This window comes from Halorubrum coriense DSM 10284 (genome assembly GCF_000337035.1).
In the GTDB taxonomy this organism is placed as follows: Archaea; Halobacteriota; Halobacteria; order Halobacteriales; family Haloferacaceae; genus Halorubrum; species Halorubrum coriense.
This window is the reverse complement of the sequence record NZ_AOJL01000026.1, coordinates 169260-223899: the sequence shown is the minus strand read 5'-3', so window position 1 is coordinate 223899 and position 54640 is coordinate 169260. Positions and strand designations below refer to the sequence as shown.

Here is a 54640-nt window from a genome sequence, read left to right as displayed (position 1 = left end):
CTACCGGCGTCGGCAGACCCTCAAGAACAGCGAGCGCTACGTCACGCCGGAGCTGAAGGAACGCGAAGAGGAGATCGTCGGGGCCGCCGAGCGGGCGGACGCGCTGGAGTACGAGCTGTTCGTCGACGTCCGCGAGCGCGTCGCGGCCGAGACCGAGCGGATCCAGGCCCTCGCCGACGCGCTCGCCGAACTCGACGCGCTGGCGTCGCTCGCCGCGGTCGCGGTGGAACGCGACTACGTGCGCCCCGACCTGCGCGCCGATCCCGCCGCGGGCGTCGAGATCGAGGGCGGCAGACACCCCGTCGTCGAGCGGGCCGAGGACGCGTTCGTGCCGAACGACGCCGACCTCCCGCGGGGCTCGGTCGCCGTGATCACCGGACCGAACATGAGCGGGAAGTCGACGTACATGCGGTCGGTCGCGCTCGCCGTCGTGCTCGCGCAGACGGGCTCGTTCGTCCCCGCGCAGGCCGCCGCGCTCCCCGTCTTCGACCGGGTGTTCACCCGCGTCGGGGCCTCAGACGACATCGCCGGCGGGCAGTCGACGTTCATGCGCGAGATGAGCGAGCTGACGGAGATCCTCCACGACGCCGACGCCGACTCGCTCGTCCTCCTCGACGAGGTCGGCCGCGGCACGGCCACCACGGACGGTCGCGCCATCGCCCGCGCCGCGGCCGAGTTCCTCCACGACGAGCTCGGGGCGACCGCCCTCTTCGCGACGCACTACCACGGGCTCACGGACCTCGCCGAGGAGCGCGAGCGCGTCTTCAACCTCCACTTCACCGCCACCCGCGAGGACGGCGACGTGACGTTCCTCCACCGGGTCGTCCCCGGCGCGTCCTTGTCGTCGTACGGCGTCGAGGTCGCGGAGCTCGCCGGCGTTCCCGGCCTGTCTCTTATACACATCTCNGGGCGGACCGAGCGGGCGGCGCGAAGGGAGCCGGACCCGGGGGCGCGGCCGACGCCGAGGCGTCGGCGAGCGACGACGGCCCGGCCGACGGCGACCGCGACGGCGACGCGTCGCTGCGCGAGTTCCTCGCCGAGGAGGCGTCGGAGGACCTCACGGAGTTCGATCCCGACCGGGACTCGTCCGCGGCCGAGCCCTCGGCCGAGAGCGACCGCGCGCGGCCGGCGACGGACGCGGACGAGGGACCCTCGGCCGGCGCGTCTCCCGACCTCGCCGCCGCGCTCCGCGACCTCGACCTCGCACGGACGACGCCGATAGAGGCGCTGAACGCGCTCCACGACCTCCAGTCACGGCTCGACGATGACGGGTGAGCGAGACAGCGGTCGCGGCGCGCCCGGCGCGGGGGGCCCGGCCGACGAGGCGGAGCGCGTCCGGCGGCTCGACCGCGCGACGATCGACCGGATCGCGGCCGGCGAGGTGGTGACGCGGCCCGTCCGCGTCGTCGGCGAACTCGTCGACAACGCCCTCGACGCCGGCGCTTCGCGCGTCGAGGTCGCCGTCGACGGCGACGGGACCGACCGGATCCGCGTCGGGGACGACGGGCGCGGGATGGGGCGCGCGGACGCGACCCGCGCCGTCGAGCGCCACGCGACGAGCAAGCTCTCGCCGGACGGCGACCCGGTCGGGGTCGAGTCGCTGGGGTTCCGCGGCGAGGCGCTCGCGGCGATCGCCGAGGCCGCTCGGCTCGAGCTCGTGACGAGCCCGGGCGACGGCGTCGGCACCCGGGTCGTCGTCGACGGCACCGCCGGCACTGCCGACAGCGCGGGAACCCCCGGAACGCCGGACGCGGAATCGGCGGTCGACGTCGAGCCCGCAGGGCGGGCCCGCGGGACGACGGTCGTCGTCGAGGACCTGTTCGCGACCCGGCCGGCGCGCCGGGAGTCGCTCGCGGGCGCGCACGCCGAGTTCGCGCGGATCTCCTCGCTCGTCGCCGACTACGCGCTGGCGAACCCGTCGGTCGCGTTCTCGCTCGAACACGACGGATCGACGACGCTGTCGACGCCCGGGACCGACCGCACGGACGCGCTGCTCGGCGTGTACGACTGCGACACCGCGAGCCGGTCGACGACCGTCGCCGCGAGCGTCGACGCGACCCCCGAGGCCGCCCCCGACGCGGACGCCGTCGACGTCGCGGTCGCTGGCGCGCTGGCGTACCCCTCGATCACCCGGTCGACCCGCGACCACGTCCGCATCTCGGTGAACGGCCGCCCGGTCCGGAACGACCGGCTCGCCGCGGCGGTCCGCGACGGTTACGGGCGGCTGCTCCCCGACGGGCGCGAGCCGGTGGCCGCGGTCGACGTGTCGCTGCCGCCCGCCCGGGTCGACCCGAACGTCCACCCGGCGAAGCGGGAGGTGGGCCTCCGCGACGCGGACGCGGTCGCGGACGCGGTCGCGTCGGTCGTCGAGGACGCGCTCACCGGCGCGGACCTGCGACGGTCCGCGGCCGTCGCCACCGACCTCGACGCCGCGCTCGACCCGGGCGGCGCGGACGACGGTTCGCGGGCCGGCGCGTTCGACGACGCCGAGCCGATCGGCGTGTTCCACGACCTGTACGTCCTCGTCGAGGTCGGCGACGAGCTCCTCGTGATCGACGGCCACGCGGCCCACGAGCGGGTCAACTACGAGCGGCTGGCGCGCGCGTTCGACGGCGAGCCGGTGCCGACCGCGGCGCTCGACCCGCCCGCGACCGTCTCGCTGTCGACCGACGAGGCGGCGGCCGCGAGGGCGCACGCGGACGCCCTCGCCGCGCTCGGCTTCGAGACCGAGGCGTTCGGCGGCGGGACGCGTCGCCTGCGGACGGTCCCCGCGCCGTTCGGCCGGACCGCGGACGCGGACGCCTTCCGCGACGCCCTCGCGGCCCTCTCGGGTTCGGACGCGGGCGCGGCGCGAGACGCGCGCGACGCCCTGCTCGCGGACCTCGCGTGTCACCCGTCGCTGAAGCGCGGCGAGTTCGACGACCTCGCGGACGGCGACCTGCGCGACCTGCTCGACCGTCTGGGCGAGTGCGACCGCCCGTACGCCTGTCCGCACGGCCGGCCGACCGTCCTCTCGGTCGACGAGGGGACGTTCGCGGCCGGGTTCGGTCGAGACCGGTGAGCCGCGGTCTGGCGGGGCGTCCGGGACGGTCGAGGTGGCTCCGACCGGTATCTATTAGCATGATGGGCCCGCGGATACTCCCATGGGAGAGCGGACCGAAGTGACGCGGGGGTCGCTGCCGCGGGAGCGGTCGGCCGGCCGGTTCTCGGGGCCGGACGGCTTCCGCGACCTCGTCGAGCGACTGCTCTCGTGGCTCCGGAGCCGACGCGGGTCGAGCTTGAAGCGCGTCTCGACCGCCACGACGATGCGAAACGTCGTCGACGCGGACGCGATCGCCGACGAGACGCCGCCGAAGTGGAGCGTCCTCCACGACGTGGTCACCTACGGCGCGGACTCGCTCACGGACGTGCTCGTCTTCCGGCACGGCCCCACCAGACAGGACCTAGTGGTGATGCCGGAGCGGAACACCGAGCCGGAGGGGGAGATCAGCTTCTACCACGCCGACCGCACGAAGGGGGCGCGCCACCTGCTGTCCATCGGCGCTGATTCGCTCACCGCGGCGCTCAGCTACGTGTTAGAGAAGATCGAGCGGTTCGAGCGGCTGTTCACCGGTCGCGGGACGGAGCTTCCGAGCGGCTACACCGGGCCGTCGGACCGGTAACGATCCCCGCGGGCGGCCGCCGGACGCTTCTTTTCGACCGGAACGGCCTCAGACGGGTCCGTCCCGCGGGCGTCCGTCGCCGTTTCCGTCGGCCCGTTCGACGCGCTCGACCGTCGCGTCCGTCGCCGTCTTCTCCGGCGGGTACGAGACGGTCCGCTGCGGGTAGGGGATCGAGATGCCGGCGTCGGCGAAGCGCTCTTGGATCCGTTCGACGACGAGCGCCTTCGAGCGCCACCGCGCCTGCGGGGTCGGCGGGTCGATCCAGAAGCGCAGGTCGAGCAGGATCGCCGAGTCGCCGAACCCGGACGGGATCGCGTACGGCCGCGGGTTGTTCGCGATGACGCCGACGTCTGTGAGGACCTCTTCGGCGATCTCGCTGGCCTCGTCGGGGTCGTCGTCGTACCCGATCCCGACCTCCATGTGGATCCGGAGGCGGCCCTCGCGGCTCCGGTTCGTGATCGCCTGGTTGGCGACGAGGTCGTTGGGCACCACGACGTACTCCCCGTCGAAGTTGCGCATGTGGGTGTTCATGATCGTGATGTCGGTGACGAACCCCTCCTCGCTGCCGATCTCCACCCAGTCGCCGATCTCGAACGGGCGGGCGAACATCAGCACGAAGCCGGCAATGAGCGACCCCAGCGTCTGTCGGGCCGCCATCCCGAGGACGATGCCGAGGAAGCCGGCCCCGACGAGGAGGCCGCCGAGGTTCACGCCCCAGATCCCGAGGACGGTTATCGCCGCGAGCACGAGCAGCCCGACCTGAACGAGCCGGGTGAGCAGCTGTTCTTGATGGGCGGTGATCCGGTCGCTGTCCGCCGACAGCTCGCCGACGTACGTCTCGACCACGTCGCTGACGACGTACGCGCCGCCGAGCAGGACCGCGGAGGCGATCACCTGTCCGCCGACCCTGACGGCGTTCTCCGCGACCGGCAGCACCGCGACCACGAGTTCGAACCGTCCCCACAGCGTCAGGACGGCGACGCCCGCGAGCGCGAACAGCGCGAGCTGGAGGAGCCCGACCGCGAGCCGCAAGAGGAACGACGCCGGGATCCCCTCGCGCAGCGTCTCCACCGCGCCCTCGGTCGACTCCGACAGCCGCTCGTCGAGGAGCCGCCCGACCCAGCCCGAGACGGTCTCCTCGCCGGCGCGGACGGCCCTCGGCAACAGCAGCCACCCGACTGCGAGCGTCCCGAGCACGATGGCGGCGGTGACCGCCAGCCGCCCCTCCGTGCTCGAGATGTCGCTCAACACCGCGCCGACTCGCGTTCCCAGTCCGCCTATCACGGTCGGAGGTTCGCCGCCCGTCGGTTAACGGATCCGACGCGAGTCTCAGCCGAGAGAATCGGACCGCCGGCCGCGGGGGACCGAGCCGCGATCACCGCGGTCCCGGTCACCGGCCGCGGCGAAGCTCTTCGATCAGCTGCTCGATGAGCGCCGACTGCCGGTCTAAGCGCTCCGACTGCGCCTCGACGGTCCGCCGCAGCGCGGCGACCTCGCTCGCGAGGTCGGCGTCCTCCACCCCGGCGCTCTCGAACGGCGATCCGTCGAACGCGTCGTCCCCCGGAACCGCGGCGTCGGCGTCGGACGCGACGACGTCGGCGTCGTCGACCGGACCGTCGGCCGCCGACTCCGTCCCGATCGCTTCCGGGTCGACCGCGGTCTCACCTTCTGCCTCCCGGTCGACCGCTTCCGCGGTCGACGCGGTCCTAGCGGCCTCCGCGTCGAGCGGATCCGCCGCGGTCGCGTTCGCTCCCGGGGACCCCGTCGCGGACGCGTCGTCCCCGGGAGCGGTCGCGTCGTCGACGGCCGCGTCCGGCGCGAGGGGGTCCCCGCCCAGCGGGTCGTCGTCGGCCTCGGCCGGCCGCGTCGCCTCCGCGCCCGATCCCCCGGCTGCGCCGGTCTCGGGAGCCGACCGGCTCTCGGACGACGGATCGGTTTCGGACGACGGGCCGGCCCCGGCCGTCGGGTCGGTCGCGCCGCCCGACTCGACGGCCGGTCCGTCGGCGTCCGCCTCCGCGTCGGCGGCCGGCGAGGCCGAGAGCGGGTCGGGCCCCTCGCCGAAGTCGGTCGTGCCGCTCCGCCCGGCGTCGGTCGCCGACTCCTCGGCCTCGGCGGCCGCGACGCGGAACTCCTCCAAGCTGGCGACGTCGTGGAACGAGCAGACCGCGTCCGCGAGCGTCTCCCGGAGCGCGCGGGCTGACTCGTTCGGTGCCTTGAACCGCTCGGAGCGGCCGTCGTGGACGAGGACGACCGCGGTGGCGACGGTCCCCTCCTCGAAGTCGAGGCCGGTGAGGTCCGAGTAGTGGAACTCCTCGAACTCGGGGTCCCAGACGGCCGATCCGACGTGTTTGACCAGCCGCTCGCTGGTGACGATCAGGGTGAGCTCCGAGAAGCGGAAGGTGCGGACGACCGTCTCGCCGGGGCCGGTGACGCCGCTCGCCGAGAGGACGCCGGCGAGGACCGGGTGGAGCACGTCGTCGACGCGCTTGCTCGGGACCGAGAGCGTCTCGTCGCCGTCGAGGCCGTATCCGAGGGTGATCTTCGCCTTGCGGCGGCCCGTCGAGACGCCGATCCGCTCGACGTCGTGGCCGTACTCGTCGACGGACTCGTCGGACAGGAGCCCGTCGCCGCGGTAGACGAGGGTCCGGGTGGGCGTGACCGCGAGTCGATCGTCGCCGCCCAGCGGCACCTCGGCGACGACGTCCTCGTCGCCGACGGTCCCCGCGAGCAGTTCGGGAAGGCTCATACGCCCGGGATACGCCGCGCCGGGCATAAATCCGCTGGGTCGGCCGCGAGCGCGGCCCGATCGCGCGGGTCTCGGCCCGAGTCGGCGCACGCGGATCCGCGAGTCGAGGGGCCTCCGGTGGCGAGTCGAGGGGCCTCCGGCGGCGAGTCACCGCCGGAAGCGGCCGCCCGCGGCGATCTGCGATCGGTTCACAACCCTCCGACGGATGGGAAGGTTAAAGAGTCTCATCGCGGTACGAAAAGGTGAGGCCGGGTGGCTTAGCTGGACATAGCGCCGCACTCATAGGGTTCAGAGATTCGGTGCGGTGACGCCTTGGAAGCGTCCGCGTCCTTCCCGTGGCTCCGCCGAGCCTCGGACCTGGGACATGCGGAGATCGTGGGTTCGGAGCCCACCCCGGCCATATACCATATTGTTGACATGGCTAGTGATAAACCCCTGTAGTGGGGTCACTGGTCAGTCTCGACAGCGTTCTGCTCCTGTCGAGAACACGGAACTTACACCAGATACCGCGATAGCGACTGCTCCGCCGGTTTCTGGAACGGAGGTGGCCGCGTAGATGGCGGTCGAATCAGGGCCATTCTGCGGAGCCCTCGGCTGTCGCGAAGAGGCAGAAGTCATCATCCGCAACCGCTACGGGAAGCGGTACGCGTGCGACGGCCACGCCGACGACGGTGAGGTGGTCGACGATGTCTGAGGGCGACGACGTCTCTGCCCGGGATGCCCTCGCGATCGCACAGCGCGCACTCGCCCGTGTCGGCGAGTTCGAGGACCGTGTCGACAAGCTCGAGCAGCAGCGTGGTGAGCTCCAGGAAGACCTCACAGCGGTGAAGCTCCGCCTCTCCGAGATCGACGAGGAGCGGCCCTACGACTCGCTGTCGCTCAACGAGAAGGTCGGCATGGTTCGCGAGCACGCGTTCCGGAAGGCGACCGACCGCAACGGCCGGGCGAAGTTGGACTACGACGACGTGATGTACGAGGTCTTCGGCGGCGAGCCCGGCGCGAAGCACTGCTACAAGCTCATCCGTCTCGCTGCCGGTCTCGAATCTGACGAGAAGACCGGCGGGACGATCCCCGGATTCACGGCCCGTGACCCGTCGAGCGGGAACTACCACCTCGCCGTCGACGCTGCCGAGGCGAAGCGCAGCGAGGTATTTTTCCCGAGAACAAAGACCGACGGAGAGGGGGTGGCCTGAGCATGGTCTCGTTCGCCCGTGGAATCCCACCTCCCTTGGTCTGAGTGAAGATCACATTGTAGAGCAGCTTGTAAGCAACTGTCCGCTAGCCGAGAGGCCGTCGTTCTGGCCGACGTCTGGCCGACGTCGACGGTCGCGGACAACGCCTCGATGGCGTTTGTTCTCGGGAAAAAGACCGTCACGATGTCCACCACCCACGACCGACGCAAGGAGAACGAGACTCTAACCGAGACGCTGACGCGGTTCCTCCGAGAGCGGTATCGCGATGAGGTCGGCACGCTCGCCCAGCGCTACCCGAACGAGCAGAAATCACTCGCCATCGACTACGACGAGCTCTACGAGTTCGACCGCAACATCGCCGAGGACTTCCTCAGCAACCCCTCCGAGATGCGGGAGTACGCTGAGGAGGCGCTCCGGCAGTACGACCTCCCGGCCGATGTCTCCCTCGCGAACGCGCACGTCCGCGTGTCGAACCTGCCGCCCGAACACACGCACTACCCTGGTCACTTCAGCCCGACCAAGGTCCACGACGATGAGCCCTACATCAGCGTTGAGGGCGAGATCGTCGCGGCGAGTGACGTTCATCCGAAGGTAACCGAGGCTGCCTTCGAGTGCCAGCGCTGCGGGACGATGTCCTACATCCCGGAGACGGACCGAGGCTTCCAGGAACCGCACGAGTGCCAAGGATGTGAGCGACAGGGGCCATTCCGGATCAACTTCGACCAGTCGCAGTTCATCGACGCGCAGAAGATTCGCCTCTCCGAGCCGCCAGAGGTCGCCGGCGGCGAGGGGCAGACAATCGACGTCTACGTTGAGGACGACCTTGCCGGCCAAGTGACCACGGGCGACCGCGTCACGATCACTGGCAGACTCCAGCTGGAGCAGCGGACGAGCGGCAACGAGAAGAAGTCGACGTTTGAGCCGTACCTCACCGGCTACGCGATCGAGGTTCAGGAGTCGGACCAGACGTCGATCGAGGTCTCGCCTGAAGAGCGCGAGGAAATCAACGCGATCGTCGACGGTGAGCTGGGCGACCCGCTTGAGGTCGCCGCCGAGTCCATCGCGCCGGGTGTGTTCGGCGAGCAGTACGACCACATGAAGCGGGCGATTGTCCTCGCGGTCGTCCAGGGCGACTGGGTCGAGGGGAAGGACGGCAGCGTCGAGCGCGGGTCCATCAGCGTCCTTCTCGTGGGCGACCCGTCGACGGGGAAGTCGGCGCTCATCAACCAGGCTGAGTCGAACGCGCCCCGGTCGGTCGGCGTCTCGGGGAAGGGCGCTCGCGAAGCCGGTATCACCGCCTCGGCCGTTCGCGACGACTTCTCCGACGGCGAGTGGACGCTCAAAGCGGGCGCGTTCGTGAAGGCGAACGGCGGGATCGTCCGCATCGATGAGCTGGACGACATGCCACCGGACGTCCGGTCGGCGATGTTGGAGCCGATGGCCAACGGGAAGATCAACGTCTCGAAGGCAGGCATCAACGCGACGCTCCAGACGCGCGTCGGCGTTGTCGCGGCGGCCAACCCGAAGTATGGCCGCTTCGACGAGTACGAGCCGGTCGTCGAGCAGGTCGAGCTCGGGTCGACGCTCATCTCGCGGTTCGACCTCGGCTACACGGTGACCGAGACGGACGATACGGACACGGTCAAACAGGTCGCCCGGGACATTGTCGGCCGGCGCGAGCACAAGAAGCGGCTCGATGTCGCTCCGGACACCATCGAGCCGGGCGAGACGGACAAGTACGACCCGCCAGTCCGAAGCGAACTCCTCCGGAAGTGGCTGGCGCTCGCTGGTGAGCAGCCCTCGCCAGTCATTGCGAGCGAGGAGCTTGAACAGCGGATCGCCGACGAGTTCTCCAACTTCAAGACGAAGCACATGGGTGAAGATGCGCCCGTGCCGGCGACGTGGCGCGACCTGGAAGCGCAGCTCCGGCTTGCCGAGGCAGCCGCCAAGCTGGAGTTCTCCGAGACGATCGAGGAGCGCCACTTCAAGACCGCCCTCTCGCTGACGATGCGGTCGATGCGCGACTTCGGGATGAACGAGGATGGCGAGTTCGACGCCGACATGCGTGAATCGGGAACCTCGAAGACCCAGCGCGACCGTATCACGCTGATCGAGGACATCGTCGAAGAGCAGTGCCATGACGGTGAGTCCAACGGCACGCCCGTCGAGGACGTCCTCGACGCGGCTGAGGACGAAGGAATCGATCGGAAGCGTGCGGAGAAGACCCTGCGGAAGATCAAAGAGGAGATCGGGTCGCTGTACGAGCCGATGGATGGGACGCTCAAGTGGCTCGGGAGGGCGTGACCATGCCGGCCACGAACCAACACAACGAGCAGGCGTCGGCGACGCCGAACCCGTTCCCTGAGCCCGCCCTCGAGTACGGCGAGAACCCAGCGCGGTTCCTCGTCGAGGAGCTCTCCGTCGACGACGGCGAGGGTACCAGCGGCGAACTGATGCTCGCGCGGATTCGCGGCCTGGAGACGATCGAGTTGTGTGGCTTCTGGCTCGCCGTCGAACGAGCCCTTGCGAACAAGGAGAGTCGCGAACCCAGGGAGCGCGTCGAACGCGCGATCCGTGAGCGGAAGGCCGAACTGGAGGAACACGGCGAGGGGCTGGCGCAGACCGAGATGACGCCGGCCGACCGCCGGGCGGTGGCTGCCGAGCGCGACGCCGAGAGCGTGGCGGTGCTCGTCGACGAGGGCGGAGAGGAGGTCTCGTGGAGCCGACAGTCCGGGGCAGCTGTGGGGGCGAGCCGATGAGCGATCAATCTACAAACGGCATCGAACAACCAGTCCACAAAGGGGAGTTTCCACAGGAGAGGTTATTCTCCACGCGCTTCATGTCAGAGGCACACGCCTCCCCGTTGGCCCTCCAAACTCTGGTGGAAAGTAACAGCGCTTTCACCAAGATTCTCAATAAATCGACAATTGGCACGTATAGTGGCACCGCCTGCTGGGGATTGGGTGCTCGGTGCTCAGTAAACACTGATACTGACCAATCTGAAGAGGTGAACCCCTGTGACTGACGCTGCTCTCGGTGACCTCGACCGACACACCCGCGAGCAACTCGCCGACCTCCCGCCGACGGCGTCACTCGTCTACCTCGAGCTGTACAACGCCGGCGGTCCGCGGACCCTCCGACAGCTCACCCACCGGACAGCGCGCCCCGAGCGGTCCGTCCTGCGGGCGCTGCGCCAGCTTTATGACGAAGATCTCGTCTCCTGCTCCCCGCGACACACCGAGCCGCCGCAGTCCGAGTGGCGGGTCAACGGGTGACCGACAAAATGGCGGTCGATGGACCACTTAAGCCCTCGGCCAAGCAACACACGGGTGACGACAGCCGGGCGACCGGTGGCCCGCGGCCAAGAAGGCACGGGCTGAGACGACAGGGCCGGAAAGACGGCATGCGGGGGAGACTGTACCTATGACAGAGAGTCCAGCATACTTCGAGCACCTGCTTCAGGCGCCGGACGTCTGTATCAACTGCCTCCGTGTCATCCGGGTCGAGCGTGTCGACCCGGCTCGCAGCGGGCTCACCCGCGAGTTCGAGAGCCACTACGAGCGCAACCAGGAGACGACCGAGATTGGCTACGGTCCTGCCGATTCGGCGAGCGAGGCCAAAGGTGTGTTCTGTGACCACTGCGGGACGGAGGGGCCGGACCACCGGTACTGGGACGACGCCGGCGACGACCGCCTTGATGACGAGCGCGTTCGCGAGCTCATCCAGAACACGATCCGGACGCTCGAGGCGAAGGACGTCACTATCGACCGACAGACACTCGCTGCCCGTGCGCTCCAGGCCCGGGAGAACGACGAGCACGTCGACGACTGCCTCGGCGACGCGATCGAGGCGGCCATCCGGAGAGCCGTTACCCGCGACGACACCGCCGATCCGGACGAGGACGCCCGCCGAGAGGTGCCGGCATGAGCGCACAGGAACTGCCGCGCGAGCCGAGCGCGTGGAGCCCGACGCCACACCTCGGCGACCGCGTCCGGAAACCCGGCCGCCACCTCAACGGCGAGGCCATCCGGGCGTGTATCGAGGAGGGTGTTCGCCACCAACTCGGCAACGGCTACGTCGCGACCGAGCAGTGGGTCGACGGCATCCACTACCGCCTCGTGCTCGACCCGCAGAGCCGAGAGGTCGTGACGGGCTACCCGCAGGGCATCGACCGAGAGACCGCGCTCGCGAACGGCTGGACCGAAGGCCAACTGCGGAACGTTCGCGAGGCGATTCGCCGCGAGAAGCGACGGGATCGATAGCTCAGTGGGAGAGCACGACGCTGAAGACGTCGCGTGCCTCGGTTCGATTCCGAGTCGATCCATCTCCCGACGGCGTGGCGTTCACAGTTTTCACTGTGAAGGCCAGGTCAGCGCCCGAGGGAGTGCTGAGCCACACGAGCGACCGGCAGTACTACCACGACATGCTGTGCGTGAGCGTGAGGAGCTTCGCGTCGATCGTATCTTGCTCGGTCTAAACTGCCAAGTCCGGTCGCCTTGCGACGCCACTGGTGTGGTCACGGACGGTCCTATGGGCTCAGGCGAAACCAAAGCCTGAGACGGACCCATCCCGTGCTGGGTTCGATCCCCGGCGTCGCCCTACGAGATACACTGACATACCCCTCCGTTTCCACTCCAGATAGGCGATAATGCCGCTTATTTTACTGACCAACAGCAGGCGTTCCTTCCCAATGCTTCCTATTCCTGTGGTCCCTGCCTGACAGTAATTTAAGTAAAAATAAACGACACAATTATTGTGTCTGTCAAATGCTGATTGAGTATGCTGGTGGTTCAAGAGTGAACATCCACCGTCGTGTTGTAAATCACTTCAGGCGTCAATGGTTTGCAGCTATTGATGACATATATCAATCACCGTCCGTGTTCTATGTTCCTGGACTTGTCATGTACAAGTCAGGCAGCAATCAAAGAGAGGTCAACGTTTCCAAGCTCAGTTCCGCACTAGGAAGTCCACACTCTTTGTTTTTTATAACGGGCATGTTCTGTTTAATGCTTAATTCGAGTGATGTCGAACTTGTTGGTTTAGTTGGTATTGTTACATTCTTGATTGGTACAGTCGCTTCGATTTGGGGACTTATACTGGGAATTCTCGACTATAGATGTCTCAGGCAGATACGGTCATTGAAAACATCTCCAACTCCAGAGGGGGCCGCTGATACGCTTCAGTACGTCGACTCATATCAACCAGAGATTAGATGTGGCGCTCTTGAACTGATCAATCACGTCTCAGAAGGAACGCCTGGAAAAGTCCTCAAACAAAGCAATAGAGACGCATCGTCAATTGCTGAGACGCTGATCCAATCACTACACAATGAGAATAAGCTGGAGCGTCAGCTTGCCGCAAGTACAATCAAGTGGTATTCTCGTGACTATTCGCCGGCGTTCCAGCCATTCTCAAAACAGCTAGCCTCGTTTGTTGATTATTCAGACTCAATAGTCCAGACAGGCGTAGTGATTGCCCTCGGAAACATCGGTCGTACAGCTGGTGACTCACAGACCGCGTATGTGAAGGCCATCTCCCCTGCAGCCAAAGATGAAGACCCTGATGTTAGACAGGCATCTGCTCTCGCGTTGGGGAATCTCGACTGTGAGGCATCTAGTCAAGTACTTCAGCATTTAGCTGAGGATACGGCGCCAGATGTTCGGCAGCAGGCGGTTCAGTCTCTACAGAGTCTGGATCAAGTAGCTACCTCTGAATAATATTACAAACACCCAACTCAGAATAAGTTGTGAGAACTGGTTCTCAAACGCTATCGGTTTGCGCTCATCCACCGCTCGTATTCATCTACAGAGAGCAACCGCTCGCAGTTGGCACAGTGGTGTAGCTCTCGGTTACCAATCTTAGTCTCAACAGAGAGGCGAGTAGAAGAGTCAATTGTCTCGCAATTTTCGCATTGTTTTTCTCTGCGCTCCCGTTCGCGGCGCTTTCGTGCCCCGTCTAAGTAGACCATCATATCGTCGATCTCAGAATCGCTGGGCTCAGACCGTCGAAGAAACTCTACATTTAGTGGCTCTACAGTAATCCATACAGGCTGCTGGTTGATATCAACATCTACGATTTTGGCTGTCAGGATACACCTGTCACCCGCACCTAGTGACTGGCTGGTGGTGTTCTCGTAATTAATCATAACCCCCTCAACAAAATCCAAGAATTCAGCAGTTTGATCGGGGAGGACACGAACTGGAAGTTCGCCTACTGAACCCTCGTCAGTTATCCAGTTCCAGTCTGACATGTACTATATGTCATATTTACTGCCGATTTAAATTTATCTCAAGAAGAATTAAACAACGTCCGTATCTCTGCTTGAGGCCGGCACCCTCCTCGACCACTCGTATGCTACGACTACAGCCAGATCCCACCGCGGCACACGATGGACGACCCGCTTAATCTTCGCAAGTACCGCTGATCATGAACGGCTCATATCTACTTCGACCGTCAACGTACCGACCGAACCGGTGCTCTGAGTACAGGTGTTCGTACAACTCTGCGAAGCCCTGTGACTGCCAGTCTCTCATGGATGTCTCATGACGCCACCGCTCGCCGATCCCCAACACGAGGCACAGTGCCTCGCGAAGTCCATCATGCCTAACGGACATCGCCCACTCGCCAGCATCATCGCTGGTGCCCTCGTCCTCGTGTGGCTCGCGATCACGCTTTCGCTCACGCTCGAGGGCATCGAAGCGGTGGCGCCGCCGTACTATGGCATCTTCACAGCACTCGTGTTCCTGCTAGTCGGGCGGCTCTGGGGAATCGAACGCGAACTGATGGAGGCCGCTGCCGACTCCCTCCCGATCAGCATCGACCTCTCCCCAGAAGACGGCCGCGACGACCAACGTGATGACTGACCTCGAACTCCTGCTCTTGGGAGTCGCCCTCGGCGCGATCCCGACGAGCGACCTCGCTCGGCTGGCCGTCGCTGCGATCGGGAAGCAGGTCGGCGTCGAACCCGCAGAGATACGGAAGTACAACGCTGCGACGGGCGATGACGCTGGCGACGGCGACGAGTGAGGTGCCTGCCGAGTGCGAATGATGTGGCAACCCAGTCGAGAATAAGGACAACCGCTGCTGGTATCGCGACAAGTGCTGGTCGTGTATCGAAGCGGTCGCCGAAGAGGAGACCTCTCACCGCGAGACGTGCGACGACCCTAACTGCCTGATCTGTCTGGCGCCGTGACACACAATCGTCGTCGATGTCGTCGTCGACGTCGCCAGCACTCGCCCCTACTTAAAGTATAAATCCGCTCCGAACGCTGTAGAACGCTTTCCCACCCATGTCCACCCGCGACCGACGTGTCACACTCGCCCTGAAGTGGCACTATCTCGATAACCTCGACGTCGAGCAGATCCGGGACCGCTTCGAAGAGGAGGGGATCGGGTCGTACGCACGATCGACGATCCGGGGCTACCTCAACGAGGAGCCGAAGGAGGCGGTCATCGAGCAGATCGAGGCGGAACACGCCGACGTCCGTCTCCAGATCGCCGAGCGGGAAGAGCGGATGTACAAGCGAGCTCGCGAGAGTGAGGCGAAGGCGACCGATGACGAGCCCATCCGACGCACGGTTCCGAAGACCGATACTGTTCCCGCAGACCGGGAGAACCCGATGTCGTGGCCGGCGTGGGAGCTCGTCGAACCGGGCGACCCCGGCCGCCCTGACTGGGCCGAAGAGCGCGACGTCGTGATCCGGTTCGACGACGACCAGCGGACACAGGTGAGGCCCGGGGAACGCTACCCGGTCCGCGCGATCGACGGATCGCCAACGTACACGACGGAGATGGTTGGCCTCGAACGCGACGTCGACGATCTGAAACAGCAGGCGATGGCCCGCCAGGAGCAGTCGAAGCACCTCCAAGCGAAGGGCGACGCGCTTGGCGTGTACTCCGAGAAGATCGAACTCGAAGGCGACCTCGAACACAGCGGCGGGTTCGACGTGTCGATCACTCACCACCGCGTCACCGAGGAGGACACCGATGTCGATAACGAGTGAGGGCATCGCGGTCGACACGACGGGCGGCACCCTCGACCTCGACTGGGGGTTCTGGGATGCCCAACTCGACGCCATCGCTGCGCTGGAGTCGGGCGAGTACGACGTCGTCAACTTCCGGGGCGGATACGGCTCGGGGAAGACGATCCTCGGCTCGCGATGGATCATGGAGAAGGCGACGGAGGTCGCCGGCTCCGACAACCTGATCATCGCACCGGACTCGAAGAAGGGCGGCCCGACGACGTACAAGGTCTTCTTCGAGGAACTCCCTGGAGAGAACACTGTTCCCGACGAGGGCGGTGATCCCGAGAACTCGCCGTTCGTCGCCGAGTACAATCGGAACGAGCGCCGGATCACGTGGTTCAACGGCTCCGTGGTCCGCCTTGGAAGCGCCGACGTCTGGAATCGGTACGCCGGTGGGGAATTCAACGCCATCTGGTGTGACGAGGTCGCTCACTACGAACACACCGACATCTTCGACCTCAACCGGATGCTGCTCTCCCGGCAGCGCACCCGCGATGGACCGAACGTCACGCTCTGGACGTCGACGGGAAACGGGTACAACCAGTACTACGACTTCGTCGAGCGTCAGGTGACGCCGGATGACGACGACCTCCCGACGCGGCTCATCAACGTCGTTGCCGACTCGCGGAACAACCCGTTCCTCCCCGAGAAGGAGAAACTCGTCAGGCAGTTCGAAGGAACGGAGAAGGAAGATCAAGGCCTCGCCGGCGGCTTTGCCGCTGCGGAGGGCCTCGTCTACTCGACGTTCTCCCGGCCGACGCACGTTCGCAACCGTGACGACGTCGAGATTCGGAGCGGCTGGCGGCTCTACGGCTACGACTACGGGTTCAAAGACCCGCGCGTTCTCCTTGAGATCGGCAAGACGCCGGCGGACCAGTACGTCGTTCTCGATCTGTACTACGAGAGTCAGCAGCCAGTCGAGCACCTCATCGATCCGAGTGATGGTTCGGGGTGGATGCTGCGAGAAGAGAAACCCGCGGGCGAGCTCTACTCTGACCACGAACCTGAGCACATCCAGAAATTCCGGGCCGCTGGCTACGAGGCCCACGCCGCGACGAAGGACCTCGATGAGGGTATCGACGAGATGCGGAGCGTTCTTGACACTGACGTCGATGGCCGTCCAGGGCTCATCGTCCTCGAGGACTGTACGGAGCTGATCAAGGAGTTCCAGAGCTACAAAGAGGAGGACGTCGGGACGAGCCGGGCGACAGATCACGCACTTGACGCACTTCGGTACGCCATCATGGGCGACCGGTATATCGAGGAGGACGACGGCGCCGGCGGTTCGGGAACCTGGTGATCATCATGACTGACACAGACAACACTGAGAGTATCAACGCCGGCGACGTCGATAGGGGTACTGAGGCGACGAGCGACACTCAGGCTGAGGCGCAGGCCCGAGAGGACGAGCTGCTCGCCGCAGCGCAGGTCGACATGGCGATGCGGGAGGCGCTCCAAAACCAGTTCGGCGAGAACATCGACGCCGAGGGGGTCAACGACTACTACGACGTCTTCGACTGGGATCCGAATCCGACGGCGACGGACTACTACGCGATGGCGCTGCGGAACCCGTATGCCTACGCAGTGACCTTCCTTCCGTCGATGACGTCGTGGCGTGACCCGCCACGGATCGTCGACGACGCCGAGGCTGGCGAGAACGAGACTGCGTTCGAGAGCGACGTCGACGACCTCCTCCGGGACCACGACCTGTGGAGCTACGCGAGTCGGGCGGACATGCTCGCCGGCATCGGGACGTTCGGAGTCCTCGTCTTGGAGTTCGACGACGTCGAGCAGGACGATGTCGGCGATGGCGATCCGAAAGAAGGCTTCGGCGCCGAGGTCAATGGCGCGACTGGTCTTCAGGGCCTCCGCCCGTACTCCCGAGAATCCATTGAGGAGGTCAAGCTTGGCGGCCCCGGTTCGGGGCGGTGGGGCGAACCCATCCGCTACGAGCTCGACCTCAGCGACGAGAACGACGAGGAGTTCGCCATCGACGAGGGCGGCCCCGATTCGATGTGGGTCCATCACTCGCGCGTCATCCACATCCACTCGGATCAGCTTCTCGACGACGAGGTCCGTGGCATCCCGCGCCAGCAACCCGTCTACAACAACCTCGTCGACATCGAAAAGACGCTCGGGAGCGCCGGCGAACTTGCCTACCGGGCGTCGGCGTGGGGGATCAACATCAACATCGCGCCGGAGTTCGACGTCGAGGATAATGGCGAAAAGATGCGGGAGCACCTCGCCCGCTGGCAGTCCGGGCTCGAAAACGTCCTCCGGACGCACGGTGCCGATGACGTCAAGTCGCTCGGCGGCGAGGACATCGACCCGCAGCCGGTGATCGACCCGAACGTCGAGGCCATCAGCGCCCAGACGGGGATCCCGCAGTCGGTTCTGAAAGGGAACGAGACCGGCGAACGGGCGACCACGCAGGACCTCAAGGAGTGGTACGGGAAGATCCAAGAGCGTCGCGAGCAGTTCGTGACGCCGACGATCGTGCGTGAGCTGATCGACCGGCTCATCGAGTACAGCGTCGTCTCGCCGCCGTCGAACGGCGCCGGATCGTACTCCGTGGAGTGGACGCCGCTACACGAGCTGAGTCAGAAGGACCAGGCGGAGATCCAGCACACGCGGGCGCAGGCCCTCAAAAAGTGGACCGGCGGGATGCCGGAGGCGATGCTCACCCGCCAGCAACAGGCCGAGTACATCGAGGACGGCATCCTCCCGAGCGAGTTCGACGAGGCGCCTGATGACGCGGCCGCCCTTGAGGAGGCATCTGCGGCGGCCGACGGCGCTCGCGACGTCGAGGAGATGACCGCGAAGTACGGCACCGGCGAGGAGGCCGTCGCCGACGGCGGCGAGGTGGACGATGAGTAGTGCCCGGGCACATACCCACGGCCACCAAGTGACAGCCGCGGACTACGCCCTCGAAGAGCCCAATCGTGTCGACCCCACGAGTACCATCTCTATCCAGCGGTCCCTCGCCCGATTCCTCCGTGGCCGGATCGGCCATCTGAACGCTGACGTCCGGAAGCTACTCGTCGAAGAGGATGCCCTCGGACTGGGCGACGGCGTCGGCGGGCGCTGGGCAGACCTCTCGTCGGCGGAGACGGCCCGGCGCTTCGACAGCTGGATCCAGCAGGCGATCCAGACGGAGGTCCTCGACCCAATCGAGGCGCGGAAGGTCCGCGACTGGTTCGAGCATGCCAGTCGAACGGCGGTCCGAAAGGCGAACGGCGAGCTCCGGGGGTTCGACGTCGACCCCAACCCCGTCGACGACGTCGTCGAGCAGGATACCATCCAGACGCAGATCGACCTCTCGCAGGAGGACACACGCCAGCGGGTCGCGTCGTGGATGGACGACTACGCCAGTGATGCGCGCTCGCTCGTGACGGCTGGCGTCGCCGGCGAGGTCTCGAAGACGCAGCTGATAACCGACGTCACCGAGCGCGCTCAGGTCTACAAGTCACAGGTCACCTCGACCGCCAGCGGCCGGGTCGTCAACCAGTACTCGACGACGAAGCTGACGGCCTACGACCGCGTCCGGGCCGACGTCCAACTCGACGTCGACGTCTCCTACGAGGACGCCGGCGACGACCGGGTGTGCGAGCGCTGCCTTGCGCTCTCGGCGCAGTCGTGGACGCTTGAGGAGGCGCAAAACCAGAACCCGATCCCGGTCCACGGGCACTGCCGGTGTGACTGGCGGGTGACCGACGTGCAGCAACTGTAGCGGCGCCCGGCCGATGACCCCCGTTCGAATCCACGCACCAGCGTGAGGGGCGAGGACCTGGGCGACTGACCTCTTCAACATGACATGAACAACCACAACCAAGACCTGCGGGTGTCGGCGCGTTCCTACCGACTCACCGCAGCAGCAGACGGCGACGAGGATGGTCCGCCGTGGCGCTTCGGCGGGATCGCCGTCGCCGCCGGCGACATCCTCCACACGCGAGACGGCCAGCGGGTTCTCTTTACTGACGAGGAGCTCCAAGCCGCCGCGGAGTCGCAGGCGGGCGAACCGCTCACAAAAGACCACCCCGAGGACGACCAAGGTCGGCCGAAGTACCCGCCGGATGTCGACGAGACGTTCGGCAAGGTCGACAAGGCCGGGTGGGTAGACGACCACGAGGGCGTCGGCTACGAGGCGGTCACGCACGACGAGACGATCGCCAGCGGCGTCCAGGGCGGCAGCTACGAGGTCTCCGTCCACCCGTTCTTCGACACCGAGTCCTACGACGGCGCGGAGGCGGACCTGAAGGCTGTCAACATCACCTTCGGCGACCTCTCGGTGGTCTCGAAGGGAGACTCACCCAGCAACACCGCCACGTGGGGGCCAAACCAGGCCCTCGCCTCGTGGACCGAGACGGCAGACATCGGCTCAGAACTCACTGCCGCCGACGTCGAGGAAGACGAGGACACGCGTGGGCTCATCAAGCGGCTAGCCGAACACTTCGGCATTATCGACTCCCGCGACCGACGCGGGGGTGTCTTCTTCGCTGACCAGACCACCGACGGCGAGTCGGTCGACGTCGAGGACGCGAGCTTCGATGACGCCCCGTGGATGATCTCCATCCACCCGCCAGGCGAGGAGTACCCCGACGTCGGCGACGGGCTTGGTCCCGAGATCGGGATGAGCGAACCGTACGAGCCGGGGGAGTACCCGACGGGCTCGCGAATCAGCCTCGACGAGTCGATCGAAGAGGACCAGACGCTGTTCGCGCTCTTGCGGTATCACGCGGACGGCGACGTCTCCGAGCCTATTCCGCGGAGCGACGGCGGGTACTACCTCGACTCCGCGTTCGTGGCGGTCGCGCCGGACGGCGTGATCGATGAGACGAGCGAGGTGACGGCAGGCGAAGCGGATGACGACGAGCCGGCGGAATCCGGCGATGGTGCGGACACGACCTCAGACATGGGAGACACCAACGGCGGTACGAACGACGGATCGGACGGCCCCGACGGCGACGCCGGCGGGGATGGACAGACGCTCGGCGACATGACTGTCGACGAGCTCGGTGACGCGCTGCGAGAGCAGGGTTTCGTCACCGAGGACGACGCCGATGAGCTGGTCGACCAGGCCACGGCGAAGAACGAGAAGGCGGAGAAGGTCGACGAGATCGTCGCGAAGAGCGACGACTACGAGGAGGAGGACCGCGAGGACCTCATGGCCTCGGCGGACACGCTGGTCGAGAAGGAGTTCAAGCGCGTCCGCGGCGAGGCCGCGGCGAACCTGCCGGGGAACACCGGCGCCGCGGCGTCGCTGACCGCGGGGTCTGACTCGGCCGTCGACGAGTACGGGACTGGCGTCAAGGAGGACAACTGATGATCCCAGAACACCAGAGCGTCCCGGCGCAGGTACACAACGACAACAGCTACCTCGAAGGCGAGGCCGACTCGGCCCTCGACCCCGGCACCGGAGCCGTCGTCTACAAGGACGCCGACGGCGACTGGCACGTCCGACAGGCCGGCGCCGACGAGGACACCAAGCGGATCGTCCGCGAGCAGCGGAACCCGCCGCGGGGCGGGATGACTGTCAGCGACACCGGCACCAGCGCGCTCGACCAGAGCTACAACGCCGGCGACAACGTCGAGACGGTGGGCTTCCACCGCTACGACCGCGCCCGGCTTCGCGTCTCTCCGAACGCGACCGCCGACCCGACCGACACGGAAGTCGGCTTCGACGCGGACGGCCTGATCACCGACGACATCGACGGCGCCGGGACGGACCCGACCACGCCCGTCGGCCGTGGCATCGAGCTGATCGAACGCACTGACGAGGACGACCTCCTCGTCGTCGAATTCTACTGAACATGAGCACTAACGTTTCTGAGCCCTCGGTTTCAGGGCCCAAGGAGTTCGAGTCGTCCATCCCGCTGACCGCACAGGCCGCGCTGTTCAACCCGCGACCCGACGTCCGGAAGCAGGCGCTCGCGCAGCTGCGCGCGAACTCCGTCTTCGATCCGGACACCTGGAAGAAGCTCGACGAGGCGACCGGCGTCACGTCGACCAGCGACAAGAGTGACCTCCAAGAGCTGACCGCGGACTCGACGCTCGTCGTCGACTCGTGGGACCAGATCACTGATATGGTCCTCGACGGCCAGTTCGTGGAGTCGACCCTCGTCGATCAGCTCATCGGCGCCGGCTTCGGCGTGTCCTCGTCGCTGTCGCGGTACGCCTACTTCAACCCGATGAGCAACACCCGGCTCGAAGCCGAGACGGGGATGAACATGCGGACCCAGTCCGAGCAGGAGATGACCGGATTCGGACTGGACGGTGTGCCGCTGCCGCTTCATCAGGTCCAGTACCAGATCGACGCCCGGGAGTACCAGAACGCCCAGGCGTTCGGTGAGGACTTCGACGACAGCGTCGGGACCGAAGCCCGCCGCGCCCTCAACCGCTCGGAGTCGAACATGCTCTGGGACGGCTGGGGTGGCAACGTCGAGACTGAGCGCGGGCTCATCTCTGTCAAGGGCCTCGACAGCGACATCGACCAGATCGTCCAGGCATCCGGCTCCAGCGGCTGGGTCGCCGACCCGAACAACATCCTGGAGGACTTCAAGACCCTCCACGACGCCGTCGAGAACCAGACCGACGTCGAGGACGAGGACGACGTCCCGCTCGTCTCCGAGGTGGGTGGCTGGGTGCTTGTCCCGCGCGCGATGTGGGGCGAGTACGACCGCGAGGACTACGAGACCAGCGCGACCGACGAGCCGGTCTCCGAGCGCATCGAGCGGAAGTACGACTACCTCAACGTCGTGCCGGCGCCGCGGCTGGACAGCGACTCGCTGATCCTGATGCTGAACGACCCGCGCTACTTCCAGATCGTCAATGCGCAGGGCGTGACCAACACGACCTGGGAGTCTGACGGTGGCGCGGCGCTGAACGCTCGGCTGATCTCCAGCCGGACGCCGTTCGTCCGCCGCCAGCCGGACAACATCCGCGGCATCGCGCGGATGACTGGGATCGACGCCTGAACCTCATGAGTGACGACACCATCCGTGTTCGCGTCGATCGTGGCGACTACTTCCACGAGCGCGAGCACTACACGCGCGGCGACGAGCTGGAGGTCGCGCTGTCGGCGCTGGAGAAGCACCCCAACTCCCTGACTCGCGTCGACGATCCTGACGCGTCTACAGCCAAAGAGGGGGCCGACACCACCGACAGTGACGACGAGATCGTGGTCGATCCGGACCCGTCGGACCTCACCGTCGACGAGCTCCGCGACCGGATCGATGACGTCGACGACGTCGATCTCCTCGAAGCGATCAAAGATGCCGAGGAGGAGGGCAAGAACCGGGAGACGGCCACCGACGCCCTCAAACAGCGCATCAGGTCGCTGAGGGGGTAGGTCATGCCGGACTACCGGAGCAGCGTCGGTGACGTCCGCGCCGAACTGGAGCGGACAGACTTCCCGACCGCCCAGCTGGCGAACTCCCAGATCGAGACAGTCGGGCTCGACCCGGCGCACCTCGTCGTCACCGAGGATCTCGCCGACACAGGGCAGTCCGAGGATCGACTCGGGCTGATAGAGCGGTACCTCGCCGGCCACAACATCCTCTCGTCGGGCATCGACGACCTCCGACAGACGACCCGCGAGAGTACCGACCGTGAGGCGAAGACCTACGCCGGTGACTTCGGCGAGGCACTACGGTCCACGACGCTCGGGCAGAAGGCGATCTCGATGGACAAGTCCGGAACGCTCGCGAACGCCGCGAAGCCGACGGCGTCCATCCACGTCCCCGACACTTCCGGAGGCCACTGATCATGACCGAGCGACCCAGCATCTACCGCGTGACGCGGACCTGCCGCTACGGTGGCGGCGAACTCCGCGACGCGGGTGAGCTGTGGATCGATCCGCCGGCCGGCGCCGTCGACGGCCTCGGCCGACACCTGGAGCGCCTCGACGAGGACGGCCGCCTCCCGCGTGACGAGCTCGGGACGATGCGGTACTCGACGCTCCAGCAGCTTGCCGCCGCCGGCGACGTCAACGGCGTCGATGGGAACAGTGAGATGGAGGCGATCATCGACGCGTACGCTATCGACGGGGCCGACGACACCACGGAGAGCTGATCCATGCGCGGCACGCTCACCCATCTCGTCACGGTCGAGCACTACCAGGAGACTGGCGAGACTGTCGACGACGGCGCCGGCGGCACCATTCCTGTCGAGGAGTGGGCCACCGTCGTCGACGGCGAGCCCGGGCGGTTCGAGCCCGCCGGCCAAGGGTACGTCCGGGAGGATCAGGGAGGCCGAGTCTACTCGACGCCGCGCGTCTTCCTCCCGCCGCGTGCCGCCGGGGAGATGGTCGACACCGCGCCTGACGGCGAGCCCGCCGACTACGAGTACCAGGTCGCCGTCGACGAAGGCGACGACTGGCGGCTGACGATCGCTGGCCTCGCGGGACAGTTCGCCGTGACCGACGTCGACGTCCACTACGAAGGGCCAGAGCGCCCGAGTCACGTCGTCATCGAGGTCGAAAAGGTCGACTCGGAGGATAACTGATGGACACCGACTTCCGCTGGGTCCGCGGTTCGGACCCGCCGGTGATGCAAGAGACGCTCGACGAGTTCATCGCAGCGCTCGGTGAGGAGCTCGAAGACGCCATCGACCGGCTGATGGGCGATGTCCTCCAGACCGTCCAGCGGCTCGTCAACGTCGACACGGGTCAGTTGCGCGCGTCCTACGAGACTGAGGTCCGTGAGGCGATGGAGGCGGCCTTCGGGCTGGTGATCGAGGGTATCGTCGAGTCCGACGTCGAGTACGCGCCGTTTCAAGAATTCCTCGACACGGGGAAGCCGCACGTCGCGCCGGCGATCGAAGAACACCGCGGCGCCCTCGAAGATGAGGGCACGAAGGCGTGGAACAACGCCGTCCGGAGGGTCTCATGACACGAAATCTCGGGAGCGGCCAGCTCCGAAACGCGATCCTCAGGGATTTGCGGAGCTACCAGCCTCTGCTCGATGCGCTGGACACGACCGACCTCGACGACGTCAACGGTCCCGATAACCCAGTCTCGCAGGTGTACTCCCAGCAGACGATCCAAGACACTGACTACCCGGTCGGCATCGGCATCGGGCTGATGCGGGGCGGGGACGGGACGTCGAACTCCTCGTCGACGAGCGCGACGTTCATCGTCCAGGCGACGGTCAACGCCCGCCTCGGTTGGCGGCAGGCCGTCGACCAGGACGAGGCGCTCGGGCTGTCGGAGTCGTACATGGATCACCTGCTAAGCCACGTAGGGGCCCGTGCGAACATCGCGTTCAGCGTGCCGTACGTACAGCCGAACGGCTCTATCGGCGGGTCAGACATGATCGAGGCCGATGAGGGCGCCCAGTGGTCGCTCCCCGGGCGCTGGAGCGTCACGCGGACGGTCGTCGGTGACGACGGTCCGCAAGCATAGCTCGCCAACCAACCCGATTCAACAGAACACTACGCACTCATGTCCGCACCAAGCAACTACGACGCAACTGAAACGCTCTCCGGGGCTTGGACCGACGTCTCGCTCGTCGAGAGCCCTGGAGCGACTGAAGAGACGGAAACGTTCCTCACCCGAACGGCGGGCGAGATCTCGATCACCCCGAACACGAACCAGTGGGAGTCCGAGCCGAACGCCTCTCGCCACCGCGAATCTGGAACCGAACACGTCGACTACACGGTCGAGGTCCCGCTTGACCACGACGCCGAAACCGACCTCGAAGAGCTCGGTGTGGTCGACGACACCTCGAAGAAGCGGATCTTCAACGATGTCCACGATGCCGTCCGCCTCTACGTCTTCAAAGACCGCGAGGACGCCGACGGCGAGGAGGTCATCCAGCGAGAGATGGCACGGGTCCGCGTCGAGGAGACGGAGGAGAGCTTCGCGAGCGGCGACCCCGCGAACGCCACTATCACGCTGCGTGTGATGGGTGAGATCAAACACGAGTTCTCGACTCAGTGACCATGTCTGGCGCAGCATCGGGTGACACGACGGATCACTTCGACCGCTTCGAGAACGCTGACGCGGCCCGGGAGTACGTCGACGAGCGCGAGAAGGCGCAGCAGGAGCGCCTTCAGGAGACCGTCGAGGTGTACGGCGCGGCTGCGGAGCTGTTCGAGCAGCGCGTCCTCGACACGGTCGCCATCGAGCGCCACGCGACGGAGATCGAGTTCTATCGACCTGTCGACGCGACCGGGGCCGACCTCTCGGCGATCGCCGAGAACCGCCCCGAACTCGCTGACCGGCTCGAACGCGGCAGCGAACACATCGCGGCGTTCGAGGAGGCACAGCGACAGGCGCTCCAGGTTATCGGCAGCGCTGGCAACAACGGAGTCACCGGCGAGGAGCTCGAACAGCTCCACGGCGACGCGATGGAGGGGACGGAGACGATTCGGAAGGCCCTCTCGTGTTTCGCTGTCGACGACTCGTTCCGGGACCCGGGCATCTGGACGACAATCTTCCAAGGCGATGACACGGTCCGGGAGCTGTTCGAGGATTTTTTGACCGAAGGGGATCGGGAAAAGCTGGAAGAGAGGCGCGCCGTGTTGCAGAACATGGTTGGGGACGGCGCCTCGACGAACTGAAAGTTCTCTGGGACATCGGGCCGCGAGAGTTCTACGAGATGCCGGGCTGGGAGCAGGAGTTCTGGCTCGCCCGGCTCAAGGACCGTCGTGAGAACCCCGGCCAGACACTCGATGAGCGAGGGCAGCAGTTGCTGAACGGCTGAGCCTTGGCCCAACCACCTTATCACACTCATGCGAACTATCAACTATGGACCACGAACCCTGCGGCGAGTGCGGCGAATCGATACCAACAGACACCCGCACGTGTCCCGAGTGCGGGTTCGCACCGTGGAAACCGCTTGTCGGGCTCGGGCTGCTCGGTGCGCCGTGTTCGATCTGGATCGGGGCGCTACTGCTGCTCCTGAGCGGCATTCCCCTACTCGCGTACGCAGTGTGGGGGATCGGGGTGCTGACTCTACTTGCAATCCCGGCGGCGTTTATCGCCCGGCCAACAGACTAATGAGACGTCCTCGCCGGCGGAGGTGTCAGCGTGGCCGTCGCTGATACCCTCCGCGGCATTATCACCGCCGACGCCTCGGGCGTTGAGAAAGCCGTCAGCGACGCCGACCAGCAGCTCGGCTCGCTCTCGGATCGGGCTCAGGCCACTGGCGAGAAGATGCAGTCCGCTGGGCGGACGATGACGATGGGTATCTCTGCCCCGCTCGCGGCGATGGGCGGGGTGGCTGTCCGTCAGGCCGCCTCGTTCGACAAGGCGATGGCGGAGAGCATGTCGGTGATGGGTGACGTCTCCGACACGATGGAGGAGGACCTCCGGCAGACAGCCCGTGAGGTCGCGACCGCCACCGAGCACTCTCACGAACAGAGCGCGAGGGCGCTGTACTTCCTCTCCTCTGCCGGACTTGACGCCGCCGAATCGATGGAGGCGCTCCCTGAGGCAGCGGACTTCGCGACTGCGGGACAGATGAGCCTCGAACAGGCAACGTCGGTGCTGACGACGACGATGAAGGCGTACGGGCGCGAAGCCTCCGAGACGGGGGAGATCACAGACACGCTCGCGAAGACCGTCGCTAGCTCGAACACGACGATGCAGCAGATGTCGACGGCGATGAGCCAGGTCGGCCCGGTCGCTGCCTCTCTCGGGATGGACCTCGACGAGACTGCCGCCGCGATCGGCGCGATCTCCAACGCTGGCGTCCAAGGCGAGCGTGCTGGGACAGCGCTCCGGAACGTGATGTCCCAGCTCTCCGACGAGACGAGTACCGCCTCCAAACAACTCGAACAGATGGGGGTCACGACACGGAACGCACAGGGCGAAATCGTGTCGATGTCCCAGCTGCTCCAGAACATGGAAGAGGCGGGCGTCGAAGCGGGTGAAGCGGCGAAGATCTTCGGGATGGAAGCGGCCCCGGCGATGGCGGCCCTGATGGAACAGGGAGGTGGCTCGCTTGAAGAGTTCACCAAGCAGATCGAGAACGCCGAGGGCGCCACGAAATCGATGGCTGGCACCCAGCGGGACACGCTCAACGTCGAACTCCAGAAGACGAAGTCGCAACTGAACGACGCCGCGGTCACGATCGGCGCCGATCTGATGCCGATGGTCTCGACGCTTGCTGGTTACATCGGGACGCTCGCGAACCGGTTCAGTGGGCTGTCCCAGCGACAGCAGAAGGCGGTCATCGCGGCCGGCGCCCTTGGGGTCGCGCTTGGACCGGTCATCTGGGCGCTCGGAACGCTTGTGACGTCGGCGTCTGCGCTGTCCAGCGCGTACGCCACCCTCGCCGGCGTCAGCCTCACGTCGCTCGTCCCATCACTCGGCGCGGTCTCGACCGCCGGCATCGCGACACAGGTCGCACTCGGGCCGGTTACCGTCCCGATCTGGGCGATCATCGCAGCCATCGGCGCACTTGTCGGCGCCGCCGCCGGGCTGTGGTACGCGTGGAACAACAACGTTCTCGGCATCAAGGACACCACTCAGGCGGCGTTCCAGCAGGTAAAACGCTGGTTTACGAGCGCCCCGAGCTGGATGCTCGCGTTGCTCGGGCCGGTCGGCCAGCTGTATCTCGCTTGGAGAGAAGACCTGTTCGGTGTACAGAGCGTCGTGGACTCTGTCTTCGGGTTCATCGGCGACAAAATATCGTGGCTCCGCGATCAGATCGCCAACATTCCGGGCATCGGGGAGAACGACATCGCCCCAGAAGCCGAAGATGTCATCCCGGAACCAGAGAAGGTTGGCAAATCAGGCGCAGAAGCCGGCTCGAACTGGAAAGAAGAGTTCGAAGCGAACGCGACTCCGTCCGTCACACCCGGTTCGAGTGGACCGATCAAAGGCGAGATGACGCCCGAAATTCGGTCGGCACTCAAAGAGGGAGTCGACGGGTACGTCTCTGACCCGGATAAGATCGAAGACGTACCAACAGAAATAAACAAAGAACTGTTTGACGCCGTTGCTTCTAACGGGGGTGCGACCGCGGATTCACTCGGCGTCTCCGAGCGTGAGTTCAAGATACTTATGCAGCGCTTTGCCGGAGGCGGTGGCTGGTCGACGCCGTCGGCTGACCTCGTCGATGGCGCGAGTGGCTCACCGAGCCCCAGCGTCGGCAGCGCCGGGATGACGCCCGAAGAGTTCAAAACGGCACTTCGAGAGGTGCTCGACGGGTTACGACTCGACGCGCGACTTGACACTGACCAGCGCGGCTTCGAACAGTTCATCGAGGATATCGTGGACACCAAGATTGCCGACGCTGGCAAGCAAAGCCGCTAATGAACCTCTACACAATCGACCTTCCGGATAGAAGGACCGAGATCGCTCCCCGGTCTGGTGGGCACGAGACAGCGACCACATCCGTTCTGAACGCAGGCACGTTCGTCAAATCCAACGGAGTCAGCTCCCGTTCGTTTGATATTGACGTCCGGTTTGACAGCGATCGGCGTGCCACCTGGTACGCGAACGCGCTTGAACAGCTCGGGAACAACCCAGCTATCGACGCTCTCCCGTTCGGAGAGTGTACCCACGCCGGGTTCGACGGCTATTACATTGCGAGCTCGACGAGTCGCAACCCGATCATGGCCGACCCGGCTGGATCTGATCTAGCTGTAATTGACGCCACTGAGTCCCTGACGCTCACGTTGGAGCGGGCTGGAACGCGGAAGAAACACGAGATTTCTGTTGAGACAGCTCCAAACCAGCCCACCCCCGGCAGTCCGTTCGGCAACGACCTCACTGGCCTCGTTGGCATCCCGGCCGACGCCCGGCGCGTCCGTATCGTCGACTCGACCTCACAGCCGACGCAGCGAGATCGACCCACGCCCGTCGCGACGGTCGAGGCAGAACATGGCGCTGTCGACCTGTTCGACGCGACAGCCGAGACAATCGACGAACCGACCTACCTCTACGACCTCGCCTACGAGCTCCAGGGCGACGTCGACCCCGGCGTGTGGGACACGTACGGGAACGACTCGATTCGTGACGCCGACGACATCATGTCTTGGGGATGCGTGTTCGCTACCAGCCACGACTTCGACGGTGCTGTCGTCATCGAGAATGGCCTCTTACGAGTCACCATCGACGAGCCCGACATTACAGACTCGACAGCCAGTCTCCAGGCCGAGACGTACGACGCCACCAGTGACTCGTGGAGCGTGGTCGGCCTGCCCTCGTACGCTGACGGCGACATCGCGACGGACTGGACTCCGCTGGACGTTGACCTCGTGAGGATTGGACAGTCACGCGTTGCCGTGCGGATCGAGTTCGAGGCGGTCGCCGGCGACCAGGCGGGTGACATCTACGCGGCCGACGTCCAACTTGACCGCGGCCGCGACGCGCTGTTCATCACGGAGACGAGTGACGGCGAGATGCCTGCGGACTTGGAGGCGCTGCTCGACCCGATTGCGGCGACGACGGTGATCGACCCGGGCGTCGAACAGGGCCTTGTCGCGCGTGAGGAGGTGCGCCGCTGATGGTCACTGAGACGTTCACTCCTGGTGAGGACTTCGTTGTGCCGATCGGTGTCGATACCATTACAGTCGAGCTCGAGGGCACAAAGGGCCAGGTAATAAACAACTCTAATCAACAGATCTTCGAGTCCGGAGACGGCGGGCGCGTAGCGGGAGATCTATCTGTCTCGCCCGGCGAAACGCTGTATATACGCAGCAGCCCGGGCGGCGCGAGCGACGGGCAGAACGGCGGCGACTCTATCGACATTCGCAGGGGCGGCACCGCGCTCAGTGACCGTATCGCCGTCGCGGCAGGCGGCGGCGGAGGCGGCATATACGGAGAACTTGATGAGTTCTACCCGTACGACGACTTTCTCGGCGGCGACGGCGGCGCAGATACTGGCGAAGACGGCCAGTACGGAAGCGACGCCGGGGAGGGCGGCACGCAGTCATCAGGCGGCGCGGGCGGGACAGACAGTTCAGCCGGTAACGACGGCGAATTCGGTTCCGGCGGCGACCACCCCGGTGAATCTAACGACATAGGCGCCGGCGGCGGCGGCGCCGGCTGGTACGGCGGCGGCGCGGGGAGCTCGAACGTCACCAGCACAGGGACAAACGAATCGGACGGCGGCGGGGGCGGCTCGAACTACGATGACGGTCTCGATACCGTCACTGCGAACGAGCGCGGCACCTCCTCCCGCTCCTACTCGCAGGGTGGGCTCGTCACCATCACCTACGAGGTGGCGCCGGTCGCGCCGGGCGCGTCGGCCGCGTACGTCGCCGACGACCAGATCGACGTGAGCATATCCGAGGACGCGTCGGCGGGCGACCCCGATAACTTCGAGGTAGAGATGCGGCGCGATGAAGGATCGTGGCAGACGCCCGCCGGCGGTCCGTCGTCGACGTCCACTGCTGGGACGTACAGCTACGGTCCGAGCTCGGACAGTGGCTACGGCGAGCAGATTGGGATCGACTCGAAGTTTGAGTTTCGAGTTCGGGCCGTCAACGACGCCGGGCCGTCCGACTGGACGTACACTGATCCGGTTCGCACGCGACCCCTCTCGCCGCACGACCCGAGTATCAACCGCCCGGACGGCGACACCCTTGTCATCGAATACACAGATAATAGCGACGTCGCAGACAAGACTGCCGTTTTCTACAGGAAGGACAGCGGGTCAGGCTACGGCTCATGGCAGTACACCGATGCGATTAGCACCGGCGCGGTCTCGAAGGGTGCTCAGCGGTCTCTGACCGTGTCCGTTGGCGACGCAGCGTGGTTCGAGCGGGATGCTCGATACCAATTCCGTCTACGCCACGAACACGTCTCCTCGGGGCTCGACTCGGGCTTCGTGTACGCTGATTACGGCAACGAGGGGAACGTCTACTTCGCAGACGACTTCGAGAGCGGCGACCTGTCGGCGTGGGATAGTACAACCGGGGTCGTTGCGACGGGGGACGCGTCGCACCCTAACGCCGCAGACACGGGAATCAACGGACCCGACAGCGGTTCCTATTTTGCGACCTTCGACGCGGAGGGTTTCGTCGAAAAGAGCCTCGGCGACCTGACCGGGGAGACGAGCGTACTCGTACGGTGCGCGCTCGCCACCGGCTCGATGGACAACGCGTCTGAGTACACCGAGATCCAGTGGTACGACGGGTCTTCGTGGAATACTGTAGAACGGTTGGACCATTCGTACAACGAGCAGGGCTGGGTCGAGGTCCACGAGATCATCCCCGACTCGTGGCTGTCGGCGGACAGCCGCGTCAGGGTCCTCGGCGTCGGCGGCCTCGGAGGCGGAGATCAGCACGCTGTCGACCGATTCGTCGTCTCCGACGTGCTCCACGAATATACGACACCCGCCACCCCATCTAACCTGTCGCTCGACGCCTCTACAGGACGCGAGATTACGGCGACGTGGTCGTTGAGCGCGTCGGTCGCGGCGAAGGCGGACGTGCGAGACACCGAAACGTGGTTCGGGCCAACTGGTGACTCGCTCACCGGGGTAAACCGCGACAGCGGCATGGAGACCTACACGTTCACGAATCTCCTCGACGGTGAGCGGTATCGGGTGGAAGTCAACGACTCAATCATCCAGCATCGGCGCGGCTCGCCGGGCGTAGAGATCGACAGCGAGCGGGCCGCGGGCGAGGCGACGACGAACCTCCCGGCGCCGACAGCACTCACCGTGTCGGGCGTGACCGCTGACAGCGCGGACGTGCTGTTCGAGGACAACGCCAACAACAAGGCGGGGTACCGCGCGTATTCGGGACCGGTTTCCAGCTTCGAGGCGCAGGGCGACTTCGACGCGTGGACCGAACAGAAGGGCTTCCAGCGCGTCGACGACGAGTCGTACTTCGGTGACTGGAGCGCGTACGCTCAGAGGCCGAGCGGTGATTCCGACAGCCAACCCCGAGCCAGCCGTGTATATCACGACGGCGGCGAACAGATCAGAGCGTTCGAGTTCTATTGGCGTGAAACGGAGAACAGCTACGGAGGCGGCGTCCGGCTCAAAAACAGCAACGGTGACTACGAACTCGGCGTGGCTACTGATAATCCTGCGTGGGTCATTGACGACGCGAACGGACAGCGAGAACCCGCAACCGGTGAAGGCGGATACAGCCACTGGGTCCGTTTCCTCGTCGTGTTCGACTGGTCGGCTGGGACGTTCAGCGTCGACTTCGAGAGCTACGGGCCAGACGAGGCCACCTACTCGGAGTCGGACATACCGCTCAAACAGGGCGTCGACGTGGAGACGGTGGAGTTGTGGAACTACCACGTTGTTGGCGGGTGGGGTGACGGCGCGCTCGAAATGTGGTGGGACGGCATCTCGACCTACACGCAAAACGGGGGCGACCTCCCGCCGCAGTACTCGCTCAACTATACGAACGGGTACACTAAAGCGGACACTAACATATCCAACGCGCGGGGTGGTTTCTCCATTGCCGTCAGGTTTGCTTTAGACGGGACGGCTAACTCTAAGCAATCGCTCGTCGGCGCGGGGCAGCACCTCCTCCAAATAGAGGATCTGTCGAGCGGCGGCAGTTACCGCGCATGGAGCCACACAAACGGGCCGTCTGAGAGCGCGCTCCCCTCGAGCGACTTCGTGTCAGGGGATGTTCACGAGGTGGTTTGGACATACGACTACGGGACCGACACCGGCGACTTCTACCACGACGGAGAGAAGATCAAAACGTACACTGAGAACCACTTAGACGATATTGAGCAAATCGGCACGGTTGAGACAGGCTCTTGGAGCGACGGCGAAAGGAGGCTTCAGGGCAAAATCGACACGGTGAGGATCTACGACAGAAAACTGTCCGACGCAGAAGCGTTAGACGTGTTAGGGGCATCCCCGCCTACCGCCGGGCTGCTGATAAAGTACGACTACGACGGCGGCCCGAGTAACACATCTCTGGAAGACAAATCGCCTAACGGGTGGGATGGAGACTTCGCCAACAGCCCGGAATGGGCGCCGCCGCTCTCGCGAGTCAAAAAGACCCTCTCCGACCTCAAGAACGGCGAGGCGTACGTCACCCGCGCGAGTATCTTCACTGATGACACGGAGGTGTTCGACGAATAATGCCCGCCACATTCACGACCGATCTCCCCGACGAGAACCAGCCCGTGCTCGGCAACGGCGTCGAGGACGAGGTCGCTGTCGACCGCGAGAGTGCTGTCTCAAACTACGGCTCGGTCCGCATCCAGATCCGGGAGACTGTGGCGACCTCGTGGGATTCCACTGCCGCCGGCTTCGGTGAGTTCGTGGGCTCGTTCGACACACTCTCGATGGAGTTTGTTGGCCGCGAGGACGGCGAGCAGTATGAGATCCGCGCTCGGACGGAGACTGAACACGTCACCGGGTCGTGGACCACTCCAGCCGCGATCACGACGCAGTTCCCCGGCGCGACGGCGCTCTCGGTGACAGTCATCGACGAGACGACAGTCGATCTCGCGTGGACGGATAATGCCGACAACGAGGCAGGTCAACTCATCGTTCGAGAGCGGTCCCTCCCAGACGGCTCGTGGGGCCGGCAACGTGCCGTTTTTGATGCCGGCCCTAACACCGAATCGGCCATCGATGATACGGCACAGCCCGGCCGCGAATACCGCTATCGAATCCGACCGTTCACCGAACACGCCGAGGCCGATAGCAATACCGACACAGCGGTAACACCCGCGCTTGACGGCATTCGCGACCGGCATGTCCCACCGCGAGGGTGGTACGTTGAGATCGACCACCCCGACGCCGATGAGCCACTCTCGCCGACAGTGGTTGAGGGGGCAGAGTGGAACCCGCGACTCAAAGCGAAGCCGCAGGTCCGCATCCCAGTCCCGCGCTCGTCGACGTGGGAGGACGCCGACGTCGAAGGGTCAACGACTCGCGTCTGGAAGGACGGCACGCGGCTGCCAATCGAGGAGTTGCGGACGGTCGAGCGCGACGAGACGCGCGACGTGCTCGTCGCCAAGGGTGGCATGACACTCAACGATGACATCGACGGGATCGAGTTCCCAGAAGAGGAGGCACACGTCGCCGCCGAGCAAGTAATCGAGAACGAACTCGGTTGGGTCGCGAACGTCGACGACCCGCAGACGAGCGCCCGCGAAGACGTCCGACTCTTCCAGGCGAGCGACTCCGGCGACTTTGCCGACGGCGCCGAAGGCAGTGGCGATCCCTTCCCAGATACGAGTCCGCTGACGGTACAGGACAACGAGGTGTTTGCCTACAAGACAGGGTGGTTCTTCGAGGCGGAGACCGGTGACGGCAGCGGGTCGGTCAACACGACGCAGGGCGGCGAGTGGTCCGGCGGGCAGTCCGTGTATCTTAGTTCCGGCGACGGCCGCGAGTTCGAGTTCGACCTCAACTACACTATTCCCGAGGGCGAGGCACGAGTGCGGATCGTGTACGGAGTCCCGTCGGATCCGGGACCGGGACTGGAGTTTACACTTACCCAGCCCGACGGCACGGAAACGCTCGTCGAGTCGTTCGGTGAGGGCGGCCTCAACCAGACCGGTGGCCAGTTCGAGCTCGCAACCTTTGACGTGACACTCAACGACGGGGTCGGTGACCTCACGCCTGGGACGTACGCGGTCGAGGTAGGGCAGCTGTTGTCGTCCGGTGCCGATGTCTATCTCGACTTTGTTCACGTCCGCGATGCTCGCTTCAGCTACGACCTGGACGATACAACGCCAGTCAACGGCGTCGTCACGGGCTGGCAGCAGCGCCCGGCGTCATCCGAGGTCGTGTTTTCGCCCGTGGGGTCCGTCGAGCAAGTCGTTGCCGGACGCATCGATGTCGAGGTGGACAGCGACACCGGTCCGGAGCAGCTCGCGCTGCGGAATGACACGACTGCCTCGTGGCAGACAGCCACGAACGCGACGAGCTTCGAGACGTCGTTCGCCTCGCCGGGCCAGATTCTCCAAGCGCGTGTTCGCTTGGGTCGCGAGGACTCAGGGTCGCAGTCCGGACAGTTCGGCGACGAGCCGCAGCGGCTGGACTTCGTCGACCTGTTTGGTGACCTCGTCAACACGCCTGTCCTGCTCGACTTCGTTCATCGCGGGACGGCTGAAGAGGTCTTGAATCGGATCGCCGACGCCGGCGACTTCATCTGGGAGCTCCGGCGTGCGGCGCCGGGCGCCGATGCGGAGTACCGTATCGAATGGACGCAGCCCGGCCAGCGCGTCGCCGATATCGAGCCCGATCTGGTCTCGTTCGAGGGTGCGCGAACCATCGAAGGTTCGTACCAGCGCGTGATCGCAGAGGGGAAAAGCTACGACGTAGAGGGTGAGACGTTTGTCACGAACGAGCCCGGACTTAATGTAGGCCTCGAGGAGTCGCCGGTCGACACGGGGTCCGAGACCGTCTACGATGTCGGTGACCGCTCGACGCAATACGAGCACAACATCGACTACCTGCTCGACAACTCAGATGGAACCATCGAGATTCTCGAAGGCGGATCGATGTCACCCGATACGGAGTACGCCATCGACTACGAGGCGCGCTTCGAGGGGCGGTACACTCAGCCCGCCGTCGACGATCCCGATACGCTGCGCGAGTCAGTCCCTGATGCAACGAGCAACCGTGAGTGCCAACAGGTGGCGCTCGCGGTCGTCCGCGAGGTGGCTGCGCCGCTTGAAGAGGCTGATGTGACTGTTCGTAAGGCCGATCCCGACCAGTCGCTTGTCGCGTCGATCCCTACCGAGCAACTGCCGTTTGAAGGCCCGATGGAACTGCGGAATATCAACAGCAACGCCCGGAAGGTGTCGCTGACACTCGGGAGTCGCAAAGCCGCGCGCGATGTCTTCGGCGAAATCCGGTCTGGGATTAGTGCCGTCTCACGCAACGTCTGACCCACGACGCAGCAGGAGCAGGAGACGGGCAGGTCAGAGGATGGGGGAGGGAGCGACCCGTCTCCAGCAGGGACCAATGGTCCCTACCTCCGTTCTGTCAGTCAAATATTGAATACCTTTTGATCTTCATGCGCCTCGACAATCAGTAACAATGATACAGTCAGTTTACAACACCCTGAGACGCATCACTACCGAACCACTAGCGACCGCTGACCTCTGGGGACCGATCATCGTCCCGCTCGTCACGCTCGCGCTGTTCGTCGCCGCCCGCCGACACCTCGGGCGATGGCCCGATCTGTGGCGGGCGCGGCGCCTCGTGCTGCCCGCCCTTGACCGCCTTGCCGACGGCGAGTACGATGACGTCGTGGAGCGGGTCGACGGACACACCTCTATCGATGTGTCGGCTGCCGTCGACGCCCTCCCGGAAAAGACAGGGCTGCCGCTCCAGCCGGAGGAGTACGTCGGCGTCGTGGACGCACCACCCAAGGCCGTCCGCGAGGAGCTCCGCTCGATGGAGCGCGTGTGGCCAAACACCCTCGCGTCGATCCAGTTCGACGTCGCAGACGGGCGTCGCGTCTGGGAGGTCGGCAGCTACGCGTATCGACCGCAGGGGTTCCTCGCAGTCTGGCAGTACCACGTCCGTCTGACGCCGGCGCCGGACGGCGGCACGCGCCTCTGGGCGCACTACGAGCGGTCGGCGTGGCGCCAGCCCGTCCGCCACTACCGCGGCGACGGGTGGGACGCTGACCGCGGCGTCGCGGAGATCGCGTCGCTGTTCGCGAGCGACGACCGCTTCGAGGCGAGCGAGCGGGGGTAGAGTTAGCCGGGGCGCGCGAGTAGACTCATTTTTTCCACTTATACCGTCCCGTGTCCGTTTGCGACCCGCAGCGTTGATTCATATATCAGGTCTATCTAGGGGTATGCCACATGGCACAATAGGCGATCACGTTTTGGAAGAGGTTGAGCGAGGGGACGAGTACGACTGCCCGGCATGCGGTGAGATGTTCACGGCACAGCACAAGCACCTCATTCCGAGCGGCAAAGAACTCCGCTGCCGCCATTGTGAGGCAGTCATCGCCTGGACCAACGAGCACAAAGAGCCGGCAGAGATTATGAGACCGTTGTAGTCAGCGATACTACCAGTCGGCGATCTTCTGCGCCTCGACGTCGGCGCTGGACGCGAGGCCACACAAGTAGTGAATGCCGACAAGTGTGTTCGGCACCTCGCTGCGCTATTTATTTGCGACGACCGCTTCGAGATCAGTGAGCTAGCCGTCTGCCTCATCGACAAGACAATATAATTTCATGTAGCAGCGGCTGTTGGCTCAGCATATGGCTGGGCCTCGATCGATCCGCGAGCGAACTCACCGACTGTTTTCCCCCCGAGACGGCGGTCGAATCGGGTATGTTGTCGACTGGTTTATCATGTTGCTGATCATCGCTAATGTCACGGCGGTGATCGCCACGACGGTCGACACCATCTACGAGCCATACGCTCGCCTCTTCCGCGCCTTTGAGATCTTCTCAGTCGCCGTGTTCACAATTGAGTACGCGGCCCGTGTGTGGTCGGCCGTCGAAGCGGACAAGTACTCCGGCGCGATCGTCGGCCGGCTCCGGTTCGCGAGTCGCCCTCTGCTGATTGTCGACCTGCTCGCGATCGCGCCCTTCTACATCGCCATCACCGGTATCGGGTTCGACCTCCGATTCCTCCGAGCGCTGCGGCTCATCCGGTTGTTCCGACTGCTGAAGCTCGCTCGCTACTCAACTGCGATGCGGACCTTCGGCTGGGTTCTTGAAGACCGGAAAGAGAAGCTCGTCATCGCGGTGTTCGCGAACGGGTTGCTGCTCGTCGTCGCGAGCTCGGTGATGTACTTCATCGAGAGCGGGGCCCAGCCGGAGGAGTTCTCGTCGATACCAGCGACCATGTGGTGGGGCGTCGCCGCACTCACGACCGTCGGATACGGCGACATGTACCCCGTCACGATGCCCGGGCAGTTCATCGGTGCAATCACGGCGATCCTCGGGATCGGGATGTTCGCGCTCCCGGCGTCCATCCTCGCGGCTGGGTTCATGGAGGCTGCCGAGAACGAGCTTGACGAACGGAAGCAGTGCCCGCACTGTGGTGAACCCGTGACGGTTGAAGGCCTCGACGATGTCGAGTGAACCTCCGTTTACAGCGGGACTGCGCCGCCGGCGACGACCGCGACCGCGACGACAGCACCACCGAGCCCGAGCAGCGCGTAGTTCGCGATCGGGTTCGCGGCTTTGAACAGATCAAGCGTGTACTTCGTGTCTCGGACGGGAGAAAACGGCTTGATACCCATCGGCGTGAGCGCGTCGGCGAGCAGGTGCGACACGATCGTTAGTGTGCCGAAGCCGAACGCGAGAAATCCGAACAGCACACCGCCGACGATACTCTCCTGAACCCCGAGGACAGCCCCGACCAGACCGAACGCGGCGCCGACTACGAGCGCAAACCAGACGGTGTGAGTAATCCCACGGTGTTTTATCAGCGGAATTCGCATGTCGAGGTCAGGGACCATCGCCATTGACCCAACGGCTGCGGCGCCGATGAAAGCTAACTCCATCGAAGCGAGGGCGGCAAGAACGAACCCAAACGGCGCGTATACGAGGAGCGACGCACCGATGTGACCTTTCTGATGCATGTGCTATGAGAACTGTGTCTCCAGAAGCTTCTTTGCGGTTTCAACATCAAATGTCTCAGAGCCGCGAAACACTGACAGCGGGAGTTCACGTTCTTCTCTCGCATATTCTTCTTTCCAGACTGTTGCTAGCTTCTGGAGTTCGGTCGCATGGACGAGTCTTATGTCCGTCCCAATCTCCATCTCCAGCTGTAGCGCATTCTCAGCTGCGCTCTCAGTAAACCCGGGTGCTATAATCAGGAAGTACTCGACATCGTGCTGCTGGCTTTTGGTGTCAATATAGTTTTTAATCTTGCTTCGGGTGCTGCTGCCAAGACGGAACTTCTGCCGTCGACGTTTGTTATCCCACAACAACCAGTCACCGCCCTGAGTGATCTCTCCGTCGGCCACCACGCCGCTTGAATGCTGACCGAGTTGGTTTGTCCCCTCAAGATTGAACACATTTTGGAATATCTCCACCGTTGCGTCCTCAAACAGGATATCCATCTTTTCAGAGGGATTGTCAGCATCGACAAGGTCCTGAAGTTGTGGTGGAATCTCCGTCACGGATCCGTCTGCGATTTCATCATACGTAGTGAGGAACAATTCAGCAGCGGGTTCACCCTCGTCTACCGACCTCTGTGAGCGCTCGAAGTATTCGATAACCGCGGATATCATCTCCTCAGTCTTCCGCCTGTGGGCGTCTAACCCATACTCTCCAACGATGGACTTCAGTACATCTTTCGGAACGACCTCCCTCAGAAGCTCACTGGGATAAACCCCTGCCTCAACAATATTTTCACGCCGATTTTGGTTCTTCCCGTAGTTCTTCCCCGTAACATCAAATGTGTCACGGGCCTCGATAAGGATGCTCTGGCGATCGAAGACGTCGAGCGTGTCCAGCATCCGCTGGAAGTTGGCATCTGACATCTCGTAGTGGAGCCAGTCCTGAATCACGTCGATGTAATCTTCGGGAATTCCGACGAGTTCCCCTCCGTCTTCGGGTGTTACCTCATATACCAGCGCTTGCTCTTGGAGCGACCAGAGGCCTTTCTCGATGGTTTTCAATGCGTGTTCAGGGCTCTCAGATCGTGAAACCTTGGGGAAACGGCCGATCGCAGACAGTCGGTAAAAGAAGTCGAGCCACGTGTAGTAATCGCGTTTGTGTTCACAAGAGCGATTGTGTAGGTCGAAGTAGCTGTACACCATGTGAAGCTCAGAGTCATCGACCTGATTTTTGTAATCGACGGCTGCCTTCGCAAGATGAAGAAGATCGTCGGATTCGGAGAATGAGCCCTCCTCGAAGGACGAAATCAGATCATGTTGCCAAGCCTGTACCGCGTCCAAGAGATCGTCCTTCTCCATGCTGTAGTCTGGCTGTTGAATCAACTGCCGGAGGATACCGTACCTAATCGTAAGTGCCTGATACGGCGAATCATTGATCTCACTGACACGCGGCGGGGTGAAGTTATTCAGCTCCTCTTGTACGCGCTCTTCGACAGCAAGGGCAGGGGCGTGCGTCTCTAGATACGCGTCTCGGTCATCGAAACCATCGTGTTTGAATTCTTCCGGGTCAAAATCGGCGATGCTGAGCTTTGTATCAGCCTTGAGGAACCGATTCCGTTCGTAGCTGTGCCAATTTTGGTCGATGAGATCTGCGAGTTCCATATGTTGAGGTGATTATGCTAACAATACTTCAATATGAGTTATACTACACACCACAACAGACAATATAACTCATTCAGTTAACGCGTCCTGAGCTCCCCTTCAGCTCCCTTGCGTCGTACTCGTCGTTGCCGCCTTGGTCGCCGTGGTCCCTCCTTCACGAGCTCGCGGAACGCACCCTTCACGACCTGCTCGGCACGTCCTTCGCGACGCCGAGCACCTTGTCTGGCTCGTGATGGGGCTCGTGCGATCACCTCCGTCCCCGAGTCGTCACCTGGCGGCAGTCGCACGGTTTAATTAACTTATTTCTACCATCCGGTATACACAGCAGGGTGTTATGACACAAACAGAAATCACGGAGTATCTTCATGATCGTGAAATCGAATACAGCTTGTTAGAACACAATAGCGACGCCTTAACATCTGAGAAGGCAGCTGAATTGCGTAACGTCCCTCTCGTTGAAATGATAAAATCGATGGTATTTTTGGACGACCAGCGGGAGGTGGTTGTTGCGATTGTTCCAGCTGAGAGAAAAGTCGACCTTGGTGCCCTCAGGGAGACAGCAAATATCAGCAGCCTAAAATTCGCTGACGAGGAAGTCATAGAAGAAGATCTCGGATATACTATCGGAGCAATACCACCGTTCTTCCCTGATAACGACTGTCCGATTTACGTAGACACCGAAATATTCCAGAACAACAAGATCAATTTTAGCAGTGGCCGTCCGGACGCGGGTGTTGAGGTCGAGATATCTGAATTTGAGCGGATTTTAGAGGAGTTCGACACAGAGAGGGCATCGATCGGCGATCCTCCGGAGTAAAAGAACCTCTAGGATGTCAACTGCGCTGTTACATTCACAGAAGGCAAACGGGTGAGGGCTACGCGTCGCCCGTTTCGTATTCGTCTGCGAGATCGCGCGTCTCCTCGATGACCGACTGCTCGACCTTAGCCTCGGGGACTTCGATCGCGGCTTCGATGGTCGGCACAGTCACGTCGGGAACCTCGACGTCAATCGAGTACGGAATCGCGATCTGGTGGGGCGCCAGATCATCGGGCTCTGTCTTTCGCTGACGCTGTTCACCCGACCGCCAGTCAAGGACGAGGTACCCCTCGAACGTCTCGGTCTTCCCGTCACTCATCATCGGTTTCCTCGCACACGACTCCGCGGAGCTCCTCAAGCAGGTCCGGGTGATGCTCCTCAAGGACCTCCACGTCCCTTTCGAGCTCTTCCTGGATCCGGCCGCGGACTCTGGAGGTTGCCTGATACCTTCGAGAGTCGCCATGCTCACCCGCAATCTGCTCGCGCTCCGTTTCCGTGAGGAGCGCGCGAGTCTTCGCCATACCGCGTGTTCCGTGCGTGTCCATTGTAGTATTTGCTAACCTCTACAGGGCGTTACTTAGCGCATATACTAATAGTTAGCGCAAATGCTAATCTATAAGTAGTTAGCAAATATACTAACAAGTAGGAAGCGCGGGACGCGGTCAGAAAGTCTGGCCGCCGGCGGTGGGACGCCGACGACCGCGCTGTCCACTAACGACAGCATGTCAGCTAATAACCTACGCGGCAAAAGCCGTACCGACTCGCAACCACGCCTCGCCCCGCAGCACACGTCGCTTGGCGTCGACGCCGAGGGCTACGTCCACCACTTCGACCGCGACGCTGCGGTCGTCCACCGTATCGACACTGAGACCGGCGCTCGCGAACGCCGGTCGGACCTCGCCGAGTGGGTCGCCACTCGCGAGCACGTCGCGATGGGCAACGCCGTCGACGTGTACGTCCACGAGTTCATCGGCGGTGAGGTCGGCTGGGCGGAGCGTACGCAGATGACCGCTCGCGACGTGTTCGGAGGTGCGTTCTGATGCGCGACCTCAACCGGACCGCCGAGAAGGAGATCTCGCGCCTCGAGTCAAAGTTCGCCGATGCGTTCGACACGCTGCTCGGCGACGTCATCCACGACCGGTTCCGTGAGGACGAGCAGCTGCAACAGATGGCCGCGGCGTACGGCACCGTCGACGCGGCGTGTACGCATCGCGACGATGAGAACGGATACGACGACGCCGCCAGCAACCTCGACAAGGCGACAGGCCACGTGAAGTTCGCCATCGAGAAGCGGTCGTACGAGCGACTCGCCGAGCTGTGTGAGCTTGTCGCGAAGGATGCCGGCGAGTGGGCCGACATCCACGACGAGGACGACCTCCGTGAAGCCGTGTGGGAGGCCCGCCAGTGGCTCGCTCGGAACACGAACCCGGCCGAGCGCGCCGGTGTCGACTACGGCAACACGCTCCCGGACGTCGATGAGCTGTTCACGCGTCAGGGGGTGATCAAGAATGTCTGAGCAGGGCGCCATCGACTCGGACTTCGACGACGCCGAGCTCCCGTACGAGCAGCGCGTCGCGAACGCGCTCGACGATGTCCAGACCGAGCCTGTCGAGGGCGGCGTCGCGATCGACATCGTCACGCGGCAGGCCGTGTTCGTTCGCAAGTGTACGTACGACAGCCTCGAGGCGCACTACGAGGCCGAGGGATACGACCTCGCGACGTACAAGACGCACCCGTACCTGCCCGGAATCGACGTCGAAAACGCCGTCTACGAGTGCGTGTACATCGACGGCAACCCCCAGAACGCGCACAAGCCCGGGAAGACCTACGACTTCCCGAGCGCGCGGCTGATGTATCTCCCCGTGGAGCAGGCGTGGGGCGACATGGAGGTTGGCGATGTCTAGCGCCGCCGACGCGCCGACCGGGGAGTTCAGCACGCGCGCAGCCAAGGCCCTCACCGAGTCGATGACCGTCATCGACGACTCGCTCGACCACGACCTCCGCGACGAGGAGTTCCTCGTCGTCACGCCGACGGGTACCTACCGCGTCGACGCGATCGCCGACACCTGCGACTGTCCGGACGCGCTCCACCGGGCACCCGACGAGGGCTGTAAGCACCGGCTCCGCGTAGCGCTGGCGCGCGGCGAGCGACCGATCCCGGGCTGGGTCGACCGCTCGGCGATCGACGACCAGCTGGGCCAGCACCTCGCCGCGAGCCCGCGTATCGCAACGGCCGACGGCCGGACGGAGGTGTTCGACCAGTGACTGACAACGAACACGCGAACGCAGTTAACGAGCAGATCCGACAGGCCGAGGAAAATGACGAGATCCCGGCGTCGAGTGCCGAGCGGAGTTCGATTCGGCTCGTCGTCGACGGCGAGCAGCTGACCGCCGACAACCCGATCGACTACCTCGTGATGCTGCTCATCGAGGGGAAGCGGTACGATGGCAACTGGGACGGCGACGAGACCGAGGTCGCTCGGTGGGCAGTCGCGCAGTGGTGTCAGGAACTCGGATGGGCGCCCGACCTGCGTGACTACCGTGCCGGCGAGCAGGTTGAGCGCGGAGATGAAATCGCGTGCCTTGATACCGCGTTCTACGGTACGCCCCAGGATTCAAATGAGGGTGACGATAGCAACCTCCCGACGATCGCGTACCAGGCCGAGTCGGGCGAGCGCCGGCGCGTCCGCTACGAACGTACGCCGGGGAAGCCGCACCAAGCCGAGCGTCACGTCGACCGCTGGGACGGCCGGACGTGGGTGCCCTGTGGTGGCGAGGAGCTAGACGAACTCGTCGTTGAGGGCGAGCACCGCGCCGCCGTCTCGCTCATGGAGGGCCCGTGACGATGGCTGACCAGATGAGCGCCTTCCGCAGGGTAATCGACCCCGACACTGAGTGGGAACTCGTCGAGAGTGGGTCGCCGCCGAGCGTCGACGGGTTCGCCATCACTGAGACCAAATTCATGCGGTGTCGCTACTGTGGCGCACAGGTGATCGTCGACGGTCCTGGAGGCCACCAGACGAGCATCGACGAACTCGTCCACAAGCCGACGTGTCCGCAGCGCGACGCCTCTCGGCGGTCGCCGGCCGATCCCGGCGACGCGTTCGACACGCTGGACGACTGCTAACCTCGAACCTCCCAGAACGTTTTATCGCCGCCCGCAAACACCGAGAACTCAAACACCCAGTAGAGCGGTGCGGTTCCCTCCGCGAGTTCGTACGCAAGTTCGCCACGTCGTGTCTCACCGTCGCTCAGTGGCGTCCCCTCGTCGAAGGATCGATCGAGGCTAGACGTTGCTGTCAAACTCTCTTGATACGTGTACCCCTCGCCGTCTTTGAGCATCATTTGGAGGATCGTCGAGAAGCTTCGCTCTTCGCCGGTATTGTTGGTGATGCTGATGTCGACGATAACGAACTCGTTCCCCTCATCCGGCTGCGAGTATTGGCCGAGGGATGACTCGGTTCGTGTTCCGTTGACGGTGACGGCGACATCTTGATACCCAATCTCCTCGCCAGTCCCGTACACATCGATACCGAGGTCTTGCTCGAGCTCGGCAACGGAGTCTGCCTGCTCTCCGAGGTTGATCCGTGCCCGGTCGATGCCGCCGATGATCGAGGCGTCCAGGTCGAACACCAACTGGAGCCCGGACGCATCCTCTGGTACCTCAAAGGTGATCGTCCCGCGCTCAACCTCGCCAGGTGCGAACTGGCCGGCGTTGAACGTATTCCCGCCGCCACCGGCGAACGTCTGGTCGTACTGGAAATCCTCAGCGTCTCGAAGCCGTGTCTGGAGCAGGTTGCTTACCGACACGTAGTCGTCGCTCACGTTTTTGAGCGCGAGCGACACGACGACAAACTCGTTGCCAGCGTCCGGCTGGGAGAACTGACCGAGGCTTGTAGTCCGCTCAATCCCCTCAACGACGAGGTGGAGCTGGTCGCCCTCAACGAGATCGCCGACAGCAGCCTGGACTTGCTCAGGCCCAGAGTCAGAATCGTCGCTCTCGTCAGACCCATTTTCGTCTGTGGACTCGTCGCTTCCGTCACTACCATCACCGCCGTCCGATCCATCGCTACTGTCGCTGTCCGTGGGCTCTGGTCCGCTATCGCTGTCCCCTGAACACCCGGCGAGTGGGAGGGCAATACCACCTGCTGTGAACGCGAGCACCTTTCGACGTCTCATGACAGCCCAGTGGTGTGATGATGTTGTAAAACCTCTGCCAATTGTGGCTCTGATTTACTTTTAGTTCCACCCCGGAAGCGAGGCTCCGCTTTATTACCCCTGCTCGCGTCAGCCGTCATCAACATGATACGTCGTCCAGAGGTCTTCGACGACGAGACGCCTCCTCCAGACCTTCGGCACCGCGAAGCGCAGGTCCAAGAGCTGATCCGCCTCCTCCACCGCGCTCGTACCGACCACGACCAGGGTGCCCTGCTAGCCGGCCCGAGTGGTGTCGGGAAGACGGCTCTCGGCCGGACCGTTCTTGAGGAGTTCAGTCATGAGTTCGGAACGCACTGGACGTGGATTCAGGCTCTCGGAACGACCACTGGCGAGCTGTTCCGGGAAGCGATACGAGGCGCCGGTGGGTCCGTCGTCGACAACGCGCCGAACGATACGCTTCCCAGGAAGCTTCGAGAGACGCTCGTCGGAGACGATCTCCTCGTGCTCCTTGACGAGGCCGACGACATTGCTGGCACTGGAGCTGTCGGGCAGCTGATTGCCGTGCCCGGCGTCGAGGTCGTCGTGATCTGCCACGAGCCAGATGACTGGCTGGCCCGCGCAGAGGCTGACACTCGGCAGTACCTCCACAGTGGGCGCATCGAGCTACGTCGATTCGGCGTCGACGAGCTCGCGGACATCCTTGCTGACCGGGCTCGTGTTGGGCTCGTCGACGGCGCCGTCTCACGCAAGCAGTTGGAGACGATCGCCGACGACGTCGCCGGTGTGGCCCGGGAAGGGATTCAGACGCTCCGGGCGGCTGCCGAGATTGCCAATGAGTGCGAACACACATCGATTCATGATACCGACGTCGACGATGCCTACGAGCGCGCTCGTGCCAGCATCCGTGAAGCGAATCTCCAGTCGCTTCCGTTTCATCACCGCGTGCTGTACGAGTTGATCCGAGAGGGCAGTCAAGTGACTGGTCGGAAGCTACACGCGCAGTACGAGGAGATCAAAGAAGGTGTCTACGCGAACCGAGAGTACACACCGATTAGCCGTCGCTCACGGCGGAACAAACTCAACAAACTTCGGGCATACGACCTTGTCGAGCGTGAACGCTTGGATCACCGTTGGTTGTACGCACCTACAGATAGTGAGCTTATAGCACCTCTTACAGGGATAGATGAACAACAAATCCAATTAAAATGTATGACTAAGTGATTGTTTTTCGATTTGAATAATTGAGTGCGAAAATATAATTAACCGGGGGTTAAATCATCGTGATATCTGGTTACATGGTCTCACAAGCTGAAATCGAGGAACTCTACGACATGAAGAAGATCATCGAAGAAGACTGGATATGGGAGACTGATGGACCAAACTTGATCGGTGAGGCCACGGTATATTGTTTTGACTCAGAAGCAATACTCTCTCTGAAAGCTTGGAAAAGGCGGTCATATGGCTTCTGCCTGCTATACAAAAGCTCCAAAGTTGTCCGACGCTGGGATGATTCTCGACATCGGAATCCAGATGGAGAAGTGATCGACGGCTCTCACAAGCACAAGTGGCATCCGCAGTATGAGGACAACTGCGCATATCCAGTTGATGACGTAGCAACGGACGATGTTGATAAGGCCTTTCAGGACTTTCTTAATGAATGTAATATAGAGCTGAGAGGCGACTACCAACGTCAAGACAGGCTTGAAGCATGACAAACTGTAGCGAACTTATCCGACCGCGGCTAACTGACGCCTTTGATACAGGGATGTCAATCGAAGCCGACAGTGAGGATTGCCGTGTTACACTCCCACTTGAGCGATCGGATGGAGACGCAATTCGTCTGTGGGTTGTTCAAAACGGCGATCAGTACACGATTACTGATGAGGGCGAAACCTACGGACTTCTGTACCTCTCAAACATCAACCTGGATCAAGAGCGTCGAGCTAACCGTGTCAACACTATCCAAGAGCGCTACAGCCTTGACCAAGCGAAGCAAGAGGTCAAGACAACTGCCTCCGCAGATGAGCTTGGCCAGAGAATTCTTGAGGTGGGCCAGGCTGTTCAGTCAATCTCTCATCTCACCTTCACCAGAAGACAGTACACCCAGACTGATTTCAGAGCTGATGTTGGAACGTACATCACTGAACTGGGATTCCGGTACGATACCAATCCTGAAGTCGAAGGCGCGTCTGAAAAGCACCGTGTTGACTTCGGGGTAAGGGGTCAGGAAAGCCCAACATACATTCAGGCCCTCCACGCTGAAGACGCTTCCACAGCTAAGACAATGGCCCAAAGAACGATGTATAAATGGACTGAGATCCAGGGCCACTACGGAAATAAAGTCAATCGCATCTCCGTAATTGATGATGAATCGGGTGAGTTCGGCTATGACTCTGAGAAGATATTGAGGAACTACAGCGACTCGTTAGTCCCGTGGTCTCAAAGGGACAACATGCTGAGCGCAGCCATCACAGCGTAGGACCCCGGAAGTACGGCCCCCTTTTACCGTTCATCCACCCGTCGGCTGCGGTATGCCCCCGCAGGCACACCGGACACAGAAGACAGTTGACCTGACTGAACTGGGCTTCGACGTCGACGCTGCCGTCGACGTCACGATCAACGAGCACGACGACGAGACGACCGTTGAGGTCGCTCACGGCACCGACGAGTGGACGCTCACGTTCGACGAGTATGGACAGGTGAAGAGAACGCCCGGGCGGTCGGCTCCGCGCTGGCTCGGCCCCGCGTTGAAGAAGGCCGCGCCCGGCCTGCGGGTGGTGTAAATGGTATCAGGAATTGACCGGATCGAGCTCGGCGGCGTCGAGCTCCTCGTCGAGGAACGCCTCGCCAGCGTCAGTGATGCGGTAAAGGCCTCGGACACCCGGGACAACCCGCTCGACGAGCCCGTATTTGCGGAGCTTCGTGAGGCGGTTGCTCGCGTAGTTCGAGACGGTGACGTCCAACTTTTCGAGCGCGTCAGGCGTCAGGTTCCCCTCCGAGCGCAGATGCTCCAGAATAGCCTCATCGACAGGGCGCATCCACTCCGCGCGTCCTCGTGGCACGACGCTGGCTTCGACTGTGGAACTCATAGTGATACCGGTGTTACGCTATACGCTACACACCAATATAAATACACTCACAAGAGTACTCCACAGCCTGTATTCAGCACAGCAAATTATTAGTAGAGAGGGTGTGAAAGGTTAGTTGACCTGGCCTTCGCGGGAGCAGAAACCCCGCCGGCGCTGGCACGCCGACGGGCTGGGTCCCGAGATGGCGCCCTCGTGACGAGGGCATTCGAGAGACCCATGAGTAAGTCAAACTCGGGGCCTATTCAAGATGGGCCCAACGACGCGGCACGTATCGACGCTGATCACGAGACTCGCGAGCAGCTGCGCGCGTTCGCAGACCTGACCGCGTTCAAGCGCGACATCCTCTGGACGCTATTCCATGAGGCCGACCACGAGGCGTACGGCCTGCGGATCAAGCGCCAGCTAGAGGCGCTGTACGGCGACGAGGTCAACCACGGGCGACTGTACCCGAACCTCGACGACCTCGTTGAGGCCGGTCTCGTCGTGAAGACCATGCGCGACAAGCGGACGAACGACTACACGCTGAGCGATGAGGCCACGCAGCTGCTCGCCGAGCGGCAGGCGTGGGAGCGGGGGGAATACTGATGCCGGGAGATGACCGCACGGTCGAGCTGACACTGGAGTCGTACGAGACGCGCGGTGAAGACTTCGAGAGTGATGTCGAGACGGAGTGGAAGGTCGATGCGCCCGGGCTTGATCACCCGTGCGCTGGGGAGACACCCGAGGAGGCACTGCGCGTACTCGCCGGATCGCTGGAGAATGAGATCGGCGAGTTCGCGGACATCGACGAGCTGCTCGAAGCCGAAGTTGAAGAAGACGAGTGGGAGGTGGCTTGATGCGCGCGACCATCCTCGGGCTCGCCCAAGACGACATCGCTGACCCGCAGATCGAAAGCCACGTCGAGAACGCGACGTACCCCGCGATCGACGCGACCGCGTACGAGCGCCTCGACGGGACCACGGTGTACGCCGGCGACGCCGCCGGTCGGATCGACGTCGAGAGCGAGACGATCTACGTCTCCGATGACTCGATCATCACCGAGACCGAGGAGGCGACGGAGCACACCTACTGCGAGTGGATCGCGGACCTGTCAGAGGGTTGGCTCGGTGTCAACCGCTCGGACGGCGACTGGTTGTTCGATACGGTCGGGCTGGCGAAGGGCACTCGCATCCACCGCGCCCAGATCGACGTCGACGGCTTCGCGGAGTACCTGAGCGACTACCCGACCGCCGACGCCTGGAACGTCACGCAGACGCGGAGCTTCGACGCCGATGACGATGCCGAGGAGTCGGTGATCGCGTACCACGACGCGGCCCACCTCGCTGACACGGGTGGAAGTCGCGACACGGTGATGCTTGGCTTCGAGTACAACTGGAACGAGGGCTACACGCGTGGCGTCGTCTCCGAGAGCGGCTACGTCGCGCTGTTCGACGGTGGCGACCGGCCAGGGACGTACGCGGCGTTCATCAACTCGGAGATCCTGCCGTTCGCGAGCCTGCCTGAGGAGTACCAAGGCACGCTCGGGGATGTCCGTGACAGCACGGAGAGTGAAGCATGAACCTCGACGTCCCTGACAAGTACGAGGACTGGCCGTTCGAGGCGCGAGCCTTTGTCCTCGCCGAGGCGAACACGGCCGCCGACCTCCGGCAAGAGATCGACTCTCTCGCTGGGATGGAACACGATCCCGACGCGGAGGCCCAACAGCAGTTCACCAACGACGAGCTTGCCCAGCTGGTGATGGCGCTCGGCGGCCCGCAGGAGAGTGATGGCCTGTGACCGCGACGCAGTTCCGCGTCGTCGACCGCGTCGAGCGCGAGACGGCCGAGCTCCTAGAGCGCAACGACACCGCGATCCTCGCCCACGATGACGACACGACGTACGTCCTCGAGGAGGTGGACGATGTCGAGTAGCGCGGAGTCGGAGTCCACGACCGTCGAAGAGCTGCTCGAAAAGCAGGGAGTCGGTCAGAAGAACGACTACGAGGGCACGGCGTATCAGGGCTCTGAGTCGGCCATCGCGGCCATCAAAACGTACGTGTCCGAGCACGTCGTCGACGAGCGGATCGTGTCGTCCGGCTCGATCGCGGCTACCGCTGACGACGTCCGCACCCAAGAGATCGGGAAGACGCTCGGCGCACACCTACGCGGCGATACGCCAGAGGACTTCCTGACTGATGTCGAGGTCTCGAAGTGGCGCGATACCTCGCCGGTGAAGTGGGTGTTCAAGCGTCGCGCTGGCGAGGCCACCCAGCGTCGGTCGCAGAAGCTTCAAAAGCCGAGCCTCGTTCGCGAGATCTCGGCCGCGACTGACGCCGGCGGCGACCGCTACGAGATGGTCGAGCGCGGCGGCGCGCGCTGGGAAACGGCGATCACGACGGTCGACTGGATGCGCGATGTCCTCGCGGCGGTCTGCGAGCGCGTTGGCCACGAGCCGACGGCCGTCCAGGAGGCCGAGGAGGCCGACCGGCGAGAGTGGATAGACGAGCTCACACAGGCCGCGACGACCGACGTTCTCGAGCGCGCCCTCGACATCGACGCGCCGGGCGCTCGCGACGACTGGAACAAGGAGACGCTTCGGGCGATCTACGAGGTCGTCGTCGAGGGGCGAGACCCGAGCGAGGTGAGTCCATGACCGACCCTCTCGCGTGGACCGCATACTGGTTCATCGTCGGTACCGCAACCGCGCTCAGCGCACTCCTGATCATCATGGTGGTCGCATGAGCATCGAGCCTGTCGAGTGCGTCACCCCGCACTGTGCGGGGCGGATGCGCGACCGAACGAGCGGTGAGCTCGTCTCGGCTGCGGTGGCCTACGAGCGGGGCGTCACCGTGACGATCCCGGCCGTTGCGCCCGTCCCGGCACACGACGAGGCCGTCTTCGACGAGCTGACCGACACGGTCGTCTTCCGTCGCGACCAGGCGCTCGTGACGGTGTACGGCCTCTCGCCGGCGCACCTGTCCAACATCCACGGCGTCGCCGTCGCGGCTGCCGTCGACGAGCAGTGTGGCACGGAGTACTGCGCGCAGATTGACCCGCGGAATTTGGAGGCTGCCCGATGAGTACGACGACATCCACAGCTGACGACGCACAGGAACCGTGGGAGCAGCTCGCGGACAAGCGCGACCTCTTCGAGAAGATCGTCGAGGAGGACGGCCCGTGGGCACCGCACGCCCAGAACATGCTGGTGGCGCTCGACGAGCGTCAGGAGGCCGACGATGGCGAGTGAGTCACCGGCTCGCGATTCGGTCGAGCGTTTCGAGGACCTCCGGATCGTCCAGGGCATCCATGACCTCGAGGAGACGCATCGCGTCGTCGCCGTCGAGCATGGCGAGTTGCTTACTGAGGCGCTCCTGTCGGAGGTCTTCGCGCTCGACCGCCTGCTGGTCGAGCGGGTAGCCACACCGACGGCATCGCGACCGGTCGGGCTCGTTGAGCTCTTCGCAGCGGACGCACTCGCTCATCGAGGGCGTGTCGTCAGTGACCTCGACGTCGACGCCGTGCGCGCTCGCGATGGCGCGGTCGTTCGCGTCACCGAAGACAGCGACGTACCGGGCGGCCTTGTCGGAACCACGGACCCAGCCGTGATGATCTTCGAGGAAGGCTTGGTTGACGTTCTGGCTGGCGAGGTAGCTGGCCGAGCTCTTCCGGAACTGCGTCGGCGTCGGCGTCGCCGGCGGGTCGATCGGGGCGTTCCGGGCGAGTCGCTTCAGGACGTCCCGCAGGTAGTTCCGACTGACGCGGTCGGGGCGGTTGATGCGACTCCACAGGTAGTCCTCGCCAGCGCCGGGATGGCGTTCGAGCCAGTCACGGACGTAGGGGACGGCCTTGACGATGGTCGGCGAGCGCGAGCCGTTCTTCCCGTTCTCGATGTTGATCCGGAGGCCGAACTCCCCTTCGGAGATGTCGGTGACCTGGAGGTCGTAGAGCTCGGAGGTTCGCGGGCCGAGGTCCCAGCAGAGGGCGACGAGCGCCTCGTCGCGAACGTTCGAGGCGGCGTCGATCATCGGCTTGACGTGCTCATCCCAGTGGAACATCTCGCCGGGATCGGGTGCCGGGTCGTAGGTGCTGGAATAGCCCGACGGAACCCACGCGAGTGTCTCGGGTGTCTCCTCGACGCCGATGGCGTGCCGACCGAAGGCGCGGAGGCACTTCCGGTATCCTCGGTTCGTCTCTTCGTTCTCGTAGGAGCGGTTGATCCAGCGGACGATCTCCTCGGCCGCCTCTCTGTCCTCGAGGGCGTCGGCGAGGCCGCCGACCTCGCGCGCCATCTTGACGCTTCGCATGAGGACGTCGCTGTGGTGGCTCTCGGAGATCTCGCTCGGGCCGAGGAGCTCGATGTGTCGGTGGGCGTCGAGGATGGCCTCGGCGTCGGCCTCGCTCATCCCCTCGCGATTCTGACACCGCTCAACGGAGCGATCGATCGCAGTCCGGGGCTGATCGGTCATGTTCAAATAGTATATCAGTCGCCATGTAAACATCGTGTTCGGAGCCCACCCCGGCCATCTTCTCGACTTCCCGACTGCCGAGCGTCGGCGCTTGCGGTCTCCTCGTCCGCGCCGCGCGACCGTCCCCCTACGCCGGGACCGCTTCGCCGGCGACGAGCGCGACCGCGACGACGACTAGTCCGAGTCCCAACAGCGCGTAGTTCGCGAGCGGGTTCGCAGCGGTGAACAGGCCGAGCGTGTACTCGTCGTCTCGCACGGGCGCGTACGGCCGGACGCCCATCGGCGTGAGCGCGTCCGCGAGGAGGTGCGAGACGATCGTCACCGCGCCGAACAGGAATCCAGCGCCGCCGAACAGGAGCGCCTCGGCGAGTCCGTCATCGAGGCCGACGGCCGCCCCGACCAGCCCGAATGCGACCCCGACGAGCAGCGCGAACCAGACGGTGTGCGTGATTCCCCGGTGCCGGACGAAGGGGATCCGCACGTCGAGGTCGGGGACCATCGCCAGCGAGGCGACGCCGAGCGCGCCGCCGCCGCCGACCTCGACCGAGGCGAGGGCGGTGACGAGGAACCCGAACGGCGCGTAGACGACGAGCGACGCCCCGACGTGGCCGTTTCGGTACACGTGATCGACTGCGTTCCGGGTCGGTAAGTTCGTTGTGTCGCTGCGCCGGGGGCGAAACGACTACGGCCTCCCGCCGTGACCGTCCGGTATGTCACTCACCGCCCGCGACCTGATGGAACCGGACGTGAAGACGGTCTCGCCCGACGACGACGTCGCAGACGTGTTCAAGCGGTTCGCCCGGTACGAGTTCAGCGGGTTCCCCGTGGTCGACGACGACGAGCGGGTGGTGGGCGTCATCACCGAGTCCGACCTCGTCGACCTGTTCGAACCCGAGGACGAGACGCTGTGGATCCCCATCGGCCTCCCGCCGTTCGTCGACACCCTCTCGTATCAGGTGAAGCGCCCGTGGGCCGACCTCGACCTCGGCGTCGACATGATCCGCAACGCGGACCGCCCCGTCTCCGACGTGATGAGCGCCGACGTGGCGACGGTGACGCCGGATGCTCCCGTCGACGACGTGCTGGACCTGCTCGTCGGCGACGACCCCGACATCAACCGCGTGCCCGTCGTCGATGATGAGGGTCGGCTCGTCGGCATCATCGCCCGGCAGGACGTGATCCGCGCGTTCCGCGACCGCCGACTGGAATAAGTTGACACGGTATCTCTCGGCGAGTATTTAGAAGTAGTCGAGCGCCGCTCGGCGGGGAACCCCTCCAAAGCCCCAGCCGCGACGGCTCGCGCGTCTTGCTGCACGCCTCACTCGGTCGCTCACGCTCCCTCGTTGCGGTGCTTACTGCGGCGTGCTTCGCCCTCGCGGCTGCCCCTTTGAGTCCCACACCCCGCACCGCTCCGC

At 64.0% G+C, this 54640-nt stretch carries 66 protein-coding genes, 2 tRNA genes and 1 pseudogene (1 of these 69 running past the window's edge); 58 read left to right on the top strand and 11 right to left on the bottom strand.

What is annotated here, in order from left to right:
* From mutS to C464_RS06175, 3 genes and pseudogenes are all read left to right on the top strand, one after another.
* Positions 1-1275, top strand: a pseudogene (mutS, locus tag C464_RS06185) (DNA mismatch repair protein MutS) (it extends 1607 nt beyond the left edge of the window).
* Complete coding sequence (gene mutL, locus C464_RS06180) at positions 1265-3061, top strand: DNA mismatch repair endonuclease MutL (RefSeq protein ID WP_006112770.1); 1797 nt, start codon at positions 1265-1267, stop codon at positions 3059-3061. Before mutS ends, mutL begins: the two are co-directional and overlap by 11 nt.
* Positions 3062-3143: 82 nt before the next feature.
* A complete protein-coding gene (locus C464_RS06175; RefSeq protein ID WP_006112769.1) occupies positions 3144-3662 on the top strand; it encodes a hypothetical protein in 519 nt (172 codons plus the stop codon).
* A 48-nt stretch (positions 3663-3710) separates the two neighbouring features.
* Here the strand turns inward: C464_RS06175 and C464_RS06170 are convergent, their stop codons facing one another.
* Together C464_RS06170 and C464_RS06165 are read right to left on the bottom strand one after the other, a co-directional pair.
* Complete coding sequence (locus tag C464_RS06170; protein WP_193366011.1) at positions 3711-4946, bottom strand: mechanosensitive ion channel family protein; 1236 nt, start codon at positions 4944-4946, stop codon at positions 3711-3713.
* A gap of 106 nt (positions 4947-5052) precedes the next feature.
* Positions 5053-6408, bottom strand: a complete 1356-nt coding sequence (locus C464_RS06165; RefSeq protein ID WP_049910907.1) for a DUF7115 domain-containing protein — start codon at positions 6406-6408, stop codon at positions 5053-5055.
* A gap of 246 nt (positions 6409-6654) precedes the next feature.
* Between C464_RS06165 and C464_RS18460 the strand changes: the two genes are divergently transcribed.
* From C464_RS18460 to C464_RS17415, 10 genes are all read left to right on the top strand, one after another.
* A tRNA-Met gene (locus tag C464_RS18460) sits at positions 6655-6808 on the top strand.
* A gap of 156 nt (positions 6809-6964) precedes the next feature.
* A complete protein-coding gene (locus C464_RS19175; protein WP_167539335.1) occupies positions 6965-7102 on the top strand; it encodes a hypothetical protein in 138 nt (45 codons plus the stop codon).
* Positions 7095-7601: a hypothetical protein gene (locus C464_RS06155; protein WP_006112766.1), complete on the top strand. Its 507-nt coding sequence runs from the start codon at positions 7095-7097 to the stop codon at positions 7599-7601. Before C464_RS19175 ends, C464_RS06155 begins: the two co-directional genes overlap by 8 nt.
* A gap of 183 nt (positions 7602-7784) precedes the next feature.
* Positions 7785-9905: a minichromosome maintenance protein MCM gene (locus C464_RS06150; protein ID WP_239640207.1), complete on the top strand. Its 2121-nt coding sequence runs from the start codon at positions 7785-7787 to the stop codon at positions 9903-9905.
* A gap of 2 nt (positions 9906-9907) precedes the next feature.
* Positions 9908-10360, top strand: coding sequence for a hypothetical protein (locus C464_RS06145; protein ID WP_049910905.1), 453 nt, complete (start codon positions 9908-9910; stop codon positions 10358-10360).
* 258 nt (positions 10361-10618) lie between these two features.
* Positions 10619-10876, top strand: a complete 258-nt coding sequence (locus C464_RS06140; RefSeq protein ID WP_006112763.1) for a hypothetical protein — start codon at positions 10619-10621, stop codon at positions 10874-10876.
* Positions 10877-11024: 148 nt separating this feature from the next.
* Positions 11025-11528 (top strand): hypothetical protein, encoded by a 504-nt coding sequence (locus C464_RS06135; protein WP_006112762.1) that lies wholly within the window; start codon positions 11025-11027, stop codon positions 11526-11528.
* A complete protein-coding gene (locus C464_RS17420; RefSeq protein ID WP_006112761.1) occupies positions 11525-11863 on the top strand; it encodes a hypothetical protein in 339 nt (112 codons plus the stop codon). Before C464_RS06135 ends, C464_RS17420 begins: the two co-directional genes overlap by 4 nt.
* Positions 11854-11925, top strand: a tRNA-Phe gene (locus tag C464_RS06130). The genes C464_RS17420 and C464_RS06130 overlap by 10 nt, the downstream gene beginning before the upstream one ends.
* 442 nt (positions 11926-12367) lie before the next feature.
* Positions 12368-13318 (top strand): HEAT repeat domain-containing protein, encoded by a 951-nt coding sequence (locus C464_RS17415; protein ID WP_080510412.1) that lies wholly within the window; start codon positions 12368-12370, stop codon positions 13316-13318.
* A gap of 50 nt (positions 13319-13368) precedes the next feature.
* On the opposite strand, the gene C464_RS18455 is transcribed toward C464_RS17415, so the two are convergent.
* The gene (locus tag C464_RS18455; RefSeq protein ID WP_152420902.1) at positions 13369-13851 is read right to left on the bottom strand and encodes a hypothetical protein; all 483 of its coding nucleotides are present in this window, start codon (positions 13849-13851) and stop codon (positions 13369-13371) included.
* 349 nt (positions 13852-14200) lie between these two features.
* Between C464_RS18455 and C464_RS06125 the strand changes: the two genes are divergently transcribed.
* The 25 genes from C464_RS06125 to C464_RS06010 all read left to right on the top strand — a co-directional run bounded on the left by C464_RS06125 (position 14201) and on the right by C464_RS06010 (position 38570).
* Positions 14201-14464, top strand: a complete 264-nt coding sequence (locus C464_RS06125; protein WP_152420901.1) for a hypothetical protein — start codon at positions 14201-14203, stop codon at positions 14462-14464.
* The gene (locus C464_RS18915; RefSeq protein WP_161781663.1) at positions 14457-14627 is read left to right on the top strand and encodes a hypothetical protein; all 171 of its coding nucleotides are present in this window, start codon (positions 14457-14459) and stop codon (positions 14625-14627) included. Before C464_RS06125 ends, C464_RS18915 begins: the two co-directional genes overlap by 8 nt.
* Positions 14628-14890: 263 nt before the next feature.
* A complete protein-coding gene (locus tag C464_RS06120) occupies positions 14891-15604 on the top strand; it encodes a hypothetical protein (RefSeq protein ID WP_006112759.1) in 714 nt (237 codons plus the stop codon).
* On the top strand, positions 15588-16925 hold the full coding sequence (locus C464_RS06115; protein ID WP_006112758.1) for a terminase large subunit domain-containing protein: 1338 nt from the start codon (positions 15588-15590) through the stop codon (positions 16923-16925). The genes C464_RS06120 and C464_RS06115 overlap by 17 nt, the downstream gene beginning before the upstream one ends.
* A gap of 5 nt (positions 16926-16930) precedes the next feature.
* Positions 16931-18502 carry an anti-CBASS protein Acb1 family protein gene (locus tag C464_RS06110; RefSeq protein WP_152420900.1) on the top strand — a complete coding sequence of 524 codons (1572 nt, stop codon included), beginning with the start codon at positions 16931-16933 and terminating at the stop codon, positions 18500-18502.
* Positions 18495-19355: a structural protein gene (locus C464_RS06105; RefSeq protein ID WP_049910904.1), complete on the top strand. Its 861-nt coding sequence runs from the start codon at positions 18495-18497 to the stop codon at positions 19353-19355. The genes C464_RS06110 and C464_RS06105 overlap by 8 nt, the downstream gene beginning before the upstream one ends.
* An 84-nt stretch (positions 19356-19439) precedes the next feature.
* Positions 19440-20948, top strand: coding sequence for a DUF7282 domain-containing protein (locus tag C464_RS06100; protein ID WP_006112755.1), 1509 nt, complete (start codon positions 19440-19442; stop codon positions 20946-20948).
* Positions 20948-21433 (top strand): hypothetical protein, encoded by a 486-nt coding sequence (locus C464_RS06095; RefSeq protein ID WP_006112754.1) that lies wholly within the window; start codon positions 20948-20950, stop codon positions 21431-21433. Before C464_RS06100 ends, C464_RS06095 begins: the two co-directional genes overlap by 1 nt.
* A gap of 2 nt (positions 21434-21435) precedes the next feature.
* Entirely contained in the window at positions 21436-22599 is a 1164-nt protein-coding gene (locus tag C464_RS06090; protein ID WP_006112753.1) for a hypothetical protein, read from the top strand.
* 5 nt (positions 22600-22604) lie between these two features.
* Positions 22605-22973, top strand: coding sequence for a hypothetical protein (locus tag C464_RS06085; protein WP_006112752.1), 369 nt, complete (start codon positions 22605-22607; stop codon positions 22971-22973).
* Between the two features lie 3 nt (positions 22974-22976).
* Positions 22977-23387, top strand: coding sequence for a hypothetical protein (locus C464_RS06080; RefSeq protein WP_006112751.1), 411 nt, complete (start codon positions 22977-22979; stop codon positions 23385-23387).
* Positions 23388-23389: 2 nt separating this feature from the next.
* Complete coding sequence (locus C464_RS06075) at positions 23390-23695, top strand: hypothetical protein (protein ID WP_006112750.1); 306 nt, start codon at positions 23390-23392, stop codon at positions 23693-23695.
* A gap of 3 nt (positions 23696-23698) precedes the next feature.
* Positions 23699-24127: a hypothetical protein gene (locus tag C464_RS06070; protein WP_006112749.1), complete on the top strand. Its 429-nt coding sequence runs from the start codon at positions 23699-23701 to the stop codon at positions 24125-24127.
* Positions 24127-24513 carry an HK97 gp10 family phage protein gene (locus C464_RS06065; protein WP_006112748.1) on the top strand — a complete coding sequence of 129 codons (387 nt, stop codon included), beginning with the start codon at positions 24127-24129 and terminating at the stop codon, positions 24511-24513. Before C464_RS06070 ends, C464_RS06065 begins: the two co-directional genes overlap by 1 nt.
* Positions 24510-25025, top strand: coding sequence for a hypothetical protein (locus tag C464_RS06060; RefSeq protein WP_006112747.1), 516 nt, complete (start codon positions 24510-24512; stop codon positions 25023-25025). The genes C464_RS06065 and C464_RS06060 overlap by 4 nt, the downstream gene beginning before the upstream one ends.
* Before the next feature lie 39 nt (positions 25026-25064).
* On the top strand, positions 25065-25562 hold the full coding sequence (locus C464_RS06055; protein ID WP_006112746.1) for a hypothetical protein: 498 nt from the start codon (positions 25065-25067) through the stop codon (positions 25560-25562).
* A gap of 2 nt (positions 25563-25564) precedes the next feature.
* Entirely contained in the window at positions 25565-26185 is a 621-nt protein-coding gene (locus C464_RS06050) for a hypothetical protein (protein ID WP_152420899.1), read from the top strand.
* Positions 26186-26372: 187 nt separating this feature from the next.
* On the top strand, positions 26373-26624 hold the full coding sequence (locus tag C464_RS06045) for a hypothetical protein (RefSeq protein WP_049910902.1): 252 nt from the start codon (positions 26373-26375) through the stop codon (positions 26622-26624).
* A 30-nt stretch (positions 26625-26654) separates the two neighbouring features.
* Positions 26655-28886: a phage tail tape measure protein gene (locus C464_RS06040; RefSeq protein ID WP_006112744.1), complete on the top strand. Its 2232-nt coding sequence runs from the start codon at positions 26655-26657 to the stop codon at positions 28884-28886.
* Positions 28886-30082 carry a hypothetical protein gene (locus tag C464_RS06035; protein WP_006112743.1) on the top strand — a complete coding sequence of 399 codons (1197 nt, stop codon included), beginning with the start codon at positions 28886-28888 and terminating at the stop codon, positions 30080-30082. Before C464_RS06040 ends, C464_RS06035 begins: the two co-directional genes overlap by 1 nt.
* Entirely contained in the window at positions 30082-33639 is a 3558-nt protein-coding gene (locus C464_RS19850) for a LamG-like jellyroll fold domain-containing protein (protein WP_006112742.1), read from the top strand. The genes C464_RS06035 and C464_RS19850 overlap by 1 nt, the downstream gene beginning before the upstream one ends.
* Positions 33639-36407, top strand: a complete 2769-nt coding sequence (locus C464_RS06025) for a fibronectin type III domain-containing protein (RefSeq protein ID WP_006112741.1) — start codon at positions 33639-33641, stop codon at positions 36405-36407. The genes C464_RS19850 and C464_RS06025 overlap by 1 nt, the downstream gene beginning before the upstream one ends.
* Before the next feature lie 151 nt (positions 36408-36558).
* Positions 36559-37224, top strand: coding sequence for a hypothetical protein (locus C464_RS06020; protein WP_049910899.1), 666 nt, complete (start codon positions 36559-36561; stop codon positions 37222-37224).
* Positions 37225-37327: 103 nt separating this feature from the next.
* A complete protein-coding gene (locus tag C464_RS18910; RefSeq protein ID WP_049910898.1) occupies positions 37328-37534 on the top strand; it encodes a hypothetical protein in 207 nt (68 codons plus the stop codon).
* 205 nt (positions 37535-37739) lie between these two features.
* Positions 37740-38570 (top strand): ion transporter, encoded by an 831-nt coding sequence (locus tag C464_RS06010; RefSeq protein ID WP_049910897.1) that lies wholly within the window; start codon positions 37740-37742, stop codon positions 38568-38570.
* 8 nt (positions 38571-38578) lie between these two features.
* On the opposite strand, the gene C464_RS06005 is transcribed toward C464_RS06010, so the two are convergent.
* Positions 38579-39073 (bottom strand): metal-dependent hydrolase, encoded by a 495-nt coding sequence (locus tag C464_RS06005; RefSeq protein ID WP_006112737.1) that lies wholly within the window; start codon positions 39071-39073, stop codon positions 38579-38581.
* Positions 39074-39076: 3 nt separating this feature from the next.
* The gene (locus C464_RS06000; RefSeq protein ID WP_006112736.1) at positions 39077-40717 is read right to left on the bottom strand and encodes a hypothetical protein; all 1641 of its coding nucleotides are present in this window, start codon (positions 40715-40717) and stop codon (positions 39077-39079) included.
* A gap of 334 nt (positions 40718-41051) precedes the next feature.
* Here C464_RS06000 and C464_RS05995 point away from each other — a divergent pair, with 334 nt between their 5' ends.
* The gene (locus tag C464_RS05995; RefSeq protein ID WP_049910896.1) at positions 41052-41534 is read left to right on the top strand and encodes an aminoacyl-tRNA deacylase; all 483 of its coding nucleotides are present in this window, start codon (positions 41052-41054) and stop codon (positions 41532-41534) included.
* Between the two features lie 58 nt (positions 41535-41592).
* On the opposite strand, the gene C464_RS05990 is transcribed toward C464_RS05995, so the two are convergent.
* The gene (locus tag C464_RS05990) at positions 41593-41853 is read right to left on the bottom strand and encodes a hypothetical protein (RefSeq protein ID WP_006112734.1); all 261 of its coding nucleotides are present in this window, start codon (positions 41851-41853) and stop codon (positions 41593-41595) included.
* Positions 41846-42055, bottom strand: a complete 210-nt coding sequence (locus C464_RS05985; RefSeq protein WP_006112733.1) for a hypothetical protein — start codon at positions 42053-42055, stop codon at positions 41846-41848. The genes C464_RS05990 and C464_RS05985 overlap by 8 nt, the downstream gene beginning before the upstream one ends.
* A gap of 201 nt (positions 42056-42256) precedes the next feature.
* Here C464_RS05985 and C464_RS05980 point away from each other — a divergent pair, with 201 nt between their 5' ends.
* From C464_RS05980 to C464_RS05955, 6 genes are read left to right on the top strand one after another with little or no spacing between them, the layout of a single operon-like run.
* The gene (locus C464_RS05980) at positions 42257-42574 is read left to right on the top strand and encodes a hypothetical protein (RefSeq protein ID WP_006112732.1); all 318 of its coding nucleotides are present in this window, start codon (positions 42257-42259) and stop codon (positions 42572-42574) included.
* A complete protein-coding gene (locus tag C464_RS05975) occupies positions 42574-43050 on the top strand; it encodes a hypothetical protein (RefSeq protein ID WP_006112731.1) in 477 nt (158 codons plus the stop codon). Before C464_RS05980 ends, C464_RS05975 begins: the two co-directional genes overlap by 1 nt.
* On the top strand, positions 43043-43438 hold the full coding sequence (locus tag C464_RS05970; protein ID WP_006112730.1) for a hypothetical protein: 396 nt from the start codon (positions 43043-43045) through the stop codon (positions 43436-43438). The genes C464_RS05975 and C464_RS05970 overlap by 8 nt, the downstream gene beginning before the upstream one ends.
* Positions 43431-43799, top strand: a complete 369-nt coding sequence (locus C464_RS05965) for a hypothetical protein (protein ID WP_006112729.1) — start codon at positions 43431-43433, stop codon at positions 43797-43799. The genes C464_RS05970 and C464_RS05965 overlap by 8 nt, the downstream gene beginning before the upstream one ends.
* Positions 43796-44377, top strand: a complete 582-nt coding sequence (locus C464_RS05960; RefSeq protein WP_006112728.1) for a hypothetical protein — start codon at positions 43796-43798, stop codon at positions 44375-44377. Before C464_RS05965 ends, C464_RS05960 begins: the two co-directional genes overlap by 4 nt.
* A gap of 2 nt (positions 44378-44379) precedes the next feature.
* Positions 44380-44661, top strand: coding sequence for a hypothetical protein (locus tag C464_RS05955; RefSeq protein ID WP_239640205.1), 282 nt, complete (start codon positions 44380-44382; stop codon positions 44659-44661).
* On the opposite strand, the gene C464_RS05950 is transcribed toward C464_RS05955, so the two are convergent.
* The gene (locus C464_RS05950; protein ID WP_049910895.1) at positions 44658-45713 is read right to left on the bottom strand and encodes a DUF4352 domain-containing protein; all 1056 of its coding nucleotides are present in this window, start codon (positions 45711-45713) and stop codon (positions 44658-44660) included. The two genes, C464_RS05955 and C464_RS05950, sit on opposite strands and share 4 nt — an antisense overlap.
* A 123-nt stretch (positions 45714-45836) precedes the next feature.
* Here C464_RS05950 and C464_RS05945 point away from each other — a divergent pair, with 123 nt between their 5' ends.
* The 4 genes from C464_RS05945 to C464_RS05935 are packed head-to-tail and all read left to right on the top strand — an operon-like array spanning position 45837 to position 48475.
* Complete coding sequence (locus C464_RS05945) at positions 45837-46913, top strand: Cdc6/Cdc18 family protein (protein ID WP_006112725.1); 1077 nt, start codon at positions 45837-45839, stop codon at positions 46911-46913.
* 59 nt (positions 46914-46972) lie between these two features.
* Positions 46973-47404, top strand: a complete 432-nt coding sequence (locus tag C464_RS18445; protein WP_152420898.1) for a DUF6978 family protein — start codon at positions 46973-46975, stop codon at positions 47402-47404.
* The gene (locus tag C464_RS05940) at positions 47401-48171 is read left to right on the top strand and encodes a DUF1828 domain-containing protein (protein ID WP_006112724.1); all 771 of its coding nucleotides are present in this window, start codon (positions 47401-47403) and stop codon (positions 48169-48171) included. The genes C464_RS18445 and C464_RS05940 overlap by 4 nt, the downstream gene beginning before the upstream one ends.
* Positions 48172-48223: 52 nt before the next feature.
* The gene (locus C464_RS05935) at positions 48224-48475 is read left to right on the top strand and encodes a hypothetical protein (protein WP_006112723.1); all 252 of its coding nucleotides are present in this window, start codon (positions 48224-48226) and stop codon (positions 48473-48475) included.
* Between the two features lie 6 nt (positions 48476-48481).
* Here C464_RS05935 and C464_RS05930 read toward each other — a convergent pair whose 3' ends face one another.
* Entirely contained in the window at positions 48482-48730 is a 249-nt protein-coding gene (locus tag C464_RS05930) for a winged helix-turn-helix domain-containing protein (RefSeq protein ID WP_006112722.1), read from the bottom strand.
* Positions 48731-48997: 267 nt separating this feature from the next.
* Here C464_RS05930 and C464_RS05925 point away from each other — a divergent pair, with 267 nt between their 5' ends.
* The 8 genes from C464_RS05925 to C464_RS19165 all read left to right on the top strand — a co-directional run bounded on the left by C464_RS05925 (position 48998) and on the right by C464_RS19165 (position 52006).
* Entirely contained in the window at positions 48998-49366 is a 369-nt protein-coding gene (locus C464_RS05925; RefSeq protein ID WP_006112721.1) for a PadR family transcriptional regulator, read from the top strand.
* A complete protein-coding gene (locus C464_RS05920; RefSeq protein ID WP_006112720.1) occupies positions 49366-49617 on the top strand; it encodes a hypothetical protein in 252 nt (83 codons plus the stop codon). The genes C464_RS05925 and C464_RS05920 overlap by 1 nt, the downstream gene beginning before the upstream one ends.
* Complete coding sequence (locus C464_RS05915; protein WP_006112719.1) at positions 49617-50339, top strand: hypothetical protein; 723 nt, start codon at positions 49617-49619, stop codon at positions 50337-50339. The genes C464_RS05920 and C464_RS05915 overlap by 1 nt, the downstream gene beginning before the upstream one ends.
* Positions 50336-50557 carry a hypothetical protein gene (locus tag C464_RS05910; protein WP_006112718.1) on the top strand — a complete coding sequence of 74 codons (222 nt, stop codon included), beginning with the start codon at positions 50336-50338 and terminating at the stop codon, positions 50555-50557. The genes C464_RS05915 and C464_RS05910 overlap by 4 nt, the downstream gene beginning before the upstream one ends.
* Positions 50554-50691, top strand: a complete 138-nt coding sequence (locus C464_RS18905; RefSeq protein ID WP_161781662.1) for a hypothetical protein — start codon at positions 50554-50556, stop codon at positions 50689-50691. Before C464_RS05910 ends, C464_RS18905 begins: the two co-directional genes overlap by 4 nt.
* Entirely contained in the window at positions 50681-51412 is a 732-nt protein-coding gene (locus tag C464_RS05905; protein WP_006112717.1) for a hypothetical protein, read from the top strand. Before C464_RS18905 ends, C464_RS05905 begins: the two co-directional genes overlap by 11 nt.
* Positions 51413-51497: 85 nt before the next feature.
* The gene (locus C464_RS05900; RefSeq protein WP_006112716.1) at positions 51498-51839 is read left to right on the top strand and encodes a hypothetical protein; all 342 of its coding nucleotides are present in this window, start codon (positions 51498-51500) and stop codon (positions 51837-51839) included.
* The gene (locus C464_RS19165; protein ID WP_167539334.1) at positions 51836-52006 is read left to right on the top strand and encodes a hypothetical protein; all 171 of its coding nucleotides are present in this window, start codon (positions 51836-51838) and stop codon (positions 52004-52006) included. The genes C464_RS05900 and C464_RS19165 overlap by 4 nt, the downstream gene beginning before the upstream one ends.
* Before the next feature lies 1 nt (position 52007).
* Here the strand turns inward: C464_RS19165 and C464_RS05895 are convergent, their stop codons facing one another.
* Together C464_RS05895 and C464_RS05890 are read right to left on the bottom strand one after the other, a co-directional pair.
* Positions 52008-53225, bottom strand: a complete 1218-nt coding sequence (locus C464_RS05895; protein WP_006112715.1) for a tyrosine-type recombinase/integrase — start codon at positions 53223-53225, stop codon at positions 52008-52010.
* Between the two features lie 127 nt (positions 53226-53352).
* Entirely contained in the window at positions 53353-53847 is a 495-nt protein-coding gene (locus tag C464_RS05890) for a metal-dependent hydrolase (RefSeq protein WP_006112714.1), read from the bottom strand.
* An 88-nt stretch (positions 53848-53935) separates the two neighbouring features.
* Between C464_RS05890 and C464_RS05885 the strand changes: the two genes are divergently transcribed.
* Positions 53936-54436: a CBS domain-containing protein gene (locus C464_RS05885; RefSeq protein ID WP_006112713.1), complete on the top strand. Its 501-nt coding sequence runs from the start codon at positions 53936-53938 to the stop codon at positions 54434-54436.
* The last annotated feature ends 204 nt before the right edge of the window (positions 54437-54640 follow it).

Bases quoted from the DNA above. Each gene is read 5' to 3' on its own strand.
- mutL (WP_006112770.1), top strand. From the start codon at position 1,265: ATGACGGGTGAGCGAGACAGCGGTCGCGGCGCGCCCGGCGCGGGGGGC.
- C464_RS06175 (WP_006112769.1), top strand. From the start codon at position 3,144: ATGGGAGAGCGGACCGAAGTGACGCGGGGGTCGCTGCCGCGGGAGCGG.
- C464_RS06165 (WP_049910907.1), bottom strand. From the start codon at position 6,408: ATGAGCCTTCCCGAACTGCTCGCGGGGACCGTCGGCGACGAGGACGTC.
- C464_RS19175 (WP_167539335.1), top strand. From the start codon at position 6,965: ATGGCGGTCGAATCAGGGCCATTCTGCGGAGCCCTCGGCTGTCGCGAA.
- C464_RS06155 (WP_006112766.1), top strand. From the start codon at position 7,095: ATGTCTGAGGGCGACGACGTCTCTGCCCGGGATGCCCTCGCGATCGCA.
- C464_RS06150 (WP_239640207.1), top strand. From the start codon at position 7,785: ATGTCCACCACCCACGACCGACGCAAGGAGAACGAGACTCTAACCGAG.
- C464_RS06145 (WP_049910905.1), top strand. From the start codon at position 9,908: ATGCCGGCCACGAACCAACACAACGAGCAGGCGTCGGCGACGCCGAAC.
- C464_RS06135 (WP_006112762.1), top strand. From the start codon at position 11,025: ATGACAGAGAGTCCAGCATACTTCGAGCACCTGCTTCAGGCGCCGGAC.
- C464_RS17420 (WP_006112761.1), top strand. From the start codon at position 11,525: ATGAGCGCACAGGAACTGCCGCGCGAGCCGAGCGCGTGGAGCCCGACG.
- C464_RS17415 (WP_080510412.1), top strand. From the start codon at position 12,368: ATGCTGATTGAGTATGCTGGTGGTTCAAGAGTGAACATCCACCGTCGT.
- C464_RS18455 (WP_152420902.1), bottom strand. From the start codon at position 13,851: ATGTCAGACTGGAACTGGATAACTGACGAGGGTTCAGTAGGCGAACTT.
- C464_RS06125 (WP_152420901.1), top strand. From the start codon at position 14,201: ATGCCTAACGGACATCGCCCACTCGCCAGCATCATCGCTGGTGCCCTC.
- C464_RS18915 (WP_161781663.1), top strand. From the start codon at position 14,457: ATGACTGACCTCGAACTCCTGCTCTTGGGAGTCGCCCTCGGCGCGATC.
- C464_RS06120 (WP_006112759.1), top strand. From the start codon at position 14,891: ATGTCCACCCGCGACCGACGTGTCACACTCGCCCTGAAGTGGCACTAT.
- C464_RS06115 (WP_006112758.1), top strand. From the start codon at position 15,588: ATGTCGATAACGAGTGAGGGCATCGCGGTCGACACGACGGGCGGCACC.
- C464_RS06110 (WP_152420900.1), top strand. From the start codon at position 16,931: ATGACTGACACAGACAACACTGAGAGTATCAACGCCGGCGACGTCGAT.
- C464_RS06105 (WP_049910904.1), top strand. From the start codon at position 18,495: ATGAGTAGTGCCCGGGCACATACCCACGGCCACCAAGTGACAGCCGCG.
- C464_RS06100 (WP_006112755.1), top strand. From the start codon at position 19,440: ATGAACAACCACAACCAAGACCTGCGGGTGTCGGCGCGTTCCTACCGA.
- C464_RS06095 (WP_006112754.1), top strand. From the start codon at position 20,948: ATGATCCCAGAACACCAGAGCGTCCCGGCGCAGGTACACAACGACAAC.
- C464_RS06090 (WP_006112753.1), top strand. From the start codon at position 21,436: ATGAGCACTAACGTTTCTGAGCCCTCGGTTTCAGGGCCCAAGGAGTTC.
- C464_RS06085 (WP_006112752.1), top strand. From the start codon at position 22,605: ATGAGTGACGACACCATCCGTGTTCGCGTCGATCGTGGCGACTACTTC.
- C464_RS06080 (WP_006112751.1), top strand. From the start codon at position 22,977: ATGCCGGACTACCGGAGCAGCGTCGGTGACGTCCGCGCCGAACTGGAG.
- C464_RS06075 (WP_006112750.1), top strand. From the start codon at position 23,390: ATGACCGAGCGACCCAGCATCTACCGCGTGACGCGGACCTGCCGCTAC.
- C464_RS06070 (WP_006112749.1), top strand. From the start codon at position 23,699: ATGCGCGGCACGCTCACCCATCTCGTCACGGTCGAGCACTACCAGGAG.
- C464_RS06065 (WP_006112748.1), top strand. From the start codon at position 24,127: ATGGACACCGACTTCCGCTGGGTCCGCGGTTCGGACCCGCCGGTGATG.
- C464_RS06060 (WP_006112747.1), top strand. From the start codon at position 24,510: ATGACACGAAATCTCGGGAGCGGCCAGCTCCGAAACGCGATCCTCAGG.
- C464_RS06055 (WP_006112746.1), top strand. From the start codon at position 25,065: ATGTCCGCACCAAGCAACTACGACGCAACTGAAACGCTCTCCGGGGCT.
- C464_RS06050 (WP_152420899.1), top strand. From the start codon at position 25,565: ATGTCTGGCGCAGCATCGGGTGACACGACGGATCACTTCGACCGCTTC.
- C464_RS06045 (WP_049910902.1), top strand. From the start codon at position 26,373: ATGGACCACGAACCCTGCGGCGAGTGCGGCGAATCGATACCAACAGAC.
- C464_RS06035 (WP_006112743.1), top strand. From the start codon at position 28,886: ATGAACCTCTACACAATCGACCTTCCGGATAGAAGGACCGAGATCGCT.
- C464_RS19850 (WP_006112742.1), top strand. From the start codon at position 30,082: ATGGTCACTGAGACGTTCACTCCTGGTGAGGACTTCGTTGTGCCGATC.
- C464_RS06025 (WP_006112741.1), top strand. From the start codon at position 33,639: ATGCCCGCCACATTCACGACCGATCTCCCCGACGAGAACCAGCCCGTG.
- C464_RS06020 (WP_049910899.1), top strand. From the start codon at position 36,559: ATGATACAGTCAGTTTACAACACCCTGAGACGCATCACTACCGAACCA.
- C464_RS18910 (WP_049910898.1), top strand. From the start codon at position 37,328: ATGCCACATGGCACAATAGGCGATCACGTTTTGGAAGAGGTTGAGCGA.
- C464_RS06010 (WP_049910897.1), top strand. From the start codon at position 37,740: ATGGCTGGGCCTCGATCGATCCGCGAGCGAACTCACCGACTGTTTTCC.
- C464_RS06005 (WP_006112737.1), bottom strand. From the start codon at position 39,073: ATGCATCAGAAAGGTCACATCGGTGCGTCGCTCCTCGTATACGCGCCG.
- C464_RS06000 (WP_006112736.1), bottom strand. From the start codon at position 40,717: ATGGAACTCGCAGATCTCATCGACCAAAATTGGCACAGCTACGAACGG.
- C464_RS05995 (WP_049910896.1), top strand. From the start codon at position 41,052: ATGACACAAACAGAAATCACGGAGTATCTTCATGATCGTGAAATCGAA.
- C464_RS05990 (WP_006112734.1), bottom strand. From the start codon at position 41,853: ATGAGTGACGGGAAGACCGAGACGTTCGAGGGGTACCTCGTCCTTGAC.
- C464_RS05985 (WP_006112733.1), bottom strand. From the start codon at position 42,055: ATGGCGAAGACTCGCGCGCTCCTCACGGAAACGGAGCGCGAGCAGATT.
- C464_RS05980 (WP_006112732.1), top strand. From the start codon at position 42,257: ATGTCAGCTAATAACCTACGCGGCAAAAGCCGTACCGACTCGCAACCA.
- C464_RS05975 (WP_006112731.1), top strand. From the start codon at position 42,574: ATGCGCGACCTCAACCGGACCGCCGAGAAGGAGATCTCGCGCCTCGAG.
- C464_RS05970 (WP_006112730.1), top strand. From the start codon at position 43,043: ATGTCTGAGCAGGGCGCCATCGACTCGGACTTCGACGACGCCGAGCTC.
- C464_RS05965 (WP_006112729.1), top strand. From the start codon at position 43,431: ATGTCTAGCGCCGCCGACGCGCCGACCGGGGAGTTCAGCACGCGCGCA.
- C464_RS05955 (WP_239640205.1), top strand. From the start codon at position 44,380: ATGGCTGACCAGATGAGCGCCTTCCGCAGGGTAATCGACCCCGACACT.
- C464_RS05950 (WP_049910895.1), bottom strand. From the start codon at position 45,713: ATGAGACGTCGAAAGGTGCTCGCGTTCACAGCAGGTGGTATTGCCCTC.
- C464_RS05945 (WP_006112725.1), top strand. From the start codon at position 45,837: ATGATACGTCGTCCAGAGGTCTTCGACGACGAGACGCCTCCTCCAGAC.
- C464_RS05940 (WP_006112724.1), top strand. From the start codon at position 47,401: ATGACAAACTGTAGCGAACTTATCCGACCGCGGCTAACTGACGCCTTT.
- C464_RS05935 (WP_006112723.1), top strand. From the start codon at position 48,224: ATGCCCCCGCAGGCACACCGGACACAGAAGACAGTTGACCTGACTGAA.
- C464_RS05930 (WP_006112722.1), bottom strand. From the start codon at position 48,730: ATGCGCCCTGTCGATGAGGCTATTCTGGAGCATCTGCGCTCGGAGGGG.
- C464_RS05925 (WP_006112721.1), top strand. From the start codon at position 48,998: ATGAGTAAGTCAAACTCGGGGCCTATTCAAGATGGGCCCAACGACGCG.
- C464_RS05920 (WP_006112720.1), top strand. From the start codon at position 49,366: ATGCCGGGAGATGACCGCACGGTCGAGCTGACACTGGAGTCGTACGAG.
- C464_RS05915 (WP_006112719.1), top strand. From the start codon at position 49,617: ATGCGCGCGACCATCCTCGGGCTCGCCCAAGACGACATCGCTGACCCG.
- C464_RS05910 (WP_006112718.1), top strand. From the start codon at position 50,336: ATGAACCTCGACGTCCCTGACAAGTACGAGGACTGGCCGTTCGAGGCG.
- C464_RS05905 (WP_006112717.1), top strand. From the start codon at position 50,681: ATGTCGAGTAGCGCGGAGTCGGAGTCCACGACCGTCGAAGAGCTGCTC.
- C464_RS05900 (WP_006112716.1), top strand. From the start codon at position 51,498: ATGAGCATCGAGCCTGTCGAGTGCGTCACCCCGCACTGTGCGGGGCGG.
- C464_RS19165 (WP_167539334.1), top strand. From the start codon at position 51,836: ATGAGTACGACGACATCCACAGCTGACGACGCACAGGAACCGTGGGAG.
- C464_RS05895 (WP_006112715.1), bottom strand. From the start codon at position 53,225: ATGACCGATCAGCCCCGGACTGCGATCGATCGCTCCGTTGAGCGGTGT.
- C464_RS05885 (WP_006112713.1), top strand. From the start codon at position 53,936: ATGTCACTCACCGCCCGCGACCTGATGGAACCGGACGTGAAGACGGTC.